The 57,671-nt window shown below is 53.4% G+C and carries 46 protein-coding genes, 4 pseudogenes and 1 riboswitch (1 of these 51 only partly in view); of the genes and pseudogenes, 29 read left to right on the forward strand and 21 right to left on the reverse strand.

Going from position 1 to position 57,671, the window contains the following annotated elements:
* The 12 genes from CRO33_RS16025 to mdcH all read left to right on the forward strand — a co-directional run.
* Positions 1–508, forward strand: the 3' portion of a protein-coding gene (locus CRO33_RS16025; RefSeq protein WP_097118794.1) for a DUF2848 domain-containing protein. The gene continues 173 nt to the left of window position 1, outside the view; the window shows 508 of its 681 coding nt (coding positions 174–681); its start codon lies off the left edge, out of view; the stop codon is at positions 506–508.
* A gap of 11 nt (positions 509–519) precedes the next feature.
* Positions 520–1,863: an amidase gene (locus CRO33_RS16030; RefSeq protein ID WP_097118795.1), complete on the forward strand. Its 1,344-nt coding sequence runs from the start codon at positions 520–522 to the stop codon at positions 1,861–1,863.
* Complete coding sequence (locus tag CRO33_RS16035) at positions 1,863–2,498, forward strand: DUF4286 family protein (RefSeq protein WP_176505783.1); 636 nt, start codon at positions 1,863–1,865, stop codon at positions 2,496–2,498. The genes CRO33_RS16030 and CRO33_RS16035 overlap by 1 nt, the downstream gene beginning before the upstream one ends.
* Positions 2,491–3,804, forward strand: coding sequence for an MFS transporter (locus CRO33_RS16040; RefSeq protein WP_058961678.1), 1,314 nt, complete (start codon positions 2,491–2,493; stop codon positions 3,802–3,804). The genes CRO33_RS16035 and CRO33_RS16040 overlap by 8 nt, the downstream gene beginning before the upstream one ends.
* A gap of 271 nt (positions 3,805–4,075) precedes the next feature.
* Entirely contained in the window at positions 4,076–5,731 is a 1,656-nt protein-coding gene (gene mdcA / locus CRO33_RS16045) for a malonate decarboxylase subunit alpha (protein WP_097118796.1), read from the forward strand.
* Positions 5,731–6,582: a triphosphoribosyl-dephospho-CoA synthase gene (locus CRO33_RS16050; RefSeq protein WP_097118797.1), complete on the forward strand. Its 852-nt coding sequence runs from the start codon at positions 5,731–5,733 to the stop codon at positions 6,580–6,582. Before mdcA ends, CRO33_RS16050 begins: the two co-directional genes overlap by 1 nt.
* A 13-nt stretch (positions 6,583–6,595) precedes the next feature.
* Positions 6,596–6,895 carry a malonate decarboxylase acyl carrier protein gene (mdcC, locus tag CRO33_RS16055; RefSeq protein WP_097118798.1) on the forward strand — a complete coding sequence of 100 codons (300 nt, stop codon included), beginning with the start codon at positions 6,596–6,598 and terminating at the stop codon, positions 6,893–6,895.
* The gene (locus CRO33_RS16060; protein ID WP_097118799.1) at positions 6,888–7,724 is read left to right on the forward strand and encodes a biotin-independent malonate decarboxylase subunit beta; all 837 of its coding nucleotides are present in this window, start codon (positions 6,888–6,890) and stop codon (positions 7,722–7,724) included. Before mdcC ends, CRO33_RS16060 begins: the two co-directional genes overlap by 8 nt.
* Positions 7,721–8,521 carry a biotin-independent malonate decarboxylase subunit gamma gene (gene mdcE / locus CRO33_RS16065; RefSeq protein ID WP_097118800.1) on the forward strand — a complete coding sequence of 267 codons (801 nt, stop codon included), beginning with the start codon at positions 7,721–7,723 and terminating at the stop codon, positions 8,519–8,521. The genes CRO33_RS16060 and mdcE overlap by 4 nt, the downstream gene beginning before the upstream one ends.
* 140 nt (positions 8,522–8,661) lie before the next feature.
* A complete protein-coding gene (locus CRO33_RS16070; RefSeq protein ID WP_058961684.1) occupies positions 8,662–9,621 on the forward strand; it encodes an AEC family transporter in 960 nt (319 codons plus the stop codon).
* A 2-nt stretch (positions 9,622–9,623) separates the two neighbouring features.
* On the forward strand, positions 9,624–10,232 hold the full coding sequence (locus CRO33_RS16075; protein ID WP_097118801.1) for a malonate decarboxylase holo-ACP synthase: 609 nt from the start codon (positions 9,624–9,626) through the stop codon (positions 10,230–10,232).
* Entirely contained in the window at positions 10,229–11,128 is a 900-nt protein-coding gene (mdcH, locus tag CRO33_RS16080) for a malonate decarboxylase subunit epsilon (RefSeq protein ID WP_097118802.1), read from the forward strand. Before CRO33_RS16075 ends, mdcH begins: the two co-directional genes overlap by 4 nt.
* Here the strand turns inward: mdcH and CRO33_RS16085 are convergent.
* The 7 genes from CRO33_RS16085 to CRO33_RS16115 all read right to left on the reverse strand — a co-directional run bounded on the left by CRO33_RS16085 (position 11,110) and on the right by CRO33_RS16115 (position 17,836).
* A complete protein-coding gene (locus tag CRO33_RS16085; RefSeq protein WP_097118803.1) occupies positions 11,110–12,057 on the reverse strand; it encodes a LysR family transcriptional regulator in 948 nt (315 codons plus the stop codon). The genes mdcH and CRO33_RS16085 overlap by 19 nt on opposite strands.
* Positions 12,058–12,149: 92 nt before the next feature.
* Positions 12,150–13,529 carry a Fic family protein gene (locus CRO33_RS16090; protein WP_217992813.1) on the reverse strand — a complete coding sequence of 460 codons (1,380 nt, stop codon included), beginning with the start codon at positions 13,527–13,529 and terminating at the stop codon, positions 12,150–12,152.
* 256 nt (positions 13,530–13,785) lie between these two features.
* Positions 13,786–14,631: a metal ABC transporter permease gene (locus tag CRO33_RS16095; protein WP_097118804.1), complete on the reverse strand. Its 846-nt coding sequence runs from the start codon at positions 14,629–14,631 to the stop codon at positions 13,786–13,788.
* A complete protein-coding gene (sitC, locus tag CRO33_RS16100) occupies positions 14,624–15,487 on the reverse strand; it encodes an iron/manganese ABC transporter permease subunit SitC (protein WP_097118805.1) in 864 nt (287 codons plus the stop codon). Before sitC ends, CRO33_RS16095 begins: the two co-directional genes overlap by 8 nt.
* Complete coding sequence (locus CRO33_RS16105; RefSeq protein WP_097118806.1) at positions 15,471–16,256, reverse strand: manganese/iron ABC transporter ATP-binding protein; 786 nt, start codon at positions 16,254–16,256, stop codon at positions 15,471–15,473. The genes sitC and CRO33_RS16105 overlap by 17 nt, the downstream gene beginning before the upstream one ends.
* Complete coding sequence (locus CRO33_RS16110) at positions 16,253–17,122, reverse strand: metal ABC transporter substrate-binding protein (protein ID WP_441339544.1); 870 nt, start codon at positions 17,120–17,122, stop codon at positions 16,253–16,255. Before CRO33_RS16110 ends, CRO33_RS16105 begins: the two co-directional genes overlap by 4 nt.
* 276 nt (positions 17,123–17,398) lie before the next feature.
* Positions 17,399–17,836 (reverse strand): 6,7-dimethyl-8-ribityllumazine synthase, encoded by a 438-nt coding sequence (locus CRO33_RS16115; protein ID WP_097118808.1) that lies wholly within the window; start codon positions 17,834–17,836, stop codon positions 17,399–17,401.
* A gap of 177 nt (positions 17,837–18,013) precedes the next feature.
* Positions 18,014–18,133, forward strand: a riboswitch (TPP riboswitch).
* A gap of 115 nt (positions 18,134–18,248) precedes the next feature.
* Here CRO33_RS16115 and CRO33_RS16120 point away from each other — a divergent pair.
* The 8 genes from CRO33_RS16120 to fepB all read left to right on the forward strand — a co-directional run bounded on the left by CRO33_RS16120 (position 18,249) and on the right by fepB (position 24,785).
* Entirely contained in the window at positions 18,249–19,193 is a 945-nt protein-coding gene (locus CRO33_RS16120) for an FAD-dependent oxidoreductase (RefSeq protein ID WP_097118809.1), read from the forward strand.
* Entirely contained in the window at positions 19,177–19,374 is a 198-nt protein-coding gene (gene thiS / locus CRO33_RS16125; protein WP_034830370.1) for a sulfur carrier protein ThiS, read from the forward strand. Before CRO33_RS16120 ends, thiS begins: the two co-directional genes overlap by 17 nt.
* Positions 19,375–19,377: 3 nt before the next feature.
* The gene (locus CRO33_RS16130; protein WP_097118810.1) at positions 19,378–20,136 is read left to right on the forward strand and encodes a thiazole synthase; all 759 of its coding nucleotides are present in this window, start codon (positions 19,378–19,380) and stop codon (positions 20,134–20,136) included.
* 9 nt (positions 20,137–20,145) lie between these two features.
* Positions 20,146–21,111 carry a HesA/MoeB/ThiF family protein gene (locus CRO33_RS16135; protein WP_097118811.1) on the forward strand — a complete coding sequence of 322 codons (966 nt, stop codon included), beginning with the start codon at positions 20,146–20,148 and terminating at the stop codon, positions 21,109–21,111.
* Positions 21,108–21,821: an ABC transporter ATP-binding protein gene (locus CRO33_RS16140; protein ID WP_097118812.1), complete on the forward strand. Its 714-nt coding sequence runs from the start codon at positions 21,108–21,110 to the stop codon at positions 21,819–21,821. Before CRO33_RS16135 ends, CRO33_RS16140 begins: the two co-directional genes overlap by 4 nt.
* Positions 21,805–22,539: an ABC transporter permease gene (locus tag CRO33_RS16145; RefSeq protein WP_097118813.1), complete on the forward strand. Its 735-nt coding sequence runs from the start codon at positions 21,805–21,807 to the stop codon at positions 22,537–22,539. The genes CRO33_RS16140 and CRO33_RS16145 overlap by 17 nt, the downstream gene beginning before the upstream one ends.
* A 9-nt stretch (positions 22,540–22,548) precedes the next feature.
* Positions 22,549–23,484: an ABC transporter substrate-binding protein gene (locus CRO33_RS16150; RefSeq protein ID WP_097118814.1), complete on the forward strand. Its 936-nt coding sequence runs from the start codon at positions 22,549–22,551 to the stop codon at positions 23,482–23,484.
* Between the two features lie 341 nt (positions 23,485–23,825).
* Positions 23,826–24,785 carry a Fe2+-enterobactin ABC transporter substrate-binding protein gene (gene fepB / locus CRO33_RS16155; protein ID WP_255253284.1) on the forward strand — a complete coding sequence of 320 codons (960 nt, stop codon included), beginning with the start codon at positions 23,826–23,828 and terminating at the stop codon, positions 24,783–24,785.
* Positions 24,786–24,828: 43 nt separating this feature from the next.
* Here fepB and entS read toward each other — a convergent pair whose 3' ends face one another.
* The 4 genes from entS to fes form a co-directional block, all read right to left on the reverse strand.
* On the reverse strand, positions 24,829–26,085 hold the full coding sequence (gene entS / locus CRO33_RS16160) for an enterobactin transporter EntS (protein WP_097118816.1): 1,257 nt from the start codon (positions 26,083–26,085) through the stop codon (positions 24,829–24,831).
* Between the two features lie 70 nt (positions 26,086–26,155).
* A complete protein-coding gene (locus tag CRO33_RS16165; protein ID WP_097118817.1) occupies positions 26,156–34,540 on the reverse strand; it encodes an amino acid adenylation domain-containing protein in 8,385 nt (2,794 codons plus the stop codon).
* A gap of 55 nt (positions 34,541–34,595) precedes the next feature.
* Positions 34,596–34,817: an MbtH family protein gene (locus CRO33_RS16170; RefSeq protein WP_097118818.1), complete on the reverse strand. Its 222-nt coding sequence runs from the start codon at positions 34,815–34,817 to the stop codon at positions 34,596–34,598.
* Positions 34,810–36,165 carry an enterochelin esterase gene (gene fes, locus CRO33_RS16175; protein WP_097118819.1) on the reverse strand — a complete coding sequence of 452 codons (1,356 nt, stop codon included), beginning with the start codon at positions 36,163–36,165 and terminating at the stop codon, positions 34,810–34,812. Before fes ends, CRO33_RS16170 begins: the two co-directional genes overlap by 8 nt.
* 276 nt (positions 36,166–36,441) lie before the next feature.
* On the opposite strand from fes, the gene CRO33_RS16180 reads away from it, so the two are divergent.
* Both CRO33_RS16180 and CRO33_RS16185 read left to right on the forward strand, forming a co-directional pair.
* Entirely contained in the window at positions 36,442–38,631 is a 2,190-nt protein-coding gene (locus tag CRO33_RS16180; RefSeq protein WP_097118820.1) for a TonB-dependent siderophore receptor, read from the forward strand.
* Positions 38,632–38,816: 185 nt separating this feature from the next.
* Positions 38,817–39,275, forward strand: coding sequence for a hypothetical protein (locus CRO33_RS16185; protein WP_097118821.1), 459 nt, complete (start codon positions 38,817–38,819; stop codon positions 39,273–39,275).
* A gap of 38 nt (positions 39,276–39,313) precedes the next feature.
* On the opposite strand, the gene CRO33_RS16190 is transcribed toward CRO33_RS16185, so the two are convergent.
* Both CRO33_RS16190 and CRO33_RS16195 read right to left on the reverse strand, forming a co-directional pair.
* Positions 39,314–39,943: a LysE family translocator gene (locus tag CRO33_RS16190; protein ID WP_097118822.1), complete on the reverse strand. Its 630-nt coding sequence runs from the start codon at positions 39,941–39,943 to the stop codon at positions 39,314–39,316.
* Positions 39,944–40,018: 75 nt separating this feature from the next.
* The gene (locus CRO33_RS16195; RefSeq protein ID WP_097118823.1) at positions 40,019–40,768 is read right to left on the reverse strand and encodes a YoaK family protein; all 750 of its coding nucleotides are present in this window, start codon (positions 40,766–40,768) and stop codon (positions 40,019–40,021) included.
* A gap of 218 nt (positions 40,769–40,986) precedes the next feature.
* Here CRO33_RS16195 and CRO33_RS16200 point away from each other — a divergent pair, with 218 nt between their 5' ends.
* The 3 genes and pseudogenes from CRO33_RS16200 to CRO33_RS16210 all read left to right on the forward strand — a co-directional run.
* On the forward strand, positions 40,987–41,889 hold the full coding sequence (locus tag CRO33_RS16200; RefSeq protein WP_097118824.1) for a lipid kinase: 903 nt from the start codon (positions 40,987–40,989) through the stop codon (positions 41,887–41,889).
* A gap of 290 nt (positions 41,890–42,179) precedes the next feature.
* Positions 42,180–44,081 (forward strand): acyltransferase family protein, encoded by a 1,902-nt coding sequence (locus CRO33_RS16205; protein ID WP_097118825.1) that lies wholly within the window; start codon positions 42,180–42,182, stop codon positions 44,079–44,081.
* Positions 44,081–44,233, forward strand: a pseudogene (locus CRO33_RS16210) (transcriptional regulator); the annotation flags it as partial. The gene CRO33_RS16205 and the pseudogene CRO33_RS16210, both read left to right, overlap by 1 nt.
* Here the strand turns inward: CRO33_RS16210 and CRO33_RS16215 are convergent.
* The 3 genes from CRO33_RS16215 to CRO33_RS16225 are packed head-to-tail and all read right to left on the reverse strand — an operon-like array spanning position 44,230 to position 45,836.
* Entirely contained in the window at positions 44,230–44,847 is a 618-nt protein-coding gene (locus tag CRO33_RS16215) for a class I SAM-dependent DNA methyltransferase (RefSeq protein ID WP_097118826.1), read from the reverse strand. The pseudogene CRO33_RS16210 and the gene CRO33_RS16215 overlap by 4 nt on opposite strands.
* Positions 44,848–44,889: 42 nt before the next feature.
* The gene (locus CRO33_RS16220; RefSeq protein ID WP_097118827.1) at positions 44,890–45,234 is read right to left on the reverse strand and encodes a cupin domain-containing protein; all 345 of its coding nucleotides are present in this window, start codon (positions 45,232–45,234) and stop codon (positions 44,890–44,892) included.
* A complete protein-coding gene (locus CRO33_RS16225; protein ID WP_176505784.1) occupies positions 45,231–45,836 on the reverse strand; it encodes a hypothetical protein in 606 nt (201 codons plus the stop codon). The genes CRO33_RS16220 and CRO33_RS16225 overlap by 4 nt, the downstream gene beginning before the upstream one ends.
* Positions 45,837–46,081: 245 nt before the next feature.
* Between CRO33_RS16225 and CRO33_RS16230 the strand changes: the two genes are divergently transcribed.
* The gene (locus CRO33_RS16230) at positions 46,082–46,270 is read left to right on the forward strand and encodes a hypothetical protein (RefSeq protein ID WP_097118828.1); all 189 of its coding nucleotides are present in this window, start codon (positions 46,082–46,084) and stop codon (positions 46,268–46,270) included.
* Positions 46,271–46,336: 66 nt separating this feature from the next.
* Here the strand turns inward: CRO33_RS16230 and CRO33_RS16235 are convergent.
* Positions 46,337–47,235, reverse strand: a pseudogene (locus CRO33_RS16235) (LysR family transcriptional regulator).
* Between the two features lie 152 nt (positions 47,236–47,387).
* Between CRO33_RS16235 and CRO33_RS16240 the strand changes: the two are divergent.
* Together CRO33_RS16240 and CRO33_RS16245 are read left to right on the forward strand one after the other, a co-directional pair.
* Positions 47,388–48,707, forward strand: coding sequence for an LLM class flavin-dependent oxidoreductase (locus CRO33_RS16240; RefSeq protein WP_097118901.1), 1,320 nt, complete (start codon positions 47,388–47,390; stop codon positions 48,705–48,707).
* A gap of 214 nt (positions 48,708–48,921) precedes the next feature.
* A complete protein-coding gene (locus tag CRO33_RS16245) occupies positions 48,922–54,651 on the forward strand; it encodes an ATP-binding protein (RefSeq protein ID WP_097118829.1) in 5,730 nt (1,909 codons plus the stop codon).
* Positions 54,652–54,708: 57 nt separating this feature from the next.
* Here CRO33_RS16245 and CRO33_RS16250 read toward each other — a convergent pair.
* Together CRO33_RS16250 and CRO33_RS16255 are read right to left on the reverse strand one after the other, a co-directional pair.
* Positions 54,709–54,873 (reverse strand): annotated as a pseudogene (locus CRO33_RS16250) (IS3 family transposase); the annotation flags it as partial.
* A 66-nt stretch (positions 54,874–54,939) separates the two neighbouring features.
* Positions 54,940–55,449: a hypothetical protein gene (locus tag CRO33_RS16255; protein WP_097118830.1), complete on the reverse strand. Its 510-nt coding sequence runs from the start codon at positions 55,447–55,449 to the stop codon at positions 54,940–54,942.
* A 295-nt stretch (positions 55,450–55,744) separates the two neighbouring features.
* On the opposite strand from CRO33_RS16255, the pseudogene CRO33_RS24845 reads away from it, so the two are divergent.
* Positions 55,745–56,002: pseudogene (locus CRO33_RS24845) on the forward strand (IS5/IS1182 family transposase); the annotation flags it as partial.
* Positions 56,003–56,179: 177 nt separating this feature from the next.
* On the opposite strand, the gene CRO33_RS16265 reads toward CRO33_RS24845, so the two are convergent.
* The gene (locus CRO33_RS16265) at positions 56,180–56,599 is read right to left on the reverse strand and encodes a bleomycin resistance protein (protein ID WP_255253285.1); all 420 of its coding nucleotides are present in this window, start codon (positions 56,597–56,599) and stop codon (positions 56,180–56,182) included.
* Between the two features lie 121 nt (positions 56,600–56,720).
* Positions 56,721–57,599: a permease gene (locus tag CRO33_RS16270; RefSeq protein WP_097118831.1), complete on the reverse strand. Its 879-nt coding sequence runs from the start codon at positions 57,597–57,599 to the stop codon at positions 56,721–56,723.
* Positions 57,600–57,671: the final 72 nt, after the last annotated feature.

A 57,671-nucleotide genomic window follows, 5' to 3' on the forward strand; every position in this document is an offset into this window, starting at 1 on the left:
CGTTGCGACCAATCAACTGAGCCAACAGCCACTGCTGGAAGTGGTCGGCGATGAAACCTCCGGGGAAGCTGAGCCCTTTGTGTTTTTCCATCGGGGCGAATGGTGGGTCTCCCTCACTTCAGATCACACCGATCGTTATCTGGAAACCTTCAGCGTTGCCCTTTCCAAACAGGCCTGCATTAAACCGGTTGCCAGCAAAGCCTGGCGCATGAGCGAGGTGGTTGAGCACTGGGATACGCTGGAGCTGACCTCGTGGATAAAAGAGCAGGGCGAATGGGTGGTTTATCAGCAGGGCACGCTGGCCTCATTACTCACGCCGCAAGATCTACTGGCCCGCTATCTGAACGGCAACACCGCACAAGAAGGATTGGCAATGTCCTGCGGCACGCTGGGTGCGATTGGCGGTATTCGACCTTCCAGCGAATTTCGCATGGCGTTGCACGACCCGCGCCTGAATCGCACGCTTGAACACGCTTACTGCACTGGCGCGCTGCCAGTGGTCGTTTAAGGAGCATGCTAATGACCACACTCTGGCAAGCAAGTCAGCAGCTTCAGGCAGGTAATGCGTCTCCTGAAGCTTTTACTGAATCGGCATTGCGCGCAGCGCAGGATCCGTCAAAAGAGGGGGATCTTGCTTTCACCACCCGCTATGCCACCCAGGCCGCTCAACAGTCAACAGCAGCGAGTGCGCGCTGGCAAACACAGCAAGCCTTCAGTGCTATTGATGGGCTGCCTGTCAGCATCAAAGATCTCTTTGATGTGCAAGGCGAGCCAACCACGGCGGGTTCACATTTACTCCTGAATGCAGAACCGGCAGCAGCGAATGCCCACGTGGTCGATCGCTTACATCAGGCTGGGGCGGCGATTATCGGTAAAACCAACATGACCGAATTTGCCTTTTCCGGGCTGGGTATCAATCCGCATTACGGCACACCGGCTAATCCGTGGCGTCGCGAAGACAAACGCATTCCGGGCGGTTCTTCTTCTGGTGCAGCTGTCGCCGTGGCAGACGGCATGTGCCTGGGCGCTATCGGTACTGACACCGGTGGATCGGTGCGTATTCCTGCTGCGCTGTGCGGCTTGACCGGCTTTAAACCCACCGCGAATCGCATCAATCAGGCGGGTACGTTACCGCTCTCTGCCTCGCTCGACAGCATCGGCGTGATTGCCCATGACGTGCGCAGCTGCTGGCTGCTGGACAGCGTCATCGCGGAACAGCCGCTTGAACTCCAGCAGGTGGAGTTACGCAGTGCTCGTTTCGCTATCCCGCAGACCCGTGTGCTGGAGGGACTCGACGAAGACGTTGCGCAAGCCTGGAAAAATGCCATCGAAGCACTGGAACAGGCCGGTGCCACCCTGGTTGCACTGCCGCTTGAAGAGCTTGATGAGTTGAACAGTATGAATGCGCGTGGCGGCATTACCGCTTACGAGGCATGGCAATGGCATCAACAATCCGCACTGGCGCAACCCGAAGCTTACGATCCTCAAGTGTTAGCGCGTGTGCAGCGCGGCAGTTTGCTGACGGAGCAAGATGCCCGTGAACTTCATCAACAGCGCAAAGCGTGGCAGCACCGCATTAGTAGCGCGCTGGCAGACTTTGACGCCTTACTCATGCCCACCGTTCCGCGTATCGCACCGACCCTCGCTTCTCTGGAGGATGCGCAGCAGTACATGGAGGTCAACGCGCTGATGCTGCGTAACACCAGCGTAATCAACATGCTGGACGGCTGTGCACTCTCTTTACCCTGCCATCAAACCGGTAGTGCGCCGGTTGGCCTAAGCCTTGCTTCTGTTCATGGTGATGACGCCCGCTTAATCAGCTGGTCGCTCGCCGTGGAAACTGCCCTCAACTGGAGATCCTGATGATGACTCAATCCCACGGCATGCTGTTTGTCGCCACTAACATTGGCGCTGAAGACGAAGCGGACTTCAACCAATGGTATGACCATGAACATGTAGAAGAGCGCGTCGCGATTTGTGGCTTCTTAAGCGGAACGCGCTATCAGGCTATCCATGCCGAGCGCAAATATCTTGGCCTGTATGAAACCGAGGCGCTGGAAGCCTTTACCAGTGCGGATTATCACGCAGCCTTCACTCGCCAGACCGAATGGTCAGTGAAAAATCTGCAAAAGATGGTTAATCCAATGCGTCGGGTCAGCGCGATCACCCATAAGCATGGCAAAGGGACCGGCAGCCATCTGGCGGTGGTGACGCTGAAAGCGCTGGATGCCAGCGTGTTGACTGCGTGGCAGCAGCAAATTAGCCATACCCCGGGCTATGTTGCCTCCAGTTTACTGACCCCGGATGTGGCGCTCAGTTCTCCGTTGCCGATGGAGAGTAAAGGACAGCGGCAGATGCTACCGATGCTACTGATTCACTGCAGTGACGCATCAAGCTGTGACCAGTTGGCCGCACACGCGGCGGAATTGATGACCGGCGATGTTCAACGCTATGCCTTTAGCTGGCAGTTAACTAAACAGGAGTTGGCACATGGCTAATACAGACTCTTCATTGCAGCAGACGGTGCGTGATAAGCGCACGGCTTCGAAAACCGGGCGCCTGGCCGCTGCCAGTTCCATCGGCACCGCGCTGGAATGGTACGACTTCACCGTCTACAACATTATGGCGGCACTGGTGTTTAACCATGTGTTCTTCCCCAGTTTTGATCCGCTGGTTGGCACCATTCTGGCGTTTTCGACCTATGCGGTAGGTTACATTTCACGTCCGCTGGGCGGTTTTGTGTTTGGTCATCTGGGGGATGTCGCAGGGCGCAAAGCCGTGTTGATCATCACGCTGGTGATCATGGGCGTCACCACCGCCTTAATGGGCTTGCTGCCAGGCTATGCGGTGTGGGGCATCTGGAGTCCGGTGCTGTTGGTCGCGCTGCGTTTTGTGCAGGGCATTGCCCTGGGCGGTGAATGGGCGGGTGCCGTTTTACTGTCGATGGAGCACGGTGATGCTGATAAACGTGGGCGTAATGCATCTTTTGCACAGGTGGGGCCTTCCTGCGGAACCTTGATTGGCACCGGGTTTATCACCCTGGTGACGGTGATGATGAGCGGCGATCAGTTTCAGGCATGGGGCTGGCGCATTCCATTCCTGCTGAGTCTGTTGCTGGTGCTATTTGGATTGTGGCTGCGCCGTGGGGTGGAAGAGACACCGACCTTTGTCGCGATGCAGGCTGCGGAAAAAACGACGCATACGCCACTGAAAGAGGTGTTTGTCAACTATCCGAAACAGTTGCTGATTGCGGGGGGATCGCGTATCGGTTCCGATGTGCTGTACGCGCTGGTGGTGGTATTTACCCTGACGTACGTCACCACCGTATTACAGTTGCCACGCCCGCTGGCCTTGATGGCCACGATGTTGGGCGCAATAGGGAATGCGATCACCGTCCCAATGTTCGGCGCGCTATCAGATAAATGGGGACGCCGACCGGTTTACATCACGGGTGCTGTATTAGCTATCGTCTGGTCTTTCGTGTTCTTCGTGTTGTTAGACAGCACGCAGCCGGTGCTGATTGTGCTGGCGGTGATAGGGGGGCTGCTGATCCATGCAATCATGTATGGACCACAAGCCGCATTCGTTACGGAACAGTTTCCCAGCCACGTTCGCTATGCCGGGTCATCACTGGCTTACACGCTGGCAGGTATTGTCGGTGGAGGGTTTGCGCCGTTGATTATTACTACGCTGTATAAAGAAATGGGCAGCACGCTGTGGGTGTCGCTGTATGTCACGCTGGCATTGTTGATCACGCTGTTTGCCGTGTGGAAGGCAAAAGAGACGGCACATAAGCCGTTGTAACTAAGTGGATTACGGCAGTCATTGAGTGTGGGTGGCCTTAGGGCCGCACACAGCTACCTGACATTATTCACATCTCAACCCCTTACTCCTCCCAAAGCAGCGGTACACAATTCTCCCCATCAATCGTTGACCAACCGCAAATTTCCATCATCTCAATCATTACTCTCAGGCTAACGATCCCACCTTCAGGTTGATTGATGGCATCACCGCTTAAGACCACACTTTCCTGCGTTGACGTAATCGAGCGATTCGCTCATTCAGGAGGTTAGTCATGTCATCAGGACAACAAACGGCGCGGGTGTGGAATACGCGCCGTACCGAGAAACAACGGCGACAGGCGTCGTTGCCGGTGCAGGGCAAAGTATTACCCACCGATCAAATGGTTGAGATGCTGGAAAAATTAATCTCGCCTGGCGACCGCGTCGTACTGGAAGGCAATAACCAAAAACAGGCCGATTTCCTCTCACGTATGTTGGCCGAGGTTAACCCGAAAAAGGTGCACAATCTGCATATGATCATGCCGAGCGTGGGTCGCAGTGAACACCTCGACATCTTTGAAAAAGGCATCGCCCGCAAGCTCGATTTCTCCTTTTCCGGCACGCAAAGTCTGCGTATTTCGCAGCTACTGGAAGACGATCAGCTGGAAATCGGCGCGATTCATACCTACATCGAACTCTACTCTCGCCTCTACGTAGACCTCGCACCGAATGTCGCGCTGATCGCCGGATACAAAGCTGACCGTAAAGGCAATCTCTACACCGGGCCAAGTACCGAAGACACGCCAGCACTGGTCGAAGCGGCTGCTTTCCACGACGGGATTGTGATCGCGCAGGTTAACGAACTGGTGGACGACGAGTGTGATCTGCCGCGCGTGGATATTCCTGGTTCGTGGATCGACTACGTAGTAGTAGCTGACAAACCCTTCTTTATCGAACCGCTGTTTACCCGCGACCCGCGTCTGATCAAACAGGAACACATCCTGATGGCGATGATGGCGATCAAAGGCATCTACGCCAAACATCAGGTGCAATCGCTCAATCATGGCATTGGTTTCAACACTGCCGCCATCGAATTGCTGCTGCCAACCTACGGTGAGCAACTCGGTCTGAAAGGCAAAATTTGTAAACACTGGACGCTGAACCCGCACCCCACCTTAATTCCCGCCATCGAAAGCGGCTGGGTCGAGAGTGTGCACTGCTTCGGTGGTGAACTGGGGATGGAAGAGTACATCCGCGCGCGCCCGGATATCTTTTTCACCGGGGCCGATGGTTCGATGCGCTCTAACCGCGCCATGTGCCAGCTGGCAGGTCAGTATGCCGTCGATATGTTTATCGGCTCAACGCTGCAAATCGATGGCCTGGCAAATTCCTCAACGGTTACGCGCGGTCGCCTTTCTGGCTTCGGTGGTGCGCCAAATATGGGCCACGATCCGCACGGTCGTCGTCATGCCACTGCCGCCTGGCTGGCAATGAAAAATGGCGAAGATGCCATGGAACGTGGTCGCAAGCTGGTGGTGCAGATGGTGGAAACCTTCCAGACAGGCGTGAAGCCGACCTTCGTAGAAAAACTCGATGCCATTGAAGTGGCGAAAAACTCTGGAATGCCGCTGGCGCCGGTAATGATCTATGGCGATGACGTCACGCATGTGCTGACCGAAGAAGGTATTGCCTATCTGTATCGCGCGCAGGATCTCGAAGAGCGTCGGGCGATGGTGGCGGCGGTGGCCGGAATTACCGATATCGGTCTGGGCGTGGATGCCAAACGCGTCGCTGAACTGCGTCGTAGCGGCAAAGTGGTGTTCCCGGAAGATCTTGGGATTCGCCGATCTGATGCCACGCGTTCGCTGCTGGCGGCCGGTAGCGTTGCCGATCTGGTCGAGTGGTCGGATGGCCTCTACAACCCACCGGCAAAATTCCGGAGCTGGTAATGAAACGACTTGCGCCGCAATCGGTTGAAAGCCACCTGCATCAACTGGCACAGCACGCCACCGATTGCCTGATCGAAGAAGTGAACCTGACGCCCAAGCCGGGGCTGGTGGATCGTCGCGGCAGCGGCGCACATCAGGATCTCTCGCTGGCGCTGATGGAGCGTTCTGCCCGCAGCCTGACCCCGACCTTTTATGCGCTGGCGCAACAGTGCTGGCAGCGTCCAGCGGATATCGCACTGCGCGAAACCGTGGGCCGCCTTGGTCGCGAAGGGGAGCGTCAGATGATGGCTGCCACCGACGGGGTGAATACCCATCGTGGCGCGATCTGGGCATTGGGTTTGCTGGTCAGCGCGGCGGCGATGCGCGGCGGTGAGGCAAGCAGCGATCAACTCTGCACGCGTGCCGCTGAACTGGCTTGTTTACCGGATCGCCACGCACCCAAAACCTTCAGTAAAGGGTTACGTGCCGTGCATCGCTTTCAGGTGCCGGGCGCACGTGAAGAAGCGCAACAGGGCTTTCCGCATATCACGCAGCTGGCATTGCCGCAGTTGCAGCGCAGTCGAGAAGCCGGGGCCGATGAAACCGAGGCGCGGCTTGATGCGTTGATGGCGATTCTTACCTCGCTCAGTGACACCTGCGTGCTCAACCGCTCAGGCATGAACGGTTTGCTGACCTTACAACGTGGTGCGCACGCGGTGTTACAGGCGGGTGGTACTGCGCACATAGCGGGTCGTCAGGCTTTACAACAACTGGATAGCGCGATGCTGGCGCTGAATGCGTCTCCCGGCGGCGCGGCTGATTTACTCGCCGCCACGCTGTTTATCGATCGCGTCAGCATCGCCACTCATTGATTAAGAGGTTGCTATGGAAAAGATAACGTTGTCTTACCCGGCACGTCGCACGTTTAGCGGAAATGCGCTGGCGGGCGTAGTGGGATCGGGTGATATGGAAGTGCTGTACCGCGCGGATAACAGCGCCTTGCTCAGCGTGGCGATCACCACCTCGGTGGATAACAGCAAAGCGCGTTGGGATGCGTTGTTCAGCCGCCTGGCGGAACTGACTGAGCTACCGGCGGGCCAACTGGTGATCCACGATTTTGGTGCCACGCCGGGCGTTGCGCGTATTCGCATCGAACAGGTGTTTGAGGAGGTGAACCATGCGTGATGACAGCAGCTTTATCGAATTACGCGCCCGTCAGCGTGCGCTGGCATTGCTGGACAGCGGCAGTGCGCGCGAACTGCTCGATCCGTTCGAAGGCGTGATGTCTCCCTGGCTGGAGAAACAGGGCATTGTGCCACAAGCCGATGACGGCATGGTGGTGATGAAAGGCACGCTTAACGGCAATCCCACCGTGGTAATTGCCATTGAAGGCACCTTCCAGGGCGGCAGCATGGGGGAAGTCTCCGGCGCAAAAATGGCGGGTGCACTGGAGCTGGCGGCTGAAGACAACCGCAACGGCATTCCGACGCAAGCCATATTGTGTCTGGAAACCGGTGGTGTGCGGTTGCAGGAGGCCAATTTGGGGCTGGCGGCGATTGCGTATATTCACGCCGCCATCGTCGATCTGCGTCAATACACACCGGTGATTGGCATTGTTGCCGGGACCGTTGGCTGCTTTGGCGGAATGTCGATTGCCGCCGCGCTGTGCAGCCATTTGATTGTGACGCGTGAAGCACGTCTGGGATTGAATGGCCCGCAGGTGATTGAGCAGGAAGCGGGCATTGATGAGTATGACTCGCGTGACCGCCCATTTATCTGGAGCATGACCGGTGGCGAGATTCGCTATCAAAGCGGGCTGGTCGATGCGCTGGTGTCAGACGGTGTCCAGGCGATGAAAACGGCAGTGGATGCAGCGTTGGCGCAAGGGGTTCCGGCACAGCATCGCAGTGAAAACTATGCATTTTATCTTGAGCGTTTAAGCCATTTCGATACCGCTCAACAGGCCAGCACAGCCACCATTCATCAGGTCTTCCATACGGAGGTGAAATCATGAGCGCACACAACAGTCGGGGTGAGCTGTGGCTCAGCCAGTTAACCGGCGGCGCTGCCAGCCACACAGGGCTTTGCCCGTCCGTGCAGGTCGCGGATGCCGAACTTAATGGCGAAACCGCTCGTTTCATTGCTGTCGTTCCGGATGCGCACAATCGCTATCCACGCGCTGCGCAAGGCGAAGTCGGTTTGCTGGAAGGCTGGACGCTGGCAAAAGTGGTGCAAGAGACCATTGCGGAAGACGCCGCAAACGCAGTGAAGCGACCCATCATTGCGGTGATTGATGTGCCAAGTCAGGCTTATGGCCGCCGTGAAGAGGGCTTTGGTATTCATCAGGCACTGGCGGGCGCTACGGGCGCTTATGCACAAGCGCGTCTGGCCGGGCATCCGGTGATTGGGCTGATCGTGGGTAAGGCAATGTCCGGCGCGTTTCTGGCGCACGGTTATCAGGCCAATCGACTGATCGCGTTTAACGACCCGGCCGTGCAGGTGCACGCCATGGGTAAAGCCTCGGCGGCGCGTATCACCCTGCGTACCGTGGAAGCGCTGGAGAAACTTGCTGCCAGCGTACCGCCGATGGCCTATGACATCGGTAATTACGCCACGCTCGGCCTGTTGTCATCTCTGCTGGACATCACCCATCCGGATGCGCCGACGGCCGAAGAGATCACGCGTGTTAAAGCCACGCTGGCGGAAGCGATTGACGATACGCGCCGTGTGCCGGGTCGAGGTTCGCGCCTGGCGGCACCGAATCGTCAAAGCTCGGCACTGGTGCGCGAACGTCTGCGCGCCAGTTGGTAATACCCTAATAATAAAAAGCATTAAATCAACCTGCCGGCTGTCAGTATGCCGGACGCACGCGGCGTCCGGCCTCTGCGGCAACTGATAAATTCAACACCATCGCGTCAGTACTCACTCTTTTAATAACAAACAGGTGATTTATGACTTACGTGATTCTGCATGCTCTGGCTCCGATCTTCATTATCATGTTGCTCGGATTCTGGGCCGGCAAAGCCAAAATGGTTGATAACAAGAACGTCTCTTTGCTCAATATTTTTGTGATGGATTTTGCGCTGCCCGCCGCGTTGTTTAGCGCCACGGTACAAACGCCGTGGAGCGGGATTGTGGCGCAGATGCCGCTGATTGTGGTGCTGACGCTGGCGATGTGGGTGGCCTACGCGGTGCTCTATTTTGTTGCCACTAAAATCTTCAAAAAGTCGCCACAGGATGCGGCTGTATTGACGCTGACTGTTGCGTTGCCTAATTACGCAGCGCTAGGTTTGCCCATCCTTGGCAGCGTGGTAGGAGAAGGTTCGGCGACATCGCTCTCTGTTGCCGTCTCCATTGCCTGCGGTTCAGTGCTGATGACCCCCTTCTGCCTGCTGATTCTCGAACGTGAAAAAGCGCGTACCGCCGGGGAAACACAGCGTTCAACGCTGGCGATGCTGCCGGTGTTGATGTGGCGTTCGGTGAAAAAACCGATTGTGCTGGGACCGCTATTGGGCGTGGTGCTGTCAGCCATTGGCATCAAAATGCCGGATTTGGTGCTGGCCGCGATTAAACCGCTCGGTCTGGCTGCCACCGCCGCCGCACTGTTCCTGACCGGGGTGATCCTCTCGGCACGTCAGCTGAAAATCAACAGCATGGTGATCAGCTCGACAGTGACCAAACTGCTGATCCAACCGTTACTGGCGTGGGGCATTGTGATGTTGTTTGGTTTGCACGGCACCGTGGCGATCACCGCGATTCTGATGATTGCGCTGTCAGCCGGTTTCTTTGGTGTGGTATTTGGTAATCGCTTTGGTGTGCAGTCACCGGATGCCGAAGCGGTACTGTTACTGAGTTCGCTGCTGTCGATTGTGTCACTGCCGCTGTTTATTAGCCTAACTTCAGGAATGTAATCATGAATATCCGCCCACACGATCTGCTCTGGCTGCACGCTGATACCACGCTGCTCGACATTAAGGAAAGCTGGGTGGCGCAACAGTGGAACGCTCAGCAGCCGGTCGTGGTGCGGCGTGATGTGATGCGGCAGGATCGCATTCCGATTGGCGTGCGTGGCAGTGCACGCCATCAACGGGCGGCGGGATGGGTGCGGGAGCAGGATGTGCTGCGGATTGATACACCGGAGGGGCTACTGGCGCATGCAAGCGATTCTAAGTTTCGCGCATTACCCACGGTTGAGGCAGTGATGCAACTGCATCAGCAGCGCTGGTCATGGTCGTGGGGCGTGACCGGCAGCACGGGATTCGCTCTGGCGACCGGGTTGCCGGTGCTGCATGCCACGAGCGATCTCGACCTGTTAATTCGCGCACCGTTGCCGTTGCAGGCGGAGAAATATAAGGCCTGGCAGCAGCAACTTGCACGTTTACCCTGTCGTGTAGATACCCAGATAGAAACGCCGGTGGGGGCGTTCGCGCTTAATGAGTGGCTGCGTGAGGGGCGCGTGTTGTTAAAAACCGCGCGCGGTCCCCGTCTGACACATCTTCCCTGGACGGAGGAAATCGAATGAAAACGCTGTTCACTTTTCCGGGACAAGGCACGCAACGGCCTGCCATGTTGCAGTCGCTGCCACGCGATAAGACCTGGCAGGTGGCGCATCAGGTACTGGGTGATGACCTGTTGCAGCTCGATTCGGCTACCGCACTGCAACATACGCGCGCGGTACAACTGGCGCTGCTGATTACGGGCGTGTCGGCGGCACGCCAGCTGATATCCCGCGGATTACAGCCCGATATGGTGTGTGGCCTGTCAATTGGTGCGTATCCTGCGGCGGTGATCGCAGGGGTTATAGATTTTGCCGATGCTCTGCACCTTGTGGCGCTGCGCGGTGAACTCATGGAGCAGGCGTATCCGCAGGGCTATGGTTTGACGGCGATCAGTGGTATGACGCTGGCACAAGTCGAAGCGCTGGTGGATGGGCAAACCAGTTTTATCGCCAACATCAATGCTGAAACACAGATTGTGATAGCGGGTAGTGACAGTGCCATGGCGGCAGTGGCGCAGCAGGCGCTGGCGCAGGGGGCACAGCGAGCGCAGCGGCTGGCGATCAGCGTGCCTTCACACTGTGCACTACTAGATAGCCCCGCGCAGCAACTCAAAGCCGCTATCGATAAGGTCAGGTTGCAACGTCCACAATTCGCTTATCTCAGCGGCAGCAGCGCCCGCGTTCTCTGGCAGCCGGAACGGATTGCTGACGATCTGGCGATGAACATGGCGCGCAGCGTGCGCTGGCATGACGCGATGGTGGCGGCGAAAGAACGCGAAGTGCGTCTGGTGATTGAGATGCCGCCCGGTGAAGTGCTGACGGGCTTAACGCGCAGCGTGCAGTGTCAGGGCGAATGTATTGCCCTTGAGCGCAGCGGTGCTGAACTGGCGCTGCGTCTGTTTCAGCGGCTGGCGCGCTGAACTTTTTCCTGCAAACTCAGGGCGAACATACGCCCTTCAGCCACCAGGGCCAGCAGGTTCGGATCGTGTTCGCGGTTGCGCGGAAACACGATAGCGATCTGCTGCCGCATTTGATACGGCTCGGCTAAGCGGAGAAAACGCAGATCGTTTTCATACTGCTTACGCATCCTGCCCGGCACCAGCGAATAGCCCATGCCGGCCTGCACCAGACTCAGCATCGAGAAGATGTCATTCACGCGCGTGACGATGTTGGGTTCAAAACCGGCCACGTGGCAGGCTTCCTGAAAACCGGCAAAGGTGGCAAAACCTTCGGCTAGCGAGACAAAGGGTTTGTCACTGTAGCTGCGCAGATCGATATCTTCCTCGCTTTTATCATCGCCACCCGCTGGCACGGCGAGGAAGATGTCATCCTGGAACAGCGCGACCTGCTCAAAAATCTTTTCATCAATCTCGGCTTCGCTGACAGAAATGATAATCGCATCCAGCTGATTGTCTTTCAGCGCGCGCAGCAGCAAATCATTAGAACCCATGGTGAGGTTGAGTTCTAACTCGGGGCGGCGCAGTTTCATTTTCATGATCAGACGCGGCACGGTTTCCAGCGACAGAGAATATAAGGTGCCCACACGCAGATGCCCCAGACCGATACCTGCAGTGCGTCGTGTTTCATCAATGCCCTGACTCAGCGTGGCCAGCGCTTCCCGGCTGTATTCCAGCAGCGTCGTAGCGGCGGGCAGTGCCACCAGGTTGCGGCCTTTATGTTCAAACAGCGGACAACGCAAACTCTCTTCCAACGTGTGCAGCGCACGATGCACGCTCACGGTGCTGATCCCCAGCGTTTCTGCCGCTCTGGCGAGGTTTTCCGTTTCCATGTAGCAGCTGAAAATCAGCAGCTTGCGGATGGTGAGATCATTGTCGAGGGTGAGTTTCATGCCGGTTTCACGTCGTAAATCAGGGGTGCCACTATAGCGTTAAGTCGTGACGCGGGTTAGTCAAAAACGGGTGTGAACATTGCAAGTCGGCCTCACAACTTACCTGGCCGACCCTGACGAATCCACTGCTCCGTTAACGATATTGATAGGCGATACCGGGCACAATTTAACGTACTCAATATGCGTAACTCGTTCTGTAAAAGCTGCATGAATCGCGCTCTGTCTTCAGGAGCAAGATCAATTACCTGCATCGCAGAGTCAATATTCTGACCCTCTGCAACGATTAAGCGAATAGTGGTGTTTAAATCTTCTCTGTGACGAAGTCTAAACGGATCCGGAACGCCCATGGCTTCCAGTGTGACGGCATAGCGTTTGATTGAACGACGATATAAATGTTCGAACAACTCAACGGCTAAAGTCACGTCACGTTTTTCATAGATTCCCATCATTGCGTAGGCATAGCTTGTGACATCAGCATCAAGAAAGGAGAGTGGAGCACTATTGTAGATCATGAGTGGAATATTTGCGGCCAGCCTGCTGGTTCTTTTATTCCCGTCTTCAAAGGGTTGCAGATAAGCGATATTGACCCACAGGAAAAAGGCTGACTCCACAGGATTATTAATCAGCCGTGATTTTTTGATAATGATGTCGAACATTTCTTGTAACAGGAACGGTGCCTGTAGTGGAGTGTAGGTCGTTCCCGAAATATTCACGATTTTGCGTCTGATCGCTCCCAACTCGTCAGAATTTGACAATAAATCATGCATCAATAAAGCATGTAAGTTGCTGATTACCGGCCCAGTTAATCCAGATTCAGGGACTGCATCGACCAAAAACTCTATTGCCTGTTTATGATTAAGCAGCATGACGGCATCTAAATCATTTGATGCCGCGCCACCTTTGAACAGTTCTTCGGTGGCCAGCAATGAATATCGGTTTCCTTCAAGTTGAGAAGATGACCAGGACAAATCAATGAGCAATTGCTCCAGAACTTTTCGCGCGTAGGTACCTGCGGGCTGTTGCCCTGCCATTTTGCCTTCATTCATCAAGGCCAGGGCTAGCGTCTGGGGCAGGAGGAACGTTTCGTTCGGAATATAATTGTCCACGAAGCTTCGGTCATACCCGGAAATATCCCTTACTGACAGGGGTAAGTTTAGATACTGATGCAATGATTGAGCTGTAGTGAGGGAGGAGGAATGATATTCAGGGGTCTTCTCCGTCACCGATGAACCGTATTGGGGTAGCTTGTTCAAGGGCGCCAGCGCGGTATACCGAGTCCCCCGTCCTACGCCGTGCCGGGTAATTTTGCTTTGACCAAGCAAAACCTCGATATGCCGTTTGATCGTAGAACGACCCACACCAAGACGGCCCGCGAGGTCACCGGAACTAAGCGAAGACTCGGCACTTGCGATAGTTGAGAGAATTTGGTGTTGAAGGTTTGAAAGATCATCTGGGGAGGTTGGCTGGATCAAAATCGTATGCCTCTGGGATTAGCTTAAAATCCATAAATCAGAAATCTACCTGGCCCGTGCTTTGCACTCGCTGAAAGCTTAAGACCAGGTAGATTTGTGGCCCATATTGAACGTTAATGATCCATGATATCGATATTTATGGCCCACACTAAACATTTACGGTCCATTATAAATATTTTACAGCCCATTTCACTCATTATCGGCCCAATAAATTAAATTTATGGCCCAATCTTGAAATTTGCGGCCCGGAATCACTTTATTTGATAGCCGCTAAGCCGCGACCATTCGCTCTCTCGCGCCAGCTCACACTCTCAAACGTCACCACAAATAACAGGCTATACAGCACCACGATGGTGGGGCCCGGCGCGCTATCGAGGAAGAAGGACGCGTACACTCCGCAAAATCCAGTCAGGATGGCAATCAGCGCCGCCAGCAGCATGACCTGTAAGAATCGCCGCGCCAATAGCAGTGCGATCGCTCCTGGCGCGATCAGCATGGCGATAGACAAAATCACTCCCACCGATTTCAGCGCGGCAACGATGGTCAGCGCAATCAAACACAGCAGCCCGTAATGCATCACATTAGTGTTGATGCCACAGGCGCGCGCCTGTTGTGGGTCAAAGGCATGCAGCAACAAATCGCGCCATTTCACACTTAGCACCAGCACCACCAGCAGCGCAATGGCGGCGGTTTGTGCGATATCCGCCCAGCCAATACCCAGCATATCGCCGAACAGAATGTGGTCGAGATGGACTTCCGGTTTCAGTTTTAGGTAGAGCACCAGTCCGGCACCAAACATCCCCGAAAACACAATGCCCATCACGGTATCAGGCTTGATGCGGCTATTCTGGCTGATAAAACCGGTGGCGAGTGCACACAGCATGCCTGCGATAAAAGCGCCAATCGCGAAAGGAAGGCCGATCCACCACGCCAGCACCACGCCGGGAAATACCGCGTGACTCATGGCATCGCCGAGCAGTGACCAGCCTTTTAACACTAAAAATGCGGACAGCATGGCGCACGGCAGCGACAAAATCAGCGTGATGATCAGCGCCATATTCATAAATTCGAATTCGAAAGGACTCAGCAGTATTTCAATCATTGAGGTTGATCTCCTGCGCCAGACGAGCGCGTCGCCGGGCCGCCAGCACGCCATGTTTAGGCGCAAACACAAACGCCAAAAGGAACACCAGAGTCTGTGCCACCACGATCACGCCGCCAGTGGCACCATCAAGGAAATAGCTGCTCCACGCGCCAAGGAAGCTAGTGATGCTGCCGATAGCCACGGCAATCATCAACAAACGCGGGAAGCGGTCGGTGAGCAGATAAGCGGTGGCGCCCGGTGTCACCACCAGACAAATCACCATAAAGGCGCCAACGGTTTGCAACGCGGCAACGGTGGAGGCGGCGAGCAGGGTAAAGAACAGGATCTTTAAGCCGGTGGTATTCAGTCCAAGCGAGCGCGCGTGGCTTTCGTCGAAGAACGTCACCATCAAATCTTTCCACTTCAGCAGCAACAACGTCAGCGTCACCACGCCGATGGTGCCGAGCTGCCAGATATCAGCGGGTGCCACGGCGAGAATGTTGCCCAGTACGATGGTTTGAATATTGACCGACGTCGGATTGAGCGACACCAGAAAGAGCCCGATGCCGAAGAAGGAGGAGAAGATCAGTCCGATGATCGCATCCTCTTTCAGGCGCGTGCGCTGGTTAAGGAACAGCATGCTGCCCGCCGCCAGTCCGCCGGAGAGAAAGGCTCCAAGCGAGAAGGGCAACCCCAGCATGTACGCGCCAGCTACGCCCGGCACTATCGAATGTGACAGCGCATCACCAATCAGCGACCAGCCTTTCAGCATCAGAAAGCAGGAAAGAAACGCGCAAATCGCCCCGACCAGCGCGGCGATCCACATCGCATTCAGCATGTATTGATAGCCAAACGGCTCAATAATCCACGACATGATCCGCCCCCGGTTGCGCGGCTATCTTCTGCAACAGTGCGGCATTGCGCTGCTGTACCTCACCGTCAAAGGTGCGTGCCAGATTGGCGGCGGTAAAGGTGTCGCGCAGCTCGCCGCTGGCTAGTACGGTGTTTTTCACCAGCACGCAGCGGTCGCAGTAATCAGGAATGGTGTTGAGGTCGTGCGTGGAGACCAGCATGGTGCGGCCCTCATCGCGCAGCTCCTGCAACAGGGCGATGATCGCCGCTTCAGTTTTGACATCGACGCCGGTGAAAGGCTCATCCAGCAGGATGATTTGCCCACTCTGCGCCAGCGCACGTGCCAGGAAGACACGTTTTTTCTGCCCGCCGGAGAGTTCACCAATCTGACGATGGCGGTAATCACTCATCCCAACGCGTGCCAGCGCCTCATCCACGCGGCGTTTGTCCTCCGCACGCGGGATACGCAGCATGTTCATATAGCCGTAGCGGCCCATCATCACCACATCTTCCACCAGCACCGGGAAGCTCCAGTCCACTTCTTCCGACTGTGGCACATAGGAGACGATATTGTGTTTCAGCGCACGCTTCGCGGGCATCTCTGCCAGCGTGACCTGACCCGTCGAAAGCGGCACGAAGCCCATAATCGCCTTAAACAGTGTGGATTTCCCGGAGCCGTTGACGCCCACCAGCGCGGCGATGCTGCCCGCTGGCACGGAGAAAGATGCCTGACGCAGCGCAGTGTGACCGTTGCGGTAGGTGACGCTAACATCCTGCACGTTTAAGGTCATTTTTGGCTCCCGGCGGTGATGCCTTTCACCACGGTATCAGTGGTCACGCGCAGCAGATCAAGGTAGGTCGGAACCGGCCCGTCACTGTTGCTGAGAGAGTCAACATACAGCACGCCGCCGTAGTGAATACCCGCTTCACGCGCCACCTGTTGGGCCGGCTTGGCGGAGATGGTGCTTTCGCTAAAGATGGTCGGAATATTTTGAGTTCTGACTGCATCGATCACTTTGCGCACCTGTTGCGGCGTGCCCTGCTGATCGGCATTGATCGGCCACAGGTAAAGCTCTTTAAGTCCCAAATCACGCGCCAGATAGGAAAATGCGCCCTCACTGGTCACCAGCCAGCGCTGGTTTTCCGGCAGTTTTTCAATCTCCGCGCGCATCGGCGCCAGGGTTTGCTGGATTTGCGTTTTATAGCGATCCGCATTGGCCTGATAAACGGCGGCATTGGCAGGATCGTATTTTTGCAGTGCTTTACGGATGTTATCGACGTAAATCAGCGCATTGTCTGGTGACATCCAGGCATGCGGGTTGGGTTTGCCGTTGTAAGGGCCTTCGGTGATGCCTAAGGGCTCAATGCCTTCGGTCACCGTAACTTCCGGCACGCCTTTCAGGCGCTGGTAGAAGCGGCTAAACCACAACTCCAGGTTAAAACCGTTTATCAGGATTAAATCGGCGCCCTGCGCGCGACGAATATCGCCGGGGGTTGGTTGGTATTCATGGATCTCCGCACCGGGCTTGGTGATGGATGTCACGTCGGCGGCATCACCTGCGACGTTCTTTGCCATGTCTGCGATCACCGTGAAAGTAGTGACCACTTTGAGTTTGTCGGCAGCAAATGCCGAAGTGCTCATCGCGAGCGTAAGCATCACAACCGATACAACGTGCCTGATCAACATAGTCATCCCCTGAGAAGTATAGCCTGTGCTATACATTATAGTGAATGCTATGAATGTGAAGTGTTTTTGTACACCTTTTGCTGTTTACGACAAAAATTTACGTAAGTTGAAGTAGCAGAGGAGAGTAATGAAAGTGGCTTATGCGATTTTCGAAATAACGTAGAACATATTGTTCTTAAGGGCAGGGAGGTATTATTGAGAGCAAGAACACTTCACCACGAATAATGAAGTGTTCCTGAGAGGGAATTAATCGATCGACAAATTATGAATCGACAGCGCAGCACGCGCGGCCTCTTTGCCTTTCTTAATAAAGTGTTCGGTATAGAAGTTTTCCAGCACATCGACCGGCTGGAAATTGTGCGGCGTCAGTGAGACAGAGAACACTGGCACATTGGTGGTCAGCTGAACGTTCATCAGGCCATCAACCACGGCTGCAGCAACGAAATCGTGACGATAGATACCGCCATCCACCACCAGCGCAGCCGCTACGATCGCGTCGTATTTGCCGGTTTCCGCTAAGCGTTTTGCCAGCAGCGGCATTTCAAATGCGCCCGGCACTTCCAGCACTTTTAATTCCGCTTCAACGTTCTGTGCTTTTAATTCTTGCTCAAAACCCACCAAAGCATTGTGCACAATCTCTTTGTGCCAACCGGCTTTAATAAAGGCAATTCTAATATTTTTCATAAGGAGTCCAACATCACCTGTAATTTCTTTGCGCTTGAAAAGTAGCAATAATGCCTTTGTATACCATATGTTACGTTTTCGATCCAGAACGTGCACGTAGCGATAAATGCCATGCGATGACGTGATGGCTATCTGCGGCAATCCGTGCTTGACGGCGACCTGCGCCTGCAATACAAATAGACGCGTCGGGGGAGTCTCGCCAAAGAGACTGAGAGGCTAAAAGCGCAATGCGCGGCTTAGCGACCCTTTGAACCTGACCCAGTTGATACTGGCGTAGGAAGACTGACAGCACCGATCCGGTGTTGTCTGGCGCAGAGGATCGCTCGCGCCCTTTCCCTCCTCCTGTATCTGCGGGTCTCAGTCAACACTGAGAGGCCGATGTGAATTCCCTTTATATCCCGGATAACCTGCTGTGAGCCGCTGGACGGTATTAGGCTGCGGCGTGGCAGGCCTGTGCGTGGCAACGCTGCTGGCTGAACGCGGCGAAGAGGTCGACGTCATTGGCGACGACTCCCGCCAGGCCGCGTCGTGGTTTGCTGGCGGCATGCTTGCACCCTGGTGCGAATCCGAAAGTGCACCGCAGGAAGTGATCTCTCTCGGTCAACACGCTGCTGGCTGGTGGCAACAGCGTGTCAGCAGCGTGGCACATCAGGGAACGCTGGTGGTAGCGCCACCGCGCGATAGCCAGGAACTGACTCGCTTCGCACGCATGACCGAACAGCACCAATGGGTCGATCCCGGTGAGCTTGAACCTCTGCTGGCCGGGCGTTTTGCGCGTGGGCTGTTTTTTGCCGAGGAGGCGCATCTCGACCCGCGCCTGGCGCTCACCGAAATGCGCGAAAAGCTGTTACAGCGCGGCGTGCGTTTTGATGCACAACACCCTTCGGGTCGGGTGATTGATTGTCGTGGCATGCATGCCAAAGCCGACCTTCCGCGTCTGCGTGCGGTGCGTGGCGAGATGGTGATTCTGCACAGCGAAGAGGTGCAGTTCTCGCGTCCGATTCGTCTGTTGCATCCGCGCTTTCCGTGCTATCTGGTGCCGCGCAGTAACGGCCATTTCATGCTGGGTGCCACGATGGTGGAAAGTGACGATGACAGCGCGATCAGCGCACGCGCCTTGATGGAACTGCTCAGCGCGGCATACGCCATTCATCCTGCTCTTGCCGAAGCCCGCGTGGTGGAAAGCGGCAGCGGTTTACGTCCTGCTTATCCGGCCAACCTGCCGGAAATCCATTATCAAAACGACACTTACTATCTTAACGGCATGTATCGCCACGGTTTTCTGCTGGCGCCAATGATGGCAGAACAACTGATGCAGCGCCTTTTCGGGGAACAATCCTATGAATATTCAGCTTAACGGCCGGGCGATCCGCACTGAGGCCAGCACGCTCAGCGAATTGCTGATCGAGCAGCAAATTGATGCCGCCTGCGTTGCCAGCGCTTTCAACGGCAACTTTGTACCTAAAAGTCAGTACAGCAGCCAGCAGCTGGAAGAGGGCTGTCAGTTGGAAGTCTTGTCCCCGATGCAGGGAGGTTGAAACATGTTTTACGATTTCACTCCCCAGTCACGTTTTCTGCTTGGCACCGCGGGCTATCCATCACCGGCGATTCTGCAACAGGCCATTGCCGCCTCTGGCACGGAAATCATCACTGTGAGTTTGCGTCGTGAAGGCGCGGCGGGTGCGGCTTTTCGCGAGATGCTGACCGGGCTGGACATTCGCGTGCTACCGAATACCGCAGGCTGCCACACGGTGAAAGAGGCGGTAACCACCGCGCAGATGGCGCGCGAGCTGTTTAATACCTCGTGGATCAAACTGGAGGTAATTGGTCATGCCGACACGCTCCAACCCGATCCTTTTGCACTGGTTGAAGCGGCACGCATCCTGTGTGCGGACGGTTTTCAGGTCTTCCCGTACACCACCGAAGATTTGATCGTCGGTGAGAAGCTGCTGGAAGCCGGTTGTGAACTGCTGATGCCGTGGGGTGCGCCGATCGGTTCCGGGCAGGGCCTGCGCAACATTGAAGGATTACGCGCGATGCGGGCATGGTTCAGCGACATCCCGTTGATAATTGATGCAGGCATCGGTGCGCCATCACAGGCCGCGCAGGCGATGGAGATGGGCTTCGATGGCATCCTGCTCAATACTGCCGTGGCGAAAGCCGGCGATCCGGTTGGCATGGCGAACGGGTTCCGTCTGGCGATTGAAGCGGGACAGGCCGCACGCAGTGCTGGTTTGATGGAGAAGCGCGATATGGCGGCAGCTTCAACACCGATCTTCGGTCTGGCGAGTTTGAGTTAAGGAGCCACCATGGATCGCTATCAACGGCAGATGATGCTGCCGGAAATCGGTGTCGAAGGTCAGCAAAAGCTGGCGGATGCGCGCGTCCTGGTGGTGGGGGCAGGCGGGTTGGGCGCTACATTACTGCCGCAGCTGGTTGGCGCAGGCGTCGGTTTTATCCGCCTGTGTGACGACGATGAAGTGGCCTTACACAATCTTCATCGCCAGACGCTGTTTACGATGCAGGACATCGGTCACAGCAAGGCAGCACGTGCGCAACAGGCGCTGTTGCAACGTAATCCCGAGGTGCAGATAGAGGTGGTGCCACGGGCTATCGGCGCCAGCGATCTGCCGCACCTCCTCACGGATATCGATCTGGTGATTGATGCCGCTGATAACTTCGCGGTGACCTATCAACTCTCCGACGCCTGTCTGGCAACGCAGATTCCTTTGATCAGTGCATCAGTATTAGGTCGTCAGGGCTACGTCGGTGGCTTCTGCGGCAGCGCGCCGAGCTATCGGGCACTGTTTCCACGCTTACCCGCCTCCGCAGCCAACTGTAACACCGCAGGCGTGATGGGACCGGCAGTGGCGACTTTGGGTGCAATGCAGGCGCAGATGGCACTCAGCGTGCTGTTGGATCTGCAACCTTCACCCCTCGGCAGTGTAATCAACTGTGACTTCATCAACTGGCATATGCGCGCATTTCGTTTTGACGGCGCGGAAGAGCCAGAAAACAGCGTGCCCTTTATCGATGAGCAACTGCTGACGAAAGATGATTGCATTGTCGAGTTGCGCAGTGTGGAAGAAGCCCCCGTCAGTGTAGCGAACATTGTCGAACGCATTCTGCCGCACGCCCTAGTCGATTGGCAGCCGCCGCAGGATCGGCGCATCGTGCTGGTATGTGCCAGCGGCATTCGCGCGGCGCAGGCGGCCTCGGTGTTGGAAGCGCGAGGGTTTACCCGTCTGGCAATGTTGGCGGCAAAGCGACTATGAATCCGATCGGATTTAATGACATCACCTTTAGCTGGGGCGAACAGGCGCTGTGCCAGCAACTCAATCTGCAACTGCGCGGCGGTAAAACCACGGTGCTATTAGGGCGTAGCGGCATTGGGAAAAGCACCTTATTGCGGCTGGTGGCGGGTTTGCTGCAGCCGCAACAGGGCGAAATCAGTGGCTTACCGGGCAAAGTGGCGTGGATGGGGCAACAGGATTTGTTGTATCCGTGGCTGACGGTGCTGGAAAACGTGATGCTTTCCGCTCGGCTCAACGGTGAAAAACCGGACCGCGCGCGTGCGTTGGCGCTGCTTAAGCAGGTGAAGCTGAGTGAGGTAGCGCAAGCCTCACCGGATAAGCTTTCAGGCGGGATGCGGCAGCGTGTGGCACTGGCACGTACACTGTATGCCCAACGCGAAGTGGTGCTGATGGATGAGCCCTTCGCCACGCTGGATGTGATGACCAAACTCAGTCTGCAAACCCTGACTGCCATGCTGCTCAAGGGCAAAACGGTGCTGCTGGTTACGCACGATCCGCTTGAAGCCTGCCGTATGGCCGATGACATCGTGCTGTTGCATGGCCAGCCGTTAGCGGTTGAAAGCTGGCCGGTGCCTGCGGGTGATGCTCCCCGATCCCTTGATGATCCTCGCCTGCTACAGGCGCAGGGCGAACTCTTTTCCCGACTGAATCAAGATGAAAAAACTGTTTAGCGCGATCTATCTGATCGCGGTGCTGCTGTGTGGCTGGCTGCTGGCGCGGCAGCATGGCGTGCCTGACTTTTTGCTGCCTTCGCCACTGGCGGTGTTGGAGGCATTATGGCTGCATCGCCAGCTGCTGGCGCATCACGCGCTGTTTACCCTGGCAGAGATTGTGCTGGCACTGCTGCTGGGCGTTGGGACGGGCGTGACGCTGGCGGTCCTGATGGCAGGCAGCCAAACGCTGCGTCGCGTGCTGTTTCCGCTCGTGACCGCCAGCCAGGCGATTCCGGTGTTTGCGCTGGCGCCACTGCTGGTGTTGTGGCTGGGATTTGGCATCGCCTCCAAGGTGGTAGTCGCGGCGTTAATCGTTTTCTTCCCGCTGTGTCTGTCGCTATTTGATGGCCTGTGCCGTACGCCCTCCGGCTGGCTGGAACTGGCGGGTACGCTGAATCCTTCACGTGCGCGGATTTTCTGGCACGTGCGCTGGCCCGCAGCGCTCCCGCAGTTCTTTTCCGGTTTGCAGATGGCGGTGGTGCTGGCCCCGATTGGGGTGGTGATTGGCGAATGGGTCGGTGCCAGCGAAGGGCTGGGCTATCTGATGATGCAATCCAACGCCCGGCTGGAAACGGCCACCAGCTTTGCTGCTTTGTTGCTGTTATTGATGCTGGCGCTGCTGCTCTCCGGCGGCGTCGCATTGCTGCGTAAAAAATTCCTCTGGCACTCAACATAAGGACGTCCCTTGAACACCCTACGTAACGCGATTACCGCTTTGCTGCTGCTGGCGACCACCAGCGCGCACGCCGAACAAAAAGTTCGCCTGCTGCTCGACTGGTTTGTGAACCCTAACCATGCAGCCATTTTTGCCGCGCAGTACAGCGGCGCTTTCAAGAAGGAAGGGCTGGATGTCGAGATGATCGCCCCGGCTGATTCGGCGTCGGTGCCGCTGCTGCTGGCGGCAGGCAAGGCCGATCTGGCAATCAGCTACCAGCCACAGCTTTACACGCTGGTAGAGAAGGATGTTCCGGTGATCCGCGTGGGCACGCTGATTGGTCAGCCGCTGAATACGCTGACCACCGTGTCCAGCGATATCCATTCGCTCAAAGATTTAGCGGGTAAAACGCTGGGTTACGCGGTGCCAGGATCGGAAGATGTGGCGATCCGCAATATGCTGAAATCGCAGGGCGTGGATGTCAATTCGGTGAAATTAATCAGCCTGAATATGGATTCCACTTCGGCGCTGCTGACGCACAAAATCGATGGCGCGATGACCATTTTCCGCAATTACGAGCTGATCGATTTGCAGGATAAGGGCGCGAAGCCGGTGGTGTTTAAACCCGAAGATTATGGTGTGCCCGCTTATGATGAGCTGATCATTCTGGCGAACAACAAGAGCGCCGCCCAGGACAAGCGTATTCCGGCATTCTTACGCGGTCTGGACGCGGGTGTGGTGTGGTTGCGTGCGCATCCGGAAGAAGCCTGGAAGGCGTTTATTAAGCAGTATCCTGAGCTGAACACCAAACTCAATCATCAGGCCTGGGAAGCGACATTGCCGCTGTTTGATGGGCACAGCGCCACCTTTGATAAAGCAAGGTATCAGGCGTTTGGTGAATATATGAAAGCCAACGGGCTGATCAAAGATGTGGCGCCGATGACGCGCTACTCGCTGGAGCAGTAATCGCCTTGCGGGCTGGTTAATTAGCTGGCCCGCAACACACTTTCATCTTTCATCCTTTATGCTCTAACCTGCAGAACGCAGAACGCAGAACGCAGAACGCAGAACGCAGAACGCAGAACGCAGAACGCAGAACGCAGAACGCAGAACGCAGAACGCAACCACTAGCCCATTCGGCACGACCACTCAATCTTCATCCGCACTTCAGCATCAAATTTCACCAATCACCAACCCTCAACCACTCCTCGGCAACCTTCCTCGGCCCTGGCCACCAAATCCTCTTGCACCCCATCTTTATTTTGATAATGATATCCATTCTCAATTATCAAGTGATGGATAACCTGATGCGTCTGCCCGTTCTGGCTTTACTCTTCTGCCTCATTTCCGTGTTTAACCAGGCTACCGCCGCTGAAAATTCAGCCAGCTGGCCTCGCACCATACCCACTCCGCAAGGCCCATTCACCTTACAGCAGCCACCGCAGCGCATTGTCTCTACCAGCGTGACGTTGAGCGGCAACTTACTGGCGATTAACGCGCCGCTGATTGGTTCTGGCGCCACCAGTCGCAACAGCAGCGTGTCCGATGCCCAGGGCTTCTTTACCCAGTGGGGGGAGGTCGCCAAAGCACGTCACGTCAAGCCGCTCTATGTTTCCCAGCCCAACGCGGAAGCGATAGCCGCGGAGGCACCAGACCTGATCGTTATCGCGGCGACCGGTGGGGACTCTGCGCTGAAACTCTACGATCAGCTGAAAACCATCGCGCCCGTGCTGGTGGTTGATTACGGTGATAAGAGCTGGCAGGCGCTGGCGTTGCAGTTGGGTCACATCACCGGTCACGAAGCGGAGGCGAAACAGGCAATCGCGCAGTTTGACCAACGCGTCGAGACACTGCGCAGCAGAATTACCCTGCCGCCGCAGCCGACCTCTGCGATTGTTTATTACGAAGATGGGCGGGGCATGAATGTGTGGACGCCAGCTTCGGCGCAGGGAGAGTTACTGAAAGCGTTGGGCTTTACGCTGGCGATGCCGCCTGCCAACTTGCAGGGCAGTACCAGCATGGGCAAACGCAACGACATCATTCAACTTAACGGCGAAACGATGGCGGATGGCGTCACCGGCAATACGCTGTTGCTGTTCGCCGCCGATGAAAAAACGGTGCCGCAGGTGGCGAAGAATCCCTTCCTCGCACATCTACCCGCCGTGCAGCATCACGATATTTTTGCCATGGGCAACGATACCTTCCGCCTCGATTACTACAGTGCCAGCAATATGCTCAGCAGCATTGAACGGCAGTTCGTACACTAATCGGCAGCAATATACTCAGCAGCATTGAACGGCAGTTCGTGCACTAAGCAGCGGCTTGCTCAGTGGCCGGTGGTTCTTGCTGCAGCTGTGCCGAGCGCAAACCGCGTGCGGCCAGCGCGACCAGCAGCAGTAAACCCGCCGCCACGCCGCCGAACCACAGCACGCTGTTGAGCGCTGTCAGCATGCGTGCTAGTGCACCCAGCCCCAGCGCACCCAGCGAATCGCCTGTCACGTCCTGCGCGGTGCCCAAACTGTTGACTCGGCCCAGCAAAGCGTCCGGCGTATGGTGCTGAATCAAAATAAACTGCAGCAGGGAAGCGATAGCATTGCTGTAGCCATAAGCCACCAACGCCAGCAACGCCGGAATCAGTTGGCTATACAGCCCCAAAGAAGCGATGCAACCGAAGGCAGCCAGTGCACTTACCAGCAACACCAGACCAGGTCGTGACAACTGTCGCACCCAGCCGCTGGTGAATGCGCCGATCATCGCACCCAGCGGCACGGCGGAATACATCAGCCCGAGCGCCGAAGCATCAACCTGCCACGTTTGCGCCAGTGCCGGGAACAGGATGCGTACCGCGCCCACCATACTCAATAGTAAGCCGACCAGTACGGCGGCACCCACCACGTTGTGCCGGCAGACAAACTGAATGCCGCTGGCGAGCGCGCGCAAAGGGTGTTCAGGCTCCTGCTGCTCCGGTTTCATCGCGGGCAACCGCACCAGCGGGATCAGTGTCGCCAGCGTGCCGAGGGCGGCCACGGCAAAGGCCCAGCCGACGCCCGCCGCCACGATGATCATGCCACCCAGCGCCGGAGACAAGATCGCCCCCAGTCGCACGGTTAACATGCTCAACGCACCGGCTTCCGCCAGATGCTCGCGTCCCACAATTAACGGAATCACCGCCATCAGCGCCGTCATGCCCAGTGCACCAAAAAATCCGTCCCAGAAGGCGAGGAAATAGAGCGCCCACAATGAAGGGGCAGGACTAAACGCGTTCAGGCTCAGCAACACAAAACCGATACCACAGGTGCCACGCGCAAACAGGATCAGCTTGCGGCGATCATAACGATCCGCCAGCACGCCCCCGAGCAGCAGGCCAATAAACATGCCGATACCATCCAGCATCACGGCGACGCCGACCTGCAAGGTCGAGCCGGTCATGGCCTGAATCTGGATCGGCACGCCCACTGCCAGCATGCCCAGCGCAAATACGGATAGCATGCGGGCGCAGAAGATAGCGCGAAACGCGGCGTTGTTTTTCAGCAGGCTGAAATCAAGAAAAATTGAAGGCTTAGCCATAAATATCCATTGTTAAAACGAGCAGGGGCGCACATCAGTGCGCCCACATTAAGTGGCCAAAGGCCGGGTGTTATGAGCGACTCTCAGATAACAAACGATTGATCAGCGGACCCAGCACTTTCAGCGAGGTGGCAGACAAAATGTCAGCGTGCTCGCAATCCAGCGGCCAGATTTCCAGGTCTGAAACAAACGGTTTCCAGGTCGCCGGCACATCCATGTCGGCAGGCAGGGTTTTCTCCGCCATAAACAGCGTGGCTTTACCGGCATAACGCGGCGTACGCGCTTCCGCCAGCCGTGCGACTGCGTCCTTGTAGTTGGCGACGATGGTGCTAAACATCGCGGCTTTCTCGGCACGTAACAGGGAATCGCGCTCATCTTCAGTAGCAGCCATAAACTCGGCCTGTTCCCGCGCCACTTCCTGCTCCGCCTCTTCAGCATCGGGCGTGCGCCAGTCCTGTCCTTCGGCCGGGTAAGTATCCAGCAGACCAAGGAAGGCCACGCTTTCGCCATTGGCCTGCAGGCGCGCCGCAATGCCTTGTGCCAGCGTGCCGCCCAACGAGTAGCCCAGCAGGAAATAAGGCCCATGCGGCTGCTGCTCGCGAATCACAGCCAGATGGCGATCGCACATGGCTTCTAGACTTGTACAGGCTGCGATAACACCCGCCGGGCGCGGTGATTGCAGCCCCACAATCGGGAAATCGCCGTCGAGATAGTGCAGCAGCGCGCTGTACTGCCAGGCGAACCCTGATGCCGGATGGATGCAGAACAGCGTCGGCCCCTGACCGGCACGCAGTGGCAGCAGTTCCCCGTTGCCGCTGCTGTCGCTGGCATCGCCTGATAACAGCGCTGCCAGTTTCTCCACGCTGCGTGCGGCGATGATCTGTCCGACACTCACCGGCTGCGCTACACGGCGGCGCATTTCTGCTGCCAGTCGCATCGCCAGCAGTGAATGACCGCCCAGTGCGAAGAAATCGTCGTCGGCATACACCTGCTCACATCCCAGTAGCTGCTGGAACAGTTCTACCAGCATCTGCTCGTGAGGCGTTTCCGGCAGACGGCCAGCCTGCGTGCTGCGTTGCGGCATCGGCAGGGCTTTACGATCCAGTTTGCCGTTGGCGCTGAGGGGCAAATCGTCCAGCAGCAGATAGCTCACCGGCTGCATATGGGCAGGCAGGCGGGTGCTCAACTGCTGTTTAATTTGATCGATATCCAGTACCACGCCAGGTTGTGCTACCAGCCAGCCGAGCAGCTGGCGATTATCGACGCCCGCCGCCGCCTGTTGTGTCAAATTGCGCGCAGCCACGACTGCTTGCGCCACGCCCGGCAATGCCACCAACGCCTGCTCAATTTCACCCGGTTCGATACGTTGTCCGCGCATCTTTAACTGATCGTCGCTGCGCCCCAGATACTCTACGGCGCCATCCTCACGCCAGCAGGCGATATCACCGGTTCGGTACATACGTTCGCCATCAGCAAACGGAGCGGCAATAAAGCGCTGCGCGGTAAGATCGGCGCGATGCAAATAGCCATCTGCCAGCTGGATGCCGCTGAGATAAAGATCGCCCGGCACGCCGACCGGCACCGGGCGCAGCAGGTTATCGAGGATATGCAGTTGGGTGTTCCACACCGGACGACCAATCGGCACGCCGGGGCCATTCAGGCCTTCGAGCGCGCTACCGCTGGCGGGTTGCCATGTGACATCCACGGCGGCTTCGGTCGGGCCGTACAGATTATGCAGCGGAGCGGCGATCACCTGCTGATAGCTGCGCGCCAGATCGCAGGCCAGCGCTTCTCCGCTGCAAAATACGCGGCGCAGTGAAGCGCAGGCGCGATCGGTGTGCGTACTGACATGCCCGACAAAGGCGGCCAGCATCGACGGAACGAAGTGCAGGGTGGTGACCTGATAATCGTCAATCAACTGCCACAGCGCCTGTGGATCGCGATGGGCATCCGGTGGCGCCATCATCAACTGCGCGCCGGTCATCAATGGCCAGAAGAACTCCCACACCGAAACATCAAAGCTGCACGGCGTTTTCTGCAACACCACATCGTCGCTGCGCAGTGGATAGCTGGCCTGCATCCAGCGCAAGCGGTTAACGATGGCGCGTTGATTGACTACCACGCCTTTCGGCTTGCCGGTGGAACCTGAGGTGTAAAGCACATAAGCCGGGCGCTGCGCGTCGGGTTTAGGCAATGGATGACGTGCTACCGTCTGTGCGCTGGCAAGGCGATCAAACATCATCAGCGTGCCAAAGTCAGCAAAACGATTTTCCAGCGCCGACTCGGTGATCACCACCCACGGTCGTGCATCGTCCACCATGTACGCCAGACGTTCATCGGGATAACCAATATCCAGTGGCAACCAGGCTGCGCCTGCCTGCAAGATGGCGGTAAGGGCAATACTCAGACGAACCGAACGCGGCAAGGCAACGGCAACGATATCGCCTGGCATCACGCCCGCTTCGATCAGTCGATCGGCCAGCAATGTGGCCTGACGCTGCATCTCGCGGTAGCAGAGCTGATGCTCAACATCACACAGCGCCAGCGCGTCCGGTGTGCGTGCGGCTTGCTGGGCGATGGCTTGTTGTAGGGTTTCATTTTCCAGCTGCACGCCGGTGTTATTGACCCACTCGAGCAGCGATTGCTCGGCGAGGGTTTGCAAACGCCACTGCGTTAACGGCAGATCTGGTGTGGTCACCAGCTGCTGTAACAGCAGCAACAGGCGTTCAGCCAGACGGTCGGCATCGGTGACGCAAGCGCGGTATTCCATTAATAGCGTCAACTGTTCACCCGGCAGCACCAGCAGCGTCAACGGATAATGGGTATAGCCGCGGTTGTGGATCGCGTCGCAGCGCACCTTCGCGTTGGCGTCGAGTAATGTCTGATTATCAGGATAGTTCTCCACCACCAGCAGGGTATCAAATAGCGTACCCGCACCCGCCAGCTGTTGGATTTCAGCCAGTCCAAGGCAATCCTGCTCAATCAGCTGGATCTGACGATTTTGGTGCGCGGCTAACTGCTCCAGCAACGGGCGTTGAGTATCAAACCGCACGCGCACCGGCAGCGTGTTACTGAACAGACCGACATGTTGATCGATCCCTTCAATCTGGCCGAAACGACCTGAAACCGGCGCGCCAAATATCACGTCCTGCTGACCACTGGCAATCGACAACATCATGCCCCACAGGCCCTGCATCACGGTGTTGAGGGTCAATCCGCGAGTGCGGCACAGCGCATAGAGTTCGCGCTCCAGCGAGGCGTCCAGCGTAATGCGTTTTTCCTGAACAGCACTCTCGGCGGCATTGGGATATAGCAATGTGGGCCGCACGTCGCGCAGACATTCTTGCCACTGCTGGCGAGCCTGATGCTCATCACGCTGGCTAAGCTGGCGCACGATGTCGGCATAATGGGTGCGTTGGGCGGCCAGCGGCTGTTGACGCAATGCGCTAAGTAAATCGTTTAAAATCACCGGCGTTGACCAGCCATCCACCACCAGATGATGCGCATTGAGCAGCAGCGTCCAGCGTGCTTCATGGCGATGCGGGATCAGCGTCGCCTGCAACATCACCGGCTGCCGGAACAGATCCTGTGACAGCGCCAGATGTTCAGTGGCGTCAATATCCTCGACTTCCAGCACCTGTAGCGGCCAATGCATATCGCCTTCCGGCAGCAACTGCAAGGGTTGCAGACTGAGTTCGCTATCAAACCTGGCGGCGAGCTGCGGATGGCGCTGCAACACCTGATTGAGCGCCTGCTGCACCGATGCTACCGACACATCACCGCTGAGGGTTAATCGCGTCAGTGAGTTATAGCTGCCTTGCGCGCCACTGGTCTGCGCGTGGAACAGTAATCCTTTCTGCAACGGCAGCAGCGGCAAGACGTGGCTAAAGGCCCCGTGACGTGCGCGTAAACGTTGCAGCAGCGCATCATCAACGCCTTCAAGATTGATTTCCGCAGCGACCAGCGTGTTGGCGGCCTGCTGTGGCTGTTGCTCTGCGAAGTGGTAAAGCTGTTGCGCACCCAGAGCGATGGCCTGATGCAGTTGCTCAATCTGATCGGCATGCAAGACGCCCTCCGCCCAGCTCCAGTTCAGCGCCAGCTGCTGGTCATCAACAAACACGTTGAGTTCCAGTGCGTGCTGTAACGGCATGGCATCGTCCTGAATCACCGCAAAAGTGTCGCGGAACTGCTGCGCGGTCCGCTGAGGCTGCCAGTGACCGGCGGATTGCGTGAAGCGGCCGAGATAATTGAACAGCACCTGTGGCGCATGGTCGGCGGCCAGTTTCGCCAACGTAATGCCACGGTGGGCATCCAGCCAGCGCAGTTGGCCATAACCGATGCCGCGATCCGGCACGGCACGCAGCGCGGATTTTACCGCGCGCACGCTGTCATTGAGGTCGGCCGAAGCAGGCAGGGCGAGCAGCAGAGGAAACTCCGCTGTCAGCCAGCCCACCGTGCGCGCCACATCCTGATGATCGTGCAACTCGGCACGGCCGTGTGACTCCAGCGTCACGCGTTGTAACGCACTGCCGTTCATGCTGCGCAGCGCCAGTGAGAGCAGCGTCAGCAGTAACTCTTCGCTGGTGGCACGGAATTGCTGCGGCAGGGTATGTAGCAAGGCAGAGCTGGTGGCCACATCCAGCAGGGTGCGCTGATGCAAGACACGCTCGTTACCCGTTAAGGCTCGCTCACCCAGCGCCGGCAGCGGTTGTTCCAGCATGCGTTGCCAGAACGGCATTTCGCTGGCGCGTGACGCCAGGTTGGCCATTAGCGTAGCGGACCAGTCATGCAGCGAGGTTTCTTCAGCGGGCAAGGTGATCGGTGCACCGCTTAGCAGTGCATCACCGGCCTGTTGCAGTTCATCCAGTAATACTCGCCATGACACGCCATCCACCACCAGATGGTGCAGCGTTAACACCAATCCGCAGCTTGCCCCTTGTGTCTGAAGCAGGGTTGCCTGTAGCAATGATCCTGTCGCCGGATCGAGGCGTGCTGCATCGTCACGGAAGGCCTGATCGGCGGCCTGGTCACGTGCTGACACTTCGATAACACGACAACGCGCAGGGCGCGCAGAGAGCGATTCGCCCACCACTAACTGCTTATCACGCGTGAAGGCGTTGAGGGCTGGATGTGTGTTGGTAAGCTGTTCAATCAGCTGTTCCAGCTGCGCGAGTTGCAGCTCTGGCGGCACCGACAGCAGCACGCCGTGGGCGAAGCGCGCGTTAATGCCCGCCTGCGCATGGAACCAGTGCAGAATCGGCAGACCACCAATCGCGCCCTGTTGCGACACGCGGGCATGTTGAGTGTGTTGCGTTAGAGGGGCGAGATCTTGCGCCATACGTGCGGCGGTGCGTTCGGCAAAAATGTCACGTGGGCGAAGCATATAACCAGCGCGGCGAGCGGCGGTGCTGAGGCCCATTGCCGAAATACTGTCACCACCGAGTGAGAAGAAGTCATCTTCTGCGCCGACGCTCTCCAGCCCGAGCAGGCTGGCCATCGCCTGGCAAATTAACGCTTCCTGCGGGGTGCGCGCCGCGCGGCTTTGCTGTTGCTGAGCCTGATGGGGTTTCGGCAGAGCCTGGCGGTCGATTTTGCCATTCACATTCAGTGGTAGGTCATCCAGCACCATCAGCACGGCTGGCAGCATATAGTCCGGCAACTGGCTACCCAACTGCGCCAGCAAGCGGTTGCTGATTTGCGGATCGGCGCGCAAGGCATCATCCTGCACCGAGCAGTAGCCAATCAGACGGTGCGTGGCGCCCATTACTTCGGCAATCACCACTGCGGTACTGACTTCGGGCAGCGCCACCAGCGCGTTTTCGATTTCACCGAGTTCGACGCGGAAACCGCGCACTTTGATCTGGTGATCCACGCGTCCGATAAACGCCAGTTGACCATCCTGACGCCAGCGCATCACATCGCCGCTGCGATACATCACCTCGCCTTCGCGGAAGGGGTTAGCCACAAAGCGCGCGGCTGTCAGATCCGGGCGGCGCAGATAGCCGCGCGCAATGCCGGTTCCGGAGATGTAGAGTTCGCCGGTGCAGCCAATCGGTACCGGACGCAGCTGGCTGTCGAGCAGATAAACCTGGCTGTTACCCACCGGGCGGCCAATTACCGACTGCGGAGAAGCCAGCACGCTGGCACCGAGGGTATCAATGGTGTACTCAGACGGGCCGTAGTAATTGTGGATTTCCATCTGATGCTGTTGCTGCATCAGTTTCCACAACGTCGGCGTGGCCGCTTCACCGCCAATCATGACAAACGCAGGGCGGTGGTTTTCCGCTTCCAGTAATCCGCTGTCGATCATCTGAGAGAAGAATGACGGCGTGATGTCCAGCAGATCGACCGGCACCGCGTTCATCTGCTGAATCAAACCCCAGGCATCGCGACGTAGTTCTTCGTCGAAGATATTTAGCTCGCAGCCCATCAGCATGCAGAACAGCGGTTCCCACGAAGAGTCGAATGAGAACGACGCGGTATGACCGGCGCGCATGCGGCGCGGGTTGCTGGCGTGGAAGCGGTCAATCGCCGGTCCAAACAGATGTTCGCGATGTGACAGGAACAGATTCAGCAATCCCTGATGTGTGCTCATCACGCCTTTTGGCCGGCCGGTGGATCCGGAGGTGTAAATCATATAGGCAAGATCGTCGCCGCACAGCAGAGTGCTCGGTACGCTGGTCGGCTGTGCCGCCATTTCGCTCTCCAGCTGATCGATGCACAGCGCGGGAAGGGCCGGCATCTGCGCCAGTGTCGTGGAGTGAGTCAGCAATAATGCGGGTTGCGCATCGTCACACATCAGTGCCAGACGTTCGCGTGGGTAGTCAAGATCCAGCGGCATGTAGGCCGCGCCGCTCGCCAGCACACCAAAGATGGCGACCAGCGAATCCACCGAGCGCGGAATACCCATCGCCACCACGTCGTCTGCTTGTAAGCCACGCGCCATCAAGGCATGTGCCAGTTGCATGGCGCGGTCGGTCAGCTGGCGATACGTCAGTGACTGTGTGCCACAGACGACTGCCGTCAGGTCAGCGCTTTGTGCCGTGCGTTGCAGCAGCATATCCACGATGGTGGTCGCCCCCGCAGGCGGGGTGATTTTCGGGCCAGTGGACCAGCGCTGTAAATCAGCCTGTTCGTCTGGAGCAATGATCGAAAGCGTATCCAGAGTGGCTTCGGGTTGTGCAGCGAACTGCGTGAGCAGATGACGAATACGGTCTGCGTGACGCTGTAACATTTGTGCGTCGTAGCGCGTCGGGTTAGCCACCAGTGTTAACTGCAATGCGCCATCACGGAAGCCCACTTCAAACTCGATATCGTCAACCGGGCCCATGGCTAAGGTGTGGGTCGCCGCCGGAATACCATCGAATTGCAGATCATCATGGTAGACCTTGACGTTGATCACCGGCCCATAAAGCTGTTGGCTGCTGCCGACCAAACCCAGATAGCGACGCAGTTGCTCTGCTTCATAGCGCTGATGACGGCGTGCTTTGCGGATTTCCGCTTGTACCTGCTGCACCAGCGCGGCTAAATCAGTGTGATGAGGGATGTCGAAGATCAGCGGCAGCACGTTGACCACCGGCCCCAACGCCGTCAGTGCCGCCGAGCCCATGCGGCGCATAAACGGAAAGCCAATCGCTAAGCGCGAGTTGTCGCTAATGCGCGCCAGATAAGCCACCAGCAGGGCACTGACAATATCGCCTTCGCTGCAATCCTGGAACGCCACGTGCTGGCGCAACGTTGTCAACTCCGGCAGCGCGACGTGGCAGCTGATCGGACGATCGCCAGCATCCGTTACGCTTTCACTGGAGAGCGTTAAAGTTTCGGGTAGTTCAGCCGCATAGGTCTGCCAGTGGCTGGCGGAACGGGCAAACGCCGGGGATACTCCCCACTGCTGATACTCATCAATCACCTCGCTAAACGGCGTGAAGGGTGAAAGTGAGGGTTCTTCGCCACGGCACAGTTCGGCATAGATGGCCGCCACGCGCTGCGTCAGCGCTTCGAAACTGAAGCCATCAACCAGCAGATGGTGATATCGCTGATACCACCACCAGCTGCCATCACCCACGCGCATTAACACGTGGCGATACAGCGGCTTATCACCGTCGGCCGCCAGTTCGGCGCGCAGATCGGCCTGCATCAGTTTATGCACCTGACCGGTGGCGTCCGCGCGCTGGCTGAAGTCATGCCACTCCGGCAGCACCAGTGCCTGCGCGCCAAACCATTGCGCGGGATTCCCGTTTTCATCAAGGCCAAAGCGTGCCTGCACGGTATCGGCTTCCGCCATCGTCTGGCGGATGGCGCTGTCCAGGGCGGCGCGGTTGATGTCGCCGTGCAGCACGCTGTAGTGCGCCACGGTAAATTGATTGCGCTGCTGCGCAATAGCGTCAGCGATCCAGATGCCGGGCTGAGCCGCCACCAAAGGATACGCAGGTGAATGCGTGATTAACGATGCCAAAGGAATGTTCCCGTCTAAAAAAATCGAAAAAAGGAAAAGTTAAAAAAGCGAAAAATTAATGTGCGCTGGACGACGTCTGTTGCGTCGCTGGTCGCATGTCCTGCCAGTGTGTTTCGATGTACTCAATCGCTGCGGCACGCGGCAGCGGACCCGCCACGTTTTGCCAGCCCGCAGGCACCTGAGCAAATGCGGGCCACAGGCTGTATTGCTGGCGCGCGTTGATCAGCACCAGAAAATCGAGCGCGTCGTTATCAAACGGATTTTTTTGTTCAGACATGGTGGTTACCTTTTGAGGTTGGGTCAGAGAGAAGATCGGCCAGCAGCCAGCGGCAGCCGTCGATCAAGCCGCCGCGCCAGCACAGCGCGTCGTGCCCTCCGGCGTAGCAGCGGAAAAACAGTTCATGTCCAGCGGCTTCTAGTGCGGGACGTATTTGTTGATTCACGAACAACATGTCCTGCTCGCGATCGCCGACTTCCTGGAAAATCTTCAACTTGCCAGCGGGCAGGGCGTTGTCCTGTAAGCGCTGCAACAGCAGACCCGGAGCGTGCCGTTCACGGTTAGCGTAATCGCGGATGTATTGCAGATGCGGCCACCAGAACGAGCCGGATTGCGTGAGGATGCGGCCAAAACGCTCTGGCCAATGCAGACCGGCGTACAGCGCCGCGAGGCCACCATAGCTTTGCCCCGCCACCAGCGTGCGGCAGCCATCGCTGCTGAACGCGGCATGCTGACGGGCCAGCGGCAACAGTTCCTGTTGCACCGCCTGCCAGAAGGTTTCGTTGCAGGGCAGCTCAACCTCGCGATGCTGGCTATCGATTACGTCGATAAACAACCAACAGGCAGGCGGCAGTTCGCCGGCATCGGTGACCTGATCGAGGGCGCTGAAAATCGGCTGTCCGTATACCCAATTCTGCCCATCCAGCAGAATCGCCAGCGGGCGCTGATCCGGTTGCGCAGTCTGTCCGGTGGTGTAAAGCCAGACGTGACGCGTGACGTTGAGCAGATCGCTGTGCCACTGCAAAGTTTGCAGGCCATCCGGCCAGGTTTCGGCTAAACCGGCATCCAGCTGTTGCCAGGCGGATTGATCAGGCGCCTCGGGCATATGCGCATTACTCAGCGCAAAGCGGCGGCTGCTCAGAAACGGGGGCGAAGGATTCAGCATGTCGGGGATCGCCAGTGGCATCAGCGAAATCCACCATTTGCGTTGCAGCACCCGGCAGGTTTCGTCACTGCCGCAGAACAGCGGGGGCAAATGCTCAGCGGTCACCGGGATCAGGCTATAGCTGCCGCGCCAGTCAGATTCGATCTGCGTCGACCAATGCCAGACATCGCTAAGACCGACGCGAACAAGGGATTCAGGCGCCTGGCTGTGATGATCGGTGACGCCATTTATATCGATATAGACCTTTTTGGTAGACGATAACTCGGAACGGCCTTCTGGATCGCGCCAGAAGAAATGCATGCGCGTTTCGCCATCAGCCTCATGCTCAATCACCGGCGTACCCGCCTTATGAAGCTGTTCCCACCAGCGATGGCTGCCGAGATCGTCCTGCTGTAACCACTGGGTAACTGTTCCAGTGGGCAACCAGATTTGCGTCATTTGTTCTGCATCGCTGAGAAACATCCTGCAATCTCTCTCCACATTTTCTTCAAAGACTTTACATTAACAAACGTAATGCAAATGCTATTGATAACGATTTACATTTGCAATATTATTTTTGCGCCGAATAAATCCCCTATTTTTCAGATGATTATTCTGAAATAGGCTTTTAAGGGGGATTTAGGGCCGCGTTTTGCGAGAGGAAGTTATATTTCAATCCGTTACAGCTTTCGCCGTTGGGTGGAGGGGAATGGACGGATTATTTCTTCGACAAGGCAGTTTGAAATAGAGATGGCAACTATGTCCGTTAAAGCAAAAAATTTAGCAATACCTGCTGTGGCACTTCCGTTCAGATTCTCCCGTCTCCACCTGTCACTGGCCTCAATTCTGCTGGTGGCGCCTGCCACTTTCAGCGTCGCGGCAGAAGAGACCATCACCGTGAATGCAGATGCGCGTGAAAGCGTGACGTCTCCACTGCAAGGCTATGTGGCGAAAGAGAGCGCTGCAGGTACCAAAACCTCAACGCCACTGCGTAAAACCCCGCAATCGATTTCGGTGATTACGCGTGAGCAGATGGACGATCAGGCAGCGCCGTCGGTGGCGGATGCTCTGAGCTACACCAGCGGCGTGCTGACCAACTACCGTGGCAACTCGAACCGTAACGATGAAATCATCGCGCGTGGTTTCCGCTATGCACCGAAATTCCTCGATGGCTTGAGCTATGGCTTATCCGGCCAGGCTGGCGCGGCAGGACAGATCGACCCATGGTTGCTGGAGCGTGTGGAGATGATTCATGGCCCGGCATCGGTGTTGTACGGCCAGGTGAACCCCGGCGGTGTCATCGCGATGACCAGCAAGCGCCCAACCGCGCAGAGCATTCATAAAGTTCAGCTCAGCACCGGTAATCAGCATCTGGGCGAAGCGGCGTTTGATTTCGGCGGCAAACTGAATGACGACAACACGCTGTTTTATCGTCTGAACGGTATTGCCAGCACCAAACATGAGTTCGTGAAAGATAACAAACAGCAGCGCATGGCGATTGCCCCCGCGCTGACCTGGCTGCCCAACGCGGACACCAGTTTCACCTTGCTGACCATGTATCAAAACGAGCCAAAGGCCGGATATCGTAACTTCCTGCCTGCCAACGGCACGCTGTTTAACACCAGCGCGGGCTACATTCCTTACGATTTCAACGTCAGCGATCCGAGCTTTAACGAAGCGAAACGCGAGCAGACTTCGGTTGGCTACATCTTCGAGCACAACTTCAACGACAACATCAGCTTCACGCAGAATATGCGTTACAGCAACATGGATGAGTCGTACAAATACCTGGTCTATACCTTCGATGTGGATGGCAGTGACCATCAGATCAACCGTCGCCCACAGCATGACAAAATTAAGTCCAAAGAACTGGGTATTGATAACCAGGTGAAAGCGACCTTCGATACTGGCAACGTTGCGCATACCGTGCTGGGCGGGCTGGATTACAAATGGAGCGATGTCGATAACAAACTGTGGCGCGACAGCGGTGATCAGTACATTCTCGACTGGGCGAATCCGACCAGCGTGACGATCAATGAGAGCGATCTGGCGTTGAACACCAGCACGCGCAAAAAGCTCGATCAGGTTGGCGTGTATTTGCAGGATCAGCTGGAATGGAATCAATGGAATCTGCTGCTGTCCGGTCGCCAGGACTGGTCAGAAGTGCGCACGCAGGATCGCATTGAGAACACCTCCACCCAGCAAAATGACAGCAAGTTCACCGGCCGTGCCGGTCTGTTGTACGCCTTCGATAATGGCCTGTCGCCGTATATCAGCTACAGCACCTCGTTCGAACCGAATCTGAGCACCGGGGCGCCGGGTAGCGATCCGTTCGCACCGACTACGGGTGAACAGACGGAGATCGGTATCAAATATCAGCCAGTGGGTTGGGATGCAGTGTTCACCGTTTCCGCGTTTGATATCACGCAGAAAAACATCACCTCTTACAACAGCGAACTGGGTTACAACGAGCAGATCGGTAAGGTGAAGTCCAAAGGTATCGAGACGGAAGCGCACGCGCAAATTACCCCCGAAATTAAGGTGATGGCGGCTTATACCTTTACCGATGCAGAAACCAAAGAGAGCAACACCGCGGCGCAGGTTGGCAAAACGCCTTCCAGCATTCCGCGTCATGCCGCATCTGCCTGGGGTAGCTACAGCTTCCTTGATGGTGCGCTGAACGGACTGACGCTCGGTAGCGGCGTGCGTTACACCGGCACGGCTTGGGCGGATTCCATCGGTCAGGACAAGGTTCCACACTACACGTTGTATGACGTGATGGCGAAATATGAGCTGGGCGAAGCGGCGAATTCACTGCGTGGCACCACGCTGCAGCTGAACGTGAACAACGTGGCCGACAAGCACTATGTTGCCTCCTGCAGCAACACCAGCGCGTGCTTCTACGGCAGCGGTCGTTCGATTGTGGCGTCTGTCAGCTACAGCTGGTAAGCGTGATAAGGCAGGGCGTCCTTGCGGGTGCCCTGGTTTTATCCATTTGCATTCCGTGCTGTGTTCCTGCAGATGAAACACCTGGAGACAGGTTTTCGGATAATACTGGATTTGTGTGACTGTCATCACTCCGCGAGGCACGCTAAAATGATCGCTTCTCATTTAGCAAAAGGTTTTTCGTCACGATGTTTTCGCGTTTCACTTTGGCCGCTCTGACGGCCGCACTCATGCTTACCGGTTGTGCACGTCACGCCGCAGACAGCAACGCTACCGCGCAAGCTGACGCTCCAGCAGCGGCGCCCATCGAGAATGACAACATTCCTTCCCAGTTTGATAGCGGCCCGACCGTGATCAACGTTTCTCATCTGATCACGCGTACCGATGACGGGTCTTCCGTTTACGTGACGGTAGATGGTCAGGATGCCGGGCTGCTGCAAAAAGGCGAGAATAAAGAGATCCGCGTCAGTGAAGGCAAACACCAGGTCGGTGGTTACGTGCAGACGCTGTTTGGTTTTGGCAAGGTGACCATCGCATCGGTGGATGTGACCACCGACACCAAAGGCCCAAAAAACGTGGTTTATTCGGTGACGCGTCAGAAGCCGACCTTTAGCGAAACCCAGGCCGCTGCGCCAAACAACTCCTGATTTGCAAGCGGTGCTGCGCTTGCCAGCACCGCCCCCGTTTAATTCCGGCTAAACACCAGTTTCAATCCCGCAACGGCGAAGCAGCAGGCCAGCAGCGCATCCAGCCCACGGCGGATACGGCGATAAAATGCCGCCATCACCGCAGTGGAGAACAGCACGGCATAGCCGCAAAACACCAGCACGCAGATTGTGGCACAACCGGCGATGATCATCGGTAAGGTTGAAGTCGCTGCATCCGGTTTCAGTGCCACCGACATGATCGCCACCCAGGTCAAAATCGCCTTGGGATTACCGACGTGCATCAAAATCCCCTGACGAAACAGCCTGGCAAAGGCGACTTTATCGCCGTTGGCGCTGAATTCATTCGCATCAGGACGGCGTAAAGCCGATTTACCCGCCTTATAGGCCAGCCACAGCAGATATAAGCCACCGCCGATTTTCAGCACAATCAAGAGCTGAGCAAAGGTTGCCAGTACGGTTAACACGCCGCAGGCTGCCAGCAGCGCCCACATCATCGAACCGCTGATCACACCACTTGCCAGCGCCAGTGCGGCACCGCGTCCTTTCTTCATCGCCGTGCCCATGATCGCCATATTGCTCGGGCCAGGGCTGGCGGTGGCAACAAAATAGGTGGTGTAGATTAAAATCAATTCGTGTGAAAGCGCCATGTCGTCCTCTGAGATGAGATTGTCCTGCTTTTGTTATATCGCCTGCATCGTAGAGTGACTACTGCTAATTCCGTTTTAAGAAGGAATTGCTTTGGCGTAACCGCGACGCTTCACTTTATAAAGCGTGAAAATAATCGAAAGCGTGGCAATCACCACCAGAATCAATCCGGGGCCAATCAGCGATCCGAAGCCTAACGCATTGAAGATCAGCAGGCCGACAATGCCACCGGTCAGGAAGGAGAAAATGGTCACCAGATGGGTATTCAGCTGCTGTTTAAAGGCACGGATGTTTTTGGAGGGATCGCGGCGTAATAATGCAACAAATACCGAACCGATTGAAATGCCTGCATCTGTCAGCGTGCCGGTAATATGGGTAGAACGAACGCGACCGTTGGAAAGTTGCGTTGAGGTGGAATTGTGCACACCCATTAAAAATGCCAGCAGTAATAATATTTCTGCGTTATTATTCGATGAGAAATAATAGATCTCGAACAGCGACGTCAATATTAATAACACGCCTTCAACCAATAGAATGCAGCTAAATATGGTGCGTAGCCCATTAATTACGCCAAGCACCACCGAAATCCTTGCCACCACCGCACCGGTGACAAAGGCACCAATCATGGCAATGAAGACTTTAAGATTACGTATATCCATCTCATTCAAATCGCTGGATATTTGTGCGATGTTGCCGGACATATGCGAGGGGAAAAAGCCAAAAGCGGCTAACGCCATGGCGTTCAATAATCCCGCTGATGTGGCCAGGCACAGGGCGAGATTACGATCTTCAACGTGTGTCCTGGTGCGCTTCAGTTTTATCAGCATAATTCACCCTTGCTCATTGAGAGTATTGTGATAACGCAATGCGTCAAATCTGGTGTTCGCCAGTGAATAAGTGAAGCACAAAAATCTTAAGGGGATCTTAATAACTTTCAGATATAGATAAATCTTATTATGGGTGTAAAGATATCTAAGGAAGATTGCCAGTTGCGTTATCTCTGTTTACTTTGGCCTGATGCATTTAATTTCAGGGAAATATCGCAATGACCCATTCTGGTGCTCAACCTGAGCAGCGGCGCGCGCTACTGCTGGTCAATCGTCGGGCACGTCGCGGTGCGCAGTGGGCGGATCTGGCACATCAGCAATTATCGGCAGCAGGCTATTCCCTGATTACCCCGCACGAAGATGATGAACGCAGTTACAGTGAATTGATTCTGGCGCATCAGCATCAGGTGGATGTGGTGATTGTCGGCGGCGGCGATGGCACGCTGAATGCGGCGGCACCAGGGCTGATGCAATCCCGCTTGCCGCTGGGCATTTTACCGCTCGGCACGGCGAATGACTTTGCCCGTACATTAGGCATTCCTTTTAATGTGGATGCAGCAATCAACATCATCGTCACAGGGCACACGCGGCGTATCGATCTGGGTGAAGTCAACGGCCATCTGTTTTTGAACGTGTCCAGCGTAGGCTTCTCTGCCAGTCTGGCACGCAATCTCACCGCAGCAGCCAAGAAAAAGTGGGGCACAGCGGGTTATGCGCTGGCCGCATTACGTCTGCTGCGGCAAAGCCGCCCGTTCAGCGCCATGCTGCATTATGATGGCCAGCAGGAAGCAATTAAAACGGTGCAATTTTCGGTGGGCAACGGCCGCTTTTACGGCGGTGGGATGACGATAGACAAGGATGCTGCACCCGATGATGGTCGTCTGGATGCTTATAGCCTGGAAGTGCGTCACTGGTGGCAAATTCTGGCGCTTTTTCCTTCCTTGCGCCGTGGCACGCATGGTCGCTGGGGCAGCGTGCGTACGCTGAGCGGCACTCAATTTAGCCTGCACACCCGGCGTACGCATGACATTAATGCTGATGGGGAAATTATTGGCCGCACGCCTGCGCACTATCGTTTAATTGAGGGGGCGATTTCGGTATTAGCACCAGATAAACCTTAACAATTCACTATGCTGGAACGTTAATATCGGCTGATGAGAGTGTGCCACTATTCTGAATATCCAGAACTCATTTCATTTAAGTCAATAATCAGTTCGTTAAGGTGTTCCTCTTTTTACCTCTGACAACCTGATGATAATTCGAGGTGTCATTCGATCACCTTGAGATAAATCATCGGGTGCACAGTTCCATTTCTCGTATGATGGCGATGAAATGACAGACCTTTCATCGATTGCCGCGCCTTACCACAATCTTTACATTATCCTGAAAACCTCTTTCAGGGATCATCCCAATGAATTTCCGCTCTGACATAAACGGGCTGCGTGCCTATGCGGTTATGTTAGTCATCCTCTACCACTTTGGTTTTCCCCTGGTGAGCGGAGGATTCCTCGGTGTGGATGTGTTCTTTGTTATTTCTGGTTATTTAATGACGGGAATTATTCTCTCGCGACTTAATCATCAGAAATTTTCACTGATGGCTTTCTATGCCGCGCGCTGCAGGCGAATTATCCCGCCATTAATGGTGCTGTGCGCAATATTAATGTTGATGGGTTATTTCCTGATGCCGCCAGACGAGTATCAACGCATGGCGGAGCATGCGGTCTCCAGCCTCAGCTTTATATACAATGTGGTCTATTTCAAACAGGGCGGTTATTTTGATACCGGATCGGTATATAAATGGCTGCTGCATACCTGGTCGTTAAGCGTTGAGTGGCAGTTTTATTTGTTATTACCTTTGGCGTTGATGTTCACCGCGCGTTTCCTGCGCCAGCAATTTGCCTGGGTGATGAGCATAGCGGCGCTGTTGTCGTTTGGCCTGGTGCTGGCGATGGTTGCTGCTGATTATCATCTCACCGCCACCTATTATTTGTTGCCCACCCGCGCGTGGGAAATGCTGGTTGGCGGATTAGTTTATCTGGCACCTAAAACACGACTGAGCGGGCAGGGCTGGGTTCCACCACTGAGTATTCTGGCGCTGATTTTGTGTGCGCTGATATTTGATGAGAATATCGCGTGGCCCGGCATCATGACGTTGATACCGGTGATGTTCACCGCGCTGATCCTTCATGCGGGGGTACAGAACAGTCGGTGGTTAAATCATCGCGTGATGCAGCACATCGGTAAAACGTCTTATTCGATCTATTTATGGCATTGGCCCTTGTGGGTGTTCTGGCATCTGGCGGACTGGCCGGTCACGTTCGTCAGCCAGGTATTACTGATCCTACTGTCACTGGCTGCCGGTTGGGCTTCTTACGTCTGGGTTGAGAACAGGCAAAGCTGGTTCAGCCGGAAAACCTTTATCGCGCTGGGACAGGCTGCTGTGGTGATGTTGTTCGGTGTGACGATCGTTGCGAGGGCGGGAATCCCTTCGCGCGCGCCCGCCGTGGTGGCCTCAATCGATCACTATTCACAGCAACGCTTTGCGATGGCTAAAAATTGCTTTGTACTTAGCGGCATCACATCACCACAGTGCGTATTTGGCGATGCCAGAAGGGTGAATCTGGTGGTGCTGGGTGATAGCCACGCCGCCGCCATGTTGTCCTCGATTGTGGCCAGCGCGGGAACGCAGGATGGCGTGGTGTTCATCGCACAGTCTGGCTGTCCTTCAGTGCCGGATATTCAACGCAGCGCCAGCCCTGATTGCGGTGGCTTTGTAAAAGCGGCAATGGCTGATATTGAACGCAAATACCCCAACGCATCGGTATTGATCATCAATCGCATGTCGTTTTATCTGCACGGCGAATATGGCAGCGGCAGCAGCGCACCGACCTATAGCTTCAGGCAGGACGGCAGTTCTGTTGCCGCCTACCAACAGCATTTTGGCGCCGCAGTGAAACAGCTCGCCAGCCATCATCGCGTCTTTATCATGACGCCGGTGCCGGAATTCGGTTATGACGTGATTTATCGCATGTCACGCGATGCGATGCGCGGCAAAGTGCTGACCATTCAGCAATCTCGCGCTGAGTATCAATTACGTCATCAGGACGCGCTGGCAATGCTCAACAAGATCGTGGCGCTCTCACCTAACATCACCTTGCTGGATGCCACGCAGGGATTGTGTGACAGCCGTTACTGCTGCGGAGCCAGGGAGAATGTGCCGCTGTATCGCGACGATAACCACCTTTCGGAAGTGGGAAACAAAAGTCTGAGCGGGGTGTTTGGAGGGATGTGGGGGATGATTGAGGGGCGGTGATGAGAATCGCTCAACCGTCGGTTGCAGCAATTGAAGCGCGTGGCGAAGACCTGAAAATTGCCACCTTAAAGCGTTATGTTGAGGCGCTGGGCGGGCAATTAACGATTGGCGTAAATATGCCTGGCGGCCAGCACGTCGATTTTGCGCTTTAAGCAGTTTTGTTTTTCTGAGCCAGCCACACCGTCCTGCCACCGCAGGTGGCATCTTCGGTGACCTGATTAACCACGCTGAAACTGTTATCCGACAGCAGTTGGCGGAATTCATCGTGATCCAGACTGGCATGATAGAGCGGGCGTTCAAGGAAAGTGCCCATTGCTTCGCCGTCGCCGTGCCCGCTGGTGAACATCAATGCCGCGCCGTTCTGGGCATGCTGAGCAAAACGTGGAAACATCGCGCGTTGATGATCGCGCGTCAGGTGGAAGAAGCTGTCCCATGCGATGATGCCGTTGAAAGCCTTCGCGAGTGCCAGCGTGCGCATGTCGGCAATATGCCATTGCGCCTGTGGGAACCTTTCCCGACAGCGGGCAATCATCGGCTCGGAAGCATCCACCCCCGTGACCTTGAATTGCTGCTGCAAAAAGTGCTGCGCAATAGGAATACCCGCGCCGCAGCCCACATCCAGGATCTCACCGCCAGCGGGAATCAGATCCAGAAAACGCGCCAACCAGTGCTGCTCGATAAAGTGCTTAATGCGATGGTTATCCCAGACTTCGGCACCTTCCCGATACAGGTCAATAATATGGTCAGCTTCTTTTTCGTGATTCATGGCCTGCCTTCATTGGGGTTGAGGGTTCATTATCGTTGAAACTCAGCATGCTGAAAGATCAGTACGATCCCCTCGTGGCGTTGGATGGGAGATAACAAGAAATTCCACTGGAGATTCACTATCGTTCCTGGCCTGATGCTTTGCACCTGGGGCGATTTCCAGTCCCTGCTGGGCCATGATGTCGTGTTTCTCACCTTCCAGTTCCATCGTCAGGACGCCCTGCAGAACGAAAAAGAATTGTCTGGATACGGAGTGAAAGTGACGTGTTTCACAGGTGCCAGGAGGCATTTTCTCATGAATAATCAACATGTCCTGACGATTGACTAAATACCAACCGTCGCAGTTATCACCCCAGACATAATGCTCAGCATTCTCTTGCGAAATCATCTCGTTTCCTTATCTGAATATTTTTCTAACTCCCGCTTAACGGCGCTCAACGTTCTGCGTCGAATCAACCCACTTCCCGCTCTGATCGCCAGCCAATAAGCTGCCATCTTAAAATGAGAGGCTTTGTCGGGGCAGTGGATGAACGTTTCCGTAATAAGTTCGGACTGGCTGTCATTAATGATATTAACTTGAAAGCGCAGCAACAACTTTGCAGCACCCGGCCGCGCGGGCTGCTGATACTCTTCAGCGTCTGAAATCTTTTCCAGGCCAAAGTCGGCACGCCAAAACTCGCCTCTTAAGCCATAGCATAGTTCTAAAGCAGAGGCGTGAAGAAGCGTGAAGGTTTGCAGACCGAATTGATCATCCTGGGATACAGGGGCCTTTCTTTGCAGTTTACGCGGCAACTGTCGAATCGACATCAATGCCCGGATCACCGCATCCTGCTCAAGATCGAAGGCCTTGATAAGCGGCATGATCTTTTCCGGGCTGGTGGTTTGGATTACCGCACTGTGTTTTTCGTGGAACTGGAAATCAGGCAGGTAGGGCGGAACGTCACCCCAACTAGTCAGCATTTTCTTTGACACAAAACCCAGTGAAATCATCCTTAACCTCGTTTTGGGGTGTTAATGCAGAGCCCGTTACATGCGGCATATGTTTATTAACATAATCAGGTCGTCTGCGAAATTAAAGAATGGAATGCTCACTCTCAGGGGAAGGGGGCTCTGTAGCGGGTCATCCTAAGGATGAAAATGCGCCCGGTGGCGCATTTTTTTGCGACTAAAGAACCAACCAGAGATATCCTGCACTGAACAAAAATCGCCCACTCAAACTTCGGAGAATAAAATCCATGAAAAGCGCAACTGCAAAGTCCTTTAAAAAAGCGAACGAGTTGTTGAAAAGTGGTGAATTCAGGGAGGTGGTGCTGAATTTTAATATCAGTGCCGATGAGTTTTTTGAACTTGCGGATCGCTGGGCAGAACGAGGAGCCAAAATCAAAAAAGAAGATGGTTCGTTTGTTATCAGGCTAGCTAAATGATGTCCAGCCAGGGCTAAAAATCGCGATGTTCGCAACGTCGACGAGGCGAAGTCCACGGGGAACAAGTCATAAGGCCTCAATGACAACAGACAGGCGTTTCATCACGTGATGAGCAGCCCGGGACAGCTGTCTTGTAGAGTTAATGCACAGTCCTAGAATCAGCGGACGCAGCGGCCTGTTCTTTAGAGGAACAAAATGTAAACGTCCCGCTTTGACATCTTCCATGACGTCGAGCCAGCACAGCACACTCACGCCGGCCCCCCCCGCAATGAGCGCTTTAATCAGGCGGATATCATTGCAGGAGATTGCTGTTTCGGGCAGCTGACGTGCATGGGCATAAATTGATCGGACACGTTCGTGAACCACCAGTGATTTACCTGGAAAAATATGCTTTTCTTCATTCAGGTCAGACAGGGAAAGCGCCACATTATCCTTAAACCTGTGCTGAGGCGACAGAACGATACCCATCTCGATCTCTGCGAAGGCGAACACTTCAAGTCCGATAACGCTTTCCGGGTCGAGAATCAGTCCAAAATCAATTTCGGAATTCCGCACCTGCTGTGTGACTACCGCGCTGCTTTCAACATTTAGCTGGAGATCCAGCCAGCTTTGCTCTTGAGCAATGGCAGAAATCTCGTCACAGAGTTGGCCCTCCGTCAAAGCCTGAACCCGCCCGATACTGACTGTTCCACGCTTCAGCCCCTTAATCTCATCAAATCGTTATTTTGTCAGGTTGAATTCACGTGCCCGCGGAGTAGGTCGGTGTAGAGAAGTTTACCTGCCGCTGTTATACGCATGCCCCCCGGCAGTCGCTCAAACAAAGGTATACCCAGATTTTCTTCCGCCTGGAGGATCTGCCGATTAATGGCTGAAGCGGAAACGTGCAGCCTTTCCGCTGTTTTTCGAAGACTTCCATGGCGCGCAACCTCCATAAAGTAGGCTGCAAAGCGGGAAAATGGACTCATGGCGATCCTGTACAGTTTTATGCAACAGGGTCGTGCATTTATGCAGATGGATTAGTACACCTTAAATTACCCATACTGTCATGGCAATGCACAGGCTAATCATCCAGGCGATGAGATCGCGCTTTGGCACAGTAAAAATAAAAGGTGACGTTATGACACAAAAAAAGCTTCATTTAGCCTTGTTTCTCTTCCCGGGATATCACCTCGGAGCCTGGAGATTGCCGGACGCCATTCCAGAGATAGATCTGGACATAGACCATCTGGTGCACGCCGCACAGCTTGCAGAAGCCGCCAAACTGGATGCCATTTTTTTCGAAGACCAGGCCGCCGTGCGTCGCAGTAATGACATCCTGGCGGGTGACAAATACGGTGCGGCTAACCCCCGTTCAATCCACTTTGACCCTACGATGGTGCTACCGCTTCTTGCAGCCCATACCTCACGATTGGGTCTGGCTGCCACAGCCACGACGACATTTAACGAACCGTTCAACATTGCGCGTCGGTTCTCAACGCTCGATTTTATTAGCAAGGGGCGCGCGGGTTGGAATTTAGTCACTTCCTTTAACGAGGATGAAGCGCAAAACTATGGCCTGGATGCCCATGTGGGTCACGCAGACCGTTATGGAAGGGCGGAAGAGTTCGTCGACGTTGTTAACGGCCTCTGGGAATCATGGGATGAGGATGCTATCACGCGCGATAAGCAGAGCGGTGTTTACTTCGATGTTGATAAGATGCATTTTCTTCAGCATCAGGGGACGCATTTTAAGGTTCGTGGTCCACTTCCGATGGGGCGCAGCCCACAAGGCAGACCTGTTATTTTTCAGGCAGGTGCATCAGAGCCCGGTCGGGCGCTGGCGGCACGAACAGCTGATGTGGTCTTTACACTGCAATCCACCATCGAAGGCGGGCGCGCATTTCGTGATGACATTCGTCGGCGTGCTCAGGCATTCGGACGCTCACCTGATTCAATCAAAATCATGGTGGGGCTTACTCCCATCATTGCCGAAACTGACCAGAAGGCCAGAGAACTGGCCGACCAAATGTTAGCCCTGATTCCAGATGACATTGCCCTAAGTAATCTAAAACCATTGGCAGGTGGGGTCGATTTTCGCCAGTTTGACCTTAATGATCTTGTACCAGAACTGCCTGAATCAAACGCGGGGAAATCGCACCGGGACGCAATTATGGCCATTTCCCGTGATAAAAATCTCTCCATCCTTGAAACTGCCCGCTACTTCGCGGAAGGCAGTTATCTGAAAGCCATCGGTTCCCCGGCCACGGTTGCCGATCAGATGCAAGCCTGGCTTGATGCCGATGCCTGTGATGGATTCCTTGCCGTACCCACTCATTTCCCAACAGGGGTAGAGGCATTAACCCAACTTTTAGTGCCGGAACTGCAACGACGAGGCATCTTTCGTACCGAATATGAAGGAACTCATCTGCGGGACCACCTCGGACTGACTAAATATTGATTTATATCAGAGGTTATAGAAGTAACAGTGCAGAGCTGCTACCAATTGATTCACTCTGAATGGTGTCAGCAATGTCCACAGAGCAAGCTCTGCGGACTTAGATATAGATTTTGTCTCTTGCGCCTTTACGTATTCGATAATATTGATTGAAAAGTAAGTACTTCAGTAGTAGTTTTATATAATTTGAGATCGTAAAATATGGATTGTTATTTTGATGATACCGTCAAAAATTAAACCCTCACAATTAACACGTGTTGGATACACATACCAAGACCTTATGTGTATTCGTACATTGATCAATTGGTTTCACGATCCAGAGAAGTACCAGTGGATAAGCATAGAAGGCAATCAAGGGCTTGATCATGTTAAGAGCCTTGATGATGTTATTTGCTTTACAGCCAGTGGAGAATATGAGCTCTATCAGGTCAAATTTACAATCGATTCTGAACGTGACGATTTACATTTAGATTTCGATTGGCTACTCAAGAAGAAGGGTAAGGGTACATCCCTTATCGAAAAATGGTCAGCAGATATAGAGAAGTTCGGTTCTTCCAGCACAATAGCGATTGCTAAGCTTATTACAAATAGAATACCTGACCAAGTCTTATCAAACTGCCTAATAGATAAAAAAATTGATTGCTCTCTCGTTCCGGAAGACGTCAAATCAAAAATAGTAGCTCAGCTTGGTAGTGAAGAGAAGTTCATGGCTTTTTTCGAAATTATTATTTTCGAACATAGCCAAAAGGAAATTGATGATTTAGAGTTGCACCTACGTGACTCACTTGTACCAGACCACGCAAATGAAGAAAGTTGGCTTCAGTTATTAAAAACCGTTGAGCGCTGGTCTTCACGAAAAGGAGAACCGGCTCCAGATGGCAAAATCTACCTTAAGCATATACATGAAATTTTATCGCTCTATTCCAAGAAAACTATTTCTCAGTTTTTTGAAATTCCTGGCGGCTACAAACCACCAACAGATGAATTTCATAATGAAATTCTTAACGTTATAGCTAACCCTGGCTGCTATGTTATATCTGGATTGCCCGGAATGGGGAAAAGTACTTTTCTATCCTTTTTAACTGACCAGCTAATAGAATCGAAAACGCCTGTTATCCGACATCATTATTACTTATCCCCACAGTTTATTGGCGACAGAATTGCTTTTAATAATGCAGCTCATTCACTACAAAGCCAGATTAGAACACTTTATCCCAGTGACTTCGATAGTGATAAACTTGACTCTCAACATCTAGAGGCTTGGATAAGCAAGGCGGTAGTTAAAGCTGCAGAAAATGGCAAAACTCTAGTTATAATTATTGATGGATTAGATCATGTTTATCGTGAAAGATCGGATATTAGCCAGCTCGAACATTTAGTTAATCGGATTACCCCATTTAAAGGAAAAGTTTGTTTGCTATTCGGAACGCAGCCAATAAGCGACGAGCATCTTCCCAATTCCCTATTACGTTCAGCTCCAAGAGAACATGCCTGGATAGATATTCCATCTATGGGGCTTGATACTATAAAGTCAAGACTCGACTTTATAGTATCGAACAATGAAATAAAAACAGCAGGCAACAAAGATCATAAACAAAGTGAAATAGTAGAAATTTCACAGGCTCTACTCGACATTTCACATGGATATCCTCTTCATATTATTTACTCTTTAAACAGTCTGCAGTTATCAGTTAAAAATATCAGTAAATATGATGTGGAACGACTACCCACTTGTCCTGATGGCGATATTCATGAATATTACGAAAATCTATGGGTATCACTATCTGAAGGAGCAAAAGAAATTCTTCTGCTTATAGCAAATGCAGATTTTTCATGGCCGGATAAAACACACATCAATTACTGTTTTGAAGATAGTCTAACTTTCCAAACCAGCTTTTCAGAAATTCAACATCTTATTGAACAAAGACTAAGTGGATTATATCCTTTCCATAGCAGCCTCTTCGTATACCTAAGACGCAAAGACTCTTTTGTTCAATCAAGAGATAGGTTAAATAGAATTTCTAAAATTTGGATCAATACACATGCTCCAGGGTATTGGCGGTGGGGTTGGGAATGGATCATTGAAGCTAACCTCGGGAATATCACCCCTCTATTTCAAGGTGTAGATAGGAATTGGCTTGTTCAATCTCTCTGCAATGGTTATCCTCTAGAGCATATAGAACACATATTCAGTGTTGCAGAACGTATCGCATTTGATCAAAACATATACCCTGAGTTGTTGAGACTGCGAATTTTGAAAACAAGGCTATTAAATGGTCCCGAGTTTCAAATACAGAATTTTAGCGATTTTCTGGATTGCTCATTAAGCATATCGCAGGATAATTTTGGTCTGCTTTGGCGAGCAGACAATCTAAGAATTATCCCAGACAAAGAAATTGTTATTATTGCTAAGCATTTTCAAGGAAGAGATGAAAGAATAGTAGATGCTTGCACCAATGAAATCTCTCGTCGAATACACTTTTATGCTAGGCTAGATGACTCTAGTCATTATCAAACATTGAACAGCCTTGTAGATGATTATCTTCATACGCTAACCAGCTATAGTAATCCCGACTTAGCCGCTATAAATGCTTTCTATGAAACACTTATTGACAAGGCTTCATCTTTCACTCGAATTGTCGAATTACTCATTCAGAATGGCCATAGACACTTACTGGTTGGTTTATCTCTATTTGGTGTTCCGGATGATATTGCTTCAGCAATCTGCGACGAGGTCGTTTTGGCTGCAAGCATCGAAGGCATAACTCTCAATGAGGAAAGCTCCTTATTTGATAGCACTGATTCAAGCATATATCTGCTTTATCAGTTTTTAGCTGGAAACGACATAAAAATAGGCCAACTTAAGGAAATTGAGTGTCCTGTTGAGTACGAACATACACGTCACCTTCCTTTTTATGAGCACTTTTTCAGAAAACTTATAATAAACTTAGTAAAACCAACTGAATTTAATACTCCAGAGTTAACCGCACCGACAGATATTCAGGGGTTCCTCAATAATGCTTGGGTGACATTCCAAGATGCCGCCTCAAAAATCGCAAAAAATATAAAAGAAGGTCGCAATTTTGAAATATTTAATTTGTTTGAATCATTTGACTTATTAGAACAACCAGATAAATTATTGATGGGTTATCAAATCGATGCTATGTTATTCAACATTCGAAGATCTTTAATAAAGATTGCCATTCACCTAAATATCTTATGCAACTCAACAAAAGCGTTTTCAAATATTGACATAAATCAGTTTGATACACTATCGATGAGCGATTGGTGGGATTCTAGAATTTTTTTTGACATTTCCTCTAAAAATGCAATTTTCAATTTCCCTAAAGATTATATTGTTCGGGAGTTTAAAAAGTTTTTTGATTCTGAAATACTACGCAGAGATGATACTGCTACGCTGGCCAACGATAGTCTTGACCTGGCAAAATTGGCAACCAATTTAGGCCTGCATAATGAAGCAAGAGTGTTTCTTGAGCGCGCCGCATTCAATATAATCGGATATGGTCATAGAAAGGACATTACTTTACATGAGGTTTTTGAAGCGTTACAAGAATGCTCTGATTCCAACCACCCTCAAGTTTCTGATTGGCTAAAACGCGTAGCAACGTTTACAACTGATGTATTTGATTTTTCAGAACGAGAAATTCGACATATTCCTGCCCTGTTCATAAAATTATTGGCAAAACACAACCCAGAACGCCTTGTCGACGAATTTGACTATCATCTATCAGAAGAGAATTGGCATAGAACACATCTTATTTTTGAAAATTTCGTAAAGTCATTTCCACTTACTACGCAGCAGGAGCACTCTTTTCTTAAGTGCATGACAACAGTTGATGCAATGACTGCATTAGATGAAAGAAGCAAAGACAATGATGTTCTGAAAGGTATTTACGAAGAGCAGTGCAAAGTTCTTGGAGGTATGCCCCCACAACCAAGAGAGTATTCCTCCACTAACGAAGATGTCGTTACAGATTGTCCTGATGTATCCACTATACAACCTGCTAATCTTAATGATTTTATTGCAGCCTTACATTTAGTTTCATACCAGATACGCGAAGGATTTATTTCGGACTGGATCGGTTATTGGGTTGATAAAGGCCACGCCCGCACGATTATCACTTCTTTCAGCGACTATTACAATCAAAGTAAATCAGACTATGAACTGAATCGATGCTTACACCATATTTTCTTGTTGAGCAAAAAAACCGAAGGCAGGAAAGCAGCTTATAAATGGGCTGTTAGAAATATAAAATTAAATAACTGCTGGAGTCGTTATTATTCATCAGGGTCAAAAGAAGCCTTAAAGGAATATGGAAATACTTACAGCAAGCAATGGGAAAACCTTCTTCGTGATACGATGGCACCAGACTCTGCCAGCCAACAGAGAGATGAGAATATAGTAGTTCCTTCCACTCATCTTGTTACTTATTTGGCCTCGGCCGGGCAGGTCGATCTGGCAATCGAAATTACTGAAATCATGGTCACTAGCCTTGAGGGAGATATTGCACATCTTCCTTTGACCAAACTATACTGGTATGATGATCCTGTATCATTCGAAAACATTCCATTTCATCTAATTCTATTACATTTTAAATGGCCCGACAGATACGCTAAGCTCCTAACAGCGAAGCAAATAGCAACTTTATTACAAGACGACTCCAGTATCGAATTTCGTTCCTTGTATTTGAGGTTTCTGGAAAAACAACCGTACGAGGTTGATGTCATTGATTATCTATCCGTTTTATTGCTTATTGACGATCGCTCATTTACTAAAGAAGAAATAACTAAATGCATTCATCACCCTTCTCTTATATCTGATGAAATTCTATATTTTCTGGATTTATCCACTGAAAGAAGGAATGATTTTTCGGCTCTCTACTCTGAATTTTCAGATGAATTAGAACCGAATAAGAACAAATATAATAAATATGCTAATGGCCTTGCATTGAGGTTTATAGGCATTATCGATGAGCTCGAAGATGAATACCAAGTCCAACTGTTAAGGCATTTTTTCCTTGAATGGGAGCAAATCCACAACGCGCATGCTTGTTATATTTTTAGACCTCACAACTTTGCAAGTGAACAATTTTACCCTCAAGACAAGATTTTATGTAGTTTTTCATGGCGAGCAGAATCATCCATTTTATCTGCTTTTGTCAGAACATTAGCGTATGCTATGCAAAAGCTTTCCTTACCTGCCGAGCTTTGTTTGGCACATGCCCAAGAGGTTTTACCATTCGGTTCTACTGCTGTAAATCTCTGTCCTTCTGACTCACCATACAATTGGCCCGTAATAGAAGAATTAGAAAAAAACGACCATTTGCCTGATCAAAAAGAGCTTGAACAATATTTAGCAAATTTTGCCGCTTCTGCTGATGAAATATTACTCTATGCCAACGGCCCCGTACTAAGAAATCACTCCGGTATATGCCTTGATCTAAAGGTTATTTTAGTTAAACTTCAAAACTCTGAAATTGAAGATCCTAAGGCAATTTTTGAGTCAATTGATTATATGCGGAATTCTGAACAAGGGATTTTCCCTTTAGCAAAAAAGAGCTGGCCTTCCTCCTTTGGGAGATGGGAAATTGACTGGTTAATCAGAGGTTATTTTCGACCGACCTACTCTGTAGGAGATTTACCTTTTAACTCCGTTACGCAAAACGATTATAGCATAGAGTATTTCGGCGGTAGTATACATAATGGTTCTTGGAGGTACTGGGTCAACCAGTGGTATCCAGTTTATCACGCAGGTGTAGGTAACTCTCTCGGAACTTATTTTACAGTTTCTAAGCAGTTTTTTAGAGAATTCAAAGAATACACTGGCGGCAATTATTATCTAATTGGGGAGATGACTTGTGTTGATAGGCGTAATTTCGCTCACTCAGCAGAGTCAATAAAAACCTATTCCATTTTTCCAATATAGACTTTATAAATAATTATCCCGGTAAATAGCTGCACCTAGTAGTGTGGTGGTCAACTAAAACTGCGCAATGCTGTCCAGAATACGGGTGATCTGCACACCTGAAACCATAAAGGAAATAGTGAATGCCAGACACTTCTTCGTGAAATCATCCAAGCAGATAAGGCACTTGATCCTACGTTCGGTGGCCAATGCATCCATAACGAAACCCATTAACCAGTTTAAGAAATTTATGGAAGAGAGTCTACTTAGATTATAAATGAAATAGACTCCGCTGCTTAATATAGCTAATTAGGATCCGAGAAAAAGGCACCTCCCGCTATATTGTATGATTATTTGTAGTAATTCGATTGCGTTCCGAAGGTTTTCTACCTGGGAATTTAGTAGCGTGATGTCTTTGATGCCGTGAAATAAATTATTTCGATACCTATAGACAATTAAGAGACACACTTCGATTTTATCTTCAAAAGAAGCTTCTTTATTTCTCAGTACGCCAAGTGTTTTCTCAATTTGCGAAGCTTCTCTAAAATAGAGGTAATGGAAATGCTCTGTTGGTTCGCCGCTTTCGTGTATATAGCGTTTAGACCAATATACTAACTGGGAGTCGACCGCATCTGTAGGCATATACCTTGCTACTCGTTTTGAAAGAACCCTAATCTGATCTACAACATTCTCATTATGAGCTTCTGAAGCCTCAAAAATTGACCACATAAGAGTGAAGTCTGATACTACTTCGAGTGTATCAGGTTCAAGTTGTACTGAGTGTCGTATGTTTTGTCGAATCCAATCGGATACTTTCACTGATCGTTTCCTTTAGATATAGTATTTATTCAGTATAAGCTTTGATATTTAAGTAAAAAAATACGCCGGACACAGGTATTACATGTCCTTATAAGGCCGGTGTCATTTGAGAAATAATATAATGGAATTTTTATGACTGATATAGCAAAAGATGAACTTTTGTATAAGGATTACAACAGGAAAGAGCTTTGTTGAATAAATCGAACTTTTGGCAGATATCAGGAACAGGTCACCACATTCCGCTCTTGTAGCGGTATCTCATGGCAAAAAAATGCTCAAATTCACCAACTGAAACACCTACAACAAGGCGCTCGTCAATCGTGGTCGTTGGCATTCTGGCTTGATGAGTCGACCATTCTGGCATGGTACGACGAACCAAAAACTACTTTGTGTGGGGAGGGGGGCCGCAACGTTATTCTGAACTTGCTATTTCCACCCTGATGAATTCCCCGCTTCGTTGTACGAATTATTCTTGCGTCAGTGAGCGGGCTAAATCCATCAGCATCACGTTTAAAACTACACGAAGGACACAATTGCTCACCTGGTTATCAATTGAGCCAGCGACTGACGAGTTATAAGGCATCGTGATCAAAAAGTTCAAAAGCTGCACTTAATCACCACAACCGAATTAGTCATTTTGTATCCCTAACTACTGCTCCTCGCTCAAAGCGCCCCCCCAGCCCTAAGAGGCTATTACGCTAAAAACCACCCCCAACACCCACAATCCCCCTCACTCAACAAACTGACAAAAACGCAAAAGATAGCCATCCGGATCCTGGACGAGGAACTCTCTCTGACAAGCCGTGGTTTCTCCAATCTGATAGGTGCTTTCACGCAAATCCCGATACAGCGGCACGCCATGTTTACTCACCCGCGCCAGCACACACTCAATATCATCTACTTCAATCTGGAAATTCACGCCGCGCCCGAGCGGTTTGACGAGTTCAGCAGTATTCCAGCCTTCGGCGTGAAACTGCTCAAGCATCAGCTGTGCTTCGCCGAGGTTGATGTAAGCAAATTCGGGATCGCTTCGTCTGACCATAATCTGAAATCCCATTACATCAGTGTAAAAATGCAGTGACGCAGTGAAGTCCGTTACGGTCAGTTCGGGCACCATCCGGTTCCAGTAGGGCTCATGCTGAACGGTCATTGCTATTGTCCTTTTAATTAGCACGACCTAAAGTTAATGCCGCGCAACCTGTTTGCTCATGTCGCGACAAAGGATAAATGAGTGTCTAAAGAGCATCACGTTAACCCGTTCAAACATCCTCTCAACCCCATATCCCTAACGCTCTGCCACCCAAAACAGCAGCCGAATAAAGCGCTATCGCCACGATACTGATACAGGTCCCACATGAAATCGCCCGCGCTGAATTTCCGGTGCCCAGATAATGCGTCTCTAGCACGATAATATTGGCTGCCGGGGGAAGCAGGCAGAAAAGATACAGCGTTGCTGGATTTTGCGTAATAAGTGGTGCGTTGAACTGATCGGCTATCAGCAGCAGCAACGAAACCAGCGCAGCGAAAACTATTGAGCGAGTGAGAATCGGACGCAGTTCGAGTCGAAAATCGCGCATCGATATTGTCGTCTTTGAAAGCCAAATTCCTAAAACGGCCATGCCAAGAAAACTCATCATAAATTTGGCAATTTGATACAGGCTATCGAAGTATTGAGCCACTTGATTACTGAATGGAATCAATGCTGCGCCAATTATCAGAGCGATGACGGGCGGGGTGCGCATCAACGTGATTGGATTAAATTTCTCGCCGGAGAGCATGCCTGCGCCCAGCGAGTTTCCGACAATTGAGCTGCCGACGTAGGCGGCAATGATAATGGTCGCAGCATCATTGCCGAATAGCACGCTGGCGACGGGCAGACCCAGCCAGCCGATATTGAGATAGCTGAAACAGAGGTTTTTTATTGGGTCAGCAAAAACATAGTGGCCAGCCAGCAATAGCAACATCATGCATATCGCGGCGGCAGTAATAATGATGCTCATACTGTGGAAGCGGGTCGATATATTAAAAATGATCACGATGGGAATAGCGATGCGCGTCAATATCCATGACGCAGCCGTTTTGCAATCCCAGGCGGTTTTACCCAGCAACCATCCGGCAAACAGATAGATAAGCGGAAAGAAAATCGTCACGAAACGTCCCTGATTAGCGTGTCGACCACTCCCTGAAGTAGGGAGTGGTTAAAAATACACGCTAACAGAGGT

Origin of the sequence: Pantoea sp. GL120224-02, assembly GCF_900215395.1 — a bacterium.
GTDB classification, from domain to species: Bacteria; Pseudomonadota; Gammaproteobacteria; order Enterobacterales; family Enterobacteriaceae; genus Pantoea; species Pantoea communis.

Bases quoted from the DNA above. Each gene is read 5' to 3' on its own strand.
- entS (WP_097118816.1), bottom strand. From the start codon at position 26,085: ATGGCTAAGCCTTCAATTTTTCTTGATTTCAGCCTGCTGAAAAACAAC.
- CRO33_RS16240 (WP_097118901.1), top strand. From the start codon at position 47,388: ATGACACAAAAAAAGCTTCATTTAGCCTTGTTTCTCTTCCCGGGATAT.
- CRO33_RS16195 (WP_097118823.1), bottom strand. From the start codon at position 40,768: ATGCTGATAAAACTGAAGCGCACCAGGACACACGTTGAAGATCGTAAT.
- CRO33_RS16035 (WP_176505783.1), top strand. From the start codon at position 1,863: ATGATGACTCAATCCCACGGCATGCTGTTTGTCGCCACTAACATTGGC.
- CRO33_RS16180 (WP_097118820.1), top strand. From the start codon at position 36,442: ATGTCCGTTAAAGCAAAAAATTTAGCAATACCTGCTGTGGCACTTCCG.
- mdcE (WP_097118800.1), top strand. From the start codon at position 7,721: ATGAGCGCACACAACAGTCGGGGTGAGCTGTGGCTCAGCCAGTTAACC.
- CRO33_RS16215 (WP_097118826.1), bottom strand. From the start codon at position 44,847: ATGAATCACGAAAAAGAAGCTGACCATATTATTGACCTGTATCGGGAA.
- CRO33_RS16110 (WP_441339544.1), bottom strand. From the start codon at position 17,122: ATGCTTACGCTCGCGATGAGCACTTCGGCATTTGCTGCCGACAAACTC.
- CRO33_RS16205 (WP_097118825.1), top strand. From the start codon at position 42,180: ATGAATTTCCGCTCTGACATAAACGGGCTGCGTGCCTATGCGGTTATG.
- CRO33_RS16265 (WP_255253285.1), bottom strand. From the start codon at position 56,599: ATGACCGTTCAGCATGAGCCCTACTGGAACCGGATGGTGCCCGAACTG.
- CRO33_RS16075 (WP_097118801.1), top strand. From the start codon at position 9,624: ATGAATATCCGCCCACACGATCTGCTCTGGCTGCACGCTGATACCACG.
- mdcA (WP_097118796.1), top strand. From the start codon at position 4,076: ATGTCATCAGGACAACAAACGGCGCGGGTGTGGAATACGCGCCGTACC.
- CRO33_RS16145 (WP_097118813.1), top strand. From the start codon at position 21,805: ATGAAAAAACTGTTTAGCGCGATCTATCTGATCGCGGTGCTGCTGTGT.
- CRO33_RS16085 (WP_097118803.1), bottom strand. From the start codon at position 12,057: ATGAAACTCACCCTCGACAATGATCTCACCATCCGCAAGCTGCTGATT.
- CRO33_RS16220 (WP_097118827.1), bottom strand. From the start codon at position 45,234: ATGATTTCGCAAGAGAATGCTGAGCATTATGTCTGGGGTGATAACTGC.
- CRO33_RS16190 (WP_097118822.1), bottom strand. From the start codon at position 39,943: ATGGCGCTTTCACACGAATTGATTTTAATCTACACCACCTATTTTGTT.
- CRO33_RS16225 (WP_176505784.1), bottom strand. From the start codon at position 45,836: ATGATTTCACTGGGTTTTGTGTCAAAGAAAATGCTGACTAGTTGGGGT.
- sitC (WP_097118805.1), bottom strand. From the start codon at position 15,487: ATGTCGTGGATTATTGAGCCGTTTGGCTATCAATACATGCTGAATGCG.
- CRO33_RS16040 (WP_058961678.1), top strand. From the start codon at position 2,491: ATGGCTAATACAGACTCTTCATTGCAGCAGACGGTGCGTGATAAGCGC.
- CRO33_RS16185 (WP_097118821.1), top strand. From the start codon at position 38,817: ATGTTTTCGCGTTTCACTTTGGCCGCTCTGACGGCCGCACTCATGCTT.
- CRO33_RS16030 (WP_097118795.1), top strand. From the start codon at position 520: ATGACCACACTCTGGCAAGCAAGTCAGCAGCTTCAGGCAGGTAATGCG.
- CRO33_RS16050 (WP_097118797.1), top strand. From the start codon at position 5,731: ATGAAACGACTTGCGCCGCAATCGGTTGAAAGCCACCTGCATCAACTG.
- CRO33_RS16095 (WP_097118804.1), bottom strand. From the start codon at position 14,631: ATGATTGAAATACTGCTGAGTCCTTTCGAATTCGAATTTATGAATATG.
- fes (WP_097118819.1), bottom strand. From the start codon at position 36,165: ATGTTTCTCAGCGATGCAGAACAAATGACGCAAATCTGGTTGCCCACT.
- CRO33_RS16200 (WP_097118824.1), top strand. From the start codon at position 40,987: ATGACCCATTCTGGTGCTCAACCTGAGCAGCGGCGCGCGCTACTGCTG.
- CRO33_RS16245 (WP_097118829.1), top strand. From the start codon at position 48,922: ATGATACCGTCAAAAATTAAACCCTCACAATTAACACGTGTTGGATAC.
- fepB (WP_255253284.1), top strand. From the start codon at position 23,826: ATGCGTCTGCCCGTTCTGGCTTTACTCTTCTGCCTCATTTCCGTGTTT.
- CRO33_RS16135 (WP_097118811.1), top strand. From the start codon at position 20,146: ATGGATCGCTATCAACGGCAGATGATGCTGCCGGAAATCGGTGTCGAA.
- mdcC (WP_097118798.1), top strand. From the start codon at position 6,596: ATGGAAAAGATAACGTTGTCTTACCCGGCACGTCGCACGTTTAGCGGA.
- CRO33_RS16170 (WP_097118818.1), bottom strand. From the start codon at position 34,817: ATGTCTGAACAAAAAAATCCGTTTGATAACGACGCGCTCGATTTTCTG.
- CRO33_RS16070 (WP_058961684.1), top strand. From the start codon at position 8,662: ATGACTTACGTGATTCTGCATGCTCTGGCTCCGATCTTCATTATCATG.
- CRO33_RS16230 (WP_097118828.1), top strand. From the start codon at position 46,082: ATGAAAAGCGCAACTGCAAAGTCCTTTAAAAAAGCGAACGAGTTGTTG.
- mdcH (WP_097118802.1), top strand. From the start codon at position 10,229: ATGAAAACGCTGTTCACTTTTCCGGGACAAGGCACGCAACGGCCTGCC.
- CRO33_RS16115 (WP_097118808.1), bottom strand. From the start codon at position 17,836: ATGAAAAATATTAGAATTGCCTTTATTAAAGCCGGTTGGCACAAAGAG.
- thiS (WP_034830370.1), top strand. From the start codon at position 19,177: ATGAATATTCAGCTTAACGGCCGGGCGATCCGCACTGAGGCCAGCACG.
- CRO33_RS16105 (WP_097118806.1), bottom strand. From the start codon at position 16,256: ATGACCTTAAACGTGCAGGATGTTAGCGTCACCTACCGCAACGGTCAC.
- CRO33_RS16140 (WP_097118812.1), top strand. From the start codon at position 21,108: ATGAATCCGATCGGATTTAATGACATCACCTTTAGCTGGGGCGAACAG.
- CRO33_RS16130 (WP_097118810.1), top strand. From the start codon at position 19,378: ATGTTTTACGATTTCACTCCCCAGTCACGTTTTCTGCTTGGCACCGCG.
- CRO33_RS16060 (WP_097118799.1), top strand. From the start codon at position 6,888: ATGCGTGATGACAGCAGCTTTATCGAATTACGCGCCCGTCAGCGTGCG.